The 57,671-nt window shown below is 70.3% G+C and carries 50 protein-coding genes (2 of these 50 running past the window's edge); 19 read left to right on the top strand and 31 right to left on the bottom strand.

Annotation, left to right across the window (positions count from 1 at the left end; genetic code table 11):
* The 5 genes in view from cbiE to cobC are tightly spaced (each overlapping or abutting the next) and all read left to right on the top strand, a layout consistent with a single transcriptional unit that may run on beyond the window.
* Positions 1 to 132, top strand: the 3' end of a protein-coding gene (gene cbiE, locus ABZ896_RS09300) for a precorrin-6y C5,15-methyltransferase (decarboxylating) subunit CbiE (protein WP_360924408.1). Its footprint begins 1,167 nt before the window's first position; only the last 132 of its 1,299 coding nucleotides appear in the window; its start codon lies beyond the left edge, outside the window; the stop codon is at positions 130 to 132.
* On the top strand, positions 129 to 1,811 hold the full coding sequence (gene cobJ, locus ABZ896_RS09295; RefSeq protein WP_360924405.1) for a precorrin-3B C(17)-methyltransferase: 1,683 nt from the start codon (positions 129 to 131) through the stop codon (positions 1,809 to 1,811). Before cbiE ends, cobJ begins: the two co-directional genes overlap by 4 nt.
* Complete coding sequence (locus ABZ896_RS09290) at positions 1,808 to 2,416, top strand: precorrin-8X methylmutase (RefSeq protein WP_360924402.1); 609 nt, start codon at positions 1,808 to 1,810, stop codon at positions 2,414 to 2,416. Before cobJ ends, ABZ896_RS09290 begins: the two co-directional genes overlap by 4 nt.
* Positions 2,413 to 3,339, top strand: coding sequence for a sirohydrochlorin chelatase (locus ABZ896_RS09285; RefSeq protein WP_360924399.1), 927 nt, complete (start codon positions 2,413 to 2,415; stop codon positions 3,337 to 3,339). The genes ABZ896_RS09290 and ABZ896_RS09285 overlap by 4 nt, the downstream gene beginning before the upstream one ends.
* Positions 3,329 to 4,390 carry an Rv2231c family pyridoxal phosphate-dependent protein CobC gene (gene cobC, locus ABZ896_RS09280; RefSeq protein WP_360924396.1) on the top strand — a complete coding sequence of 354 codons (1,062 nt, stop codon included), beginning with the start codon at positions 3,329 to 3,331 and terminating at the stop codon, positions 4,388 to 4,390. Before ABZ896_RS09285 ends, cobC begins: the two co-directional genes overlap by 11 nt.
* Here the strand turns inward: cobC and ABZ896_RS09275 are convergent.
* The 7 genes from ABZ896_RS09275 to ABZ896_RS09245 form a co-directional block, all read right to left on the bottom strand.
* Entirely contained in the window at positions 4,338 to 6,212 is a 1,875-nt protein-coding gene (locus ABZ896_RS09275) for a DUF2264 domain-containing protein (protein ID WP_360924393.1), read from the bottom strand. The two genes, cobC and ABZ896_RS09275, sit on opposite strands and share 53 nt — an antisense overlap.
* Positions 6,213 to 6,314: 102 nt before the next feature.
* Positions 6,315 to 7,373: a LacI family DNA-binding transcriptional regulator gene (locus tag ABZ896_RS09270; protein WP_360924432.1), complete on the bottom strand. Its 1,059-nt coding sequence runs from the start codon at positions 7,371 to 7,373 to the stop codon at positions 6,315 to 6,317.
* A gap of 46 nt (positions 7,374 to 7,419) precedes the next feature.
* Entirely contained in the window at positions 7,420 to 9,060 is a 1,641-nt protein-coding gene (locus ABZ896_RS09265; RefSeq protein WP_360924390.1) for a sugar ABC transporter substrate-binding protein, read from the bottom strand.
* A 27-nt stretch (positions 9,061 to 9,087) separates the two neighbouring features.
* Positions 9,088 to 9,975, bottom strand: a complete 888-nt coding sequence (locus tag ABZ896_RS09260; RefSeq protein WP_360924387.1) for a carbohydrate ABC transporter permease — start codon at positions 9,973 to 9,975, stop codon at positions 9,088 to 9,090.
* A complete protein-coding gene (locus tag ABZ896_RS09255; RefSeq protein WP_360924429.1) occupies positions 9,972 to 10,826 on the bottom strand; it encodes an ABC transporter permease subunit in 855 nt (284 codons plus the stop codon). The genes ABZ896_RS09260 and ABZ896_RS09255 overlap by 4 nt, the downstream gene beginning before the upstream one ends.
* Positions 10,827 to 11,006: 180 nt before the next feature.
* Complete coding sequence (locus ABZ896_RS09250; RefSeq protein ID WP_360924385.1) at positions 11,007 to 11,618, bottom strand: hypothetical protein; 612 nt, start codon at positions 11,616 to 11,618, stop codon at positions 11,007 to 11,009.
* Between the two features lie 173 nt (positions 11,619 to 11,791).
* On the bottom strand, positions 11,792 to 12,700 hold the full coding sequence (locus tag ABZ896_RS09245) for an SCO1860 family LAETG-anchored protein (protein WP_360924382.1): 909 nt from the start codon (positions 12,698 to 12,700) through the stop codon (positions 11,792 to 11,794).
* A 265-nt stretch (positions 12,701 to 12,965) separates the two neighbouring features.
* Here ABZ896_RS09245 and ABZ896_RS09240 point away from each other — a divergent pair, with 265 nt between their 5' ends.
* Together ABZ896_RS09240 and ABZ896_RS09235 are read left to right on the top strand one after the other, a co-directional pair.
* Positions 12,966 to 19,868, top strand: a complete 6,903-nt coding sequence (locus ABZ896_RS09240; RefSeq protein ID WP_360924379.1) for a polymorphic toxin-type HINT domain-containing protein — start codon at positions 12,966 to 12,968, stop codon at positions 19,866 to 19,868.
* Entirely contained in the window at positions 19,862 to 20,329 is a 468-nt protein-coding gene (locus ABZ896_RS09235) for a hypothetical protein (protein ID WP_360924376.1), read from the top strand. The genes ABZ896_RS09240 and ABZ896_RS09235 overlap by 7 nt, the downstream gene beginning before the upstream one ends.
* Before the next feature lie 8 nt (positions 20,330 to 20,337).
* Here the strand turns inward: ABZ896_RS09235 and ABZ896_RS09230 are convergent, their stop codons facing one another.
* From ABZ896_RS09230 to ABZ896_RS09210, 5 genes are read right to left on the bottom strand one after another with little or no spacing between them, the layout of a single operon-like run.
* Positions 20,338 to 21,429 (bottom strand): amidohydrolase family protein, encoded by a 1,092-nt coding sequence (locus ABZ896_RS09230; RefSeq protein WP_360924372.1) that lies wholly within the window; start codon positions 21,427 to 21,429, stop codon positions 20,338 to 20,340.
* A gap of 25 nt (positions 21,430 to 21,454) precedes the next feature.
* A complete protein-coding gene (locus ABZ896_RS09225; protein WP_360924370.1) occupies positions 21,455 to 22,216 on the bottom strand; it encodes a PIG-L deacetylase family protein in 762 nt (253 codons plus the stop codon).
* Between the two features lie 58 nt (positions 22,217 to 22,274).
* A complete protein-coding gene (locus ABZ896_RS09220; protein ID WP_360924367.1) occupies positions 22,275 to 23,048 on the bottom strand; it encodes an amino acid ABC transporter ATP-binding protein in 774 nt (257 codons plus the stop codon).
* Positions 23,045 to 23,878 carry an amino acid ABC transporter permease gene (locus tag ABZ896_RS09215; RefSeq protein WP_360924364.1) on the bottom strand — a complete coding sequence of 278 codons (834 nt, stop codon included), beginning with the start codon at positions 23,876 to 23,878 and terminating at the stop codon, positions 23,045 to 23,047. Before ABZ896_RS09215 ends, ABZ896_RS09220 begins: the two co-directional genes overlap by 4 nt.
* Positions 23,875 to 24,717, bottom strand: coding sequence for a transporter substrate-binding domain-containing protein (locus ABZ896_RS09210; protein ID WP_360924361.1), 843 nt, complete (start codon positions 24,715 to 24,717; stop codon positions 23,875 to 23,877). Before ABZ896_RS09210 ends, ABZ896_RS09215 begins: the two co-directional genes overlap by 4 nt.
* A 95-nt stretch (positions 24,718 to 24,812) precedes the next feature.
* On the opposite strand from ABZ896_RS09210, the gene ABZ896_RS09205 reads away from it, so the two are divergent.
* The 5 genes from ABZ896_RS09205 to thpD all read left to right on the top strand — a co-directional run bounded on the left by ABZ896_RS09205 (position 24,813) and on the right by thpD (position 29,265).
* Positions 24,813 to 25,868 (top strand): aminotransferase class V-fold PLP-dependent enzyme, encoded by a 1,056-nt coding sequence (locus ABZ896_RS09205; RefSeq protein WP_360924358.1) that lies wholly within the window; start codon positions 24,813 to 24,815, stop codon positions 25,866 to 25,868.
* Positions 25,869 to 26,132: 264 nt separating this feature from the next.
* A complete protein-coding gene (gene ectA / locus ABZ896_RS09200; protein WP_360924355.1) occupies positions 26,133 to 26,651 on the top strand; it encodes a diaminobutyrate acetyltransferase in 519 nt (172 codons plus the stop codon).
* Positions 26,652 to 26,680: 29 nt separating this feature from the next.
* A complete protein-coding gene (ectB, locus tag ABZ896_RS09195; protein ID WP_360924352.1) occupies positions 26,681 to 27,952 on the top strand; it encodes a diaminobutyrate--2-oxoglutarate transaminase in 1,272 nt (423 codons plus the stop codon).
* A gap of 21 nt (positions 27,953 to 27,973) precedes the next feature.
* Positions 27,974 to 28,372 carry an ectoine synthase gene (locus tag ABZ896_RS09190; RefSeq protein WP_360924349.1) on the top strand — a complete coding sequence of 133 codons (399 nt, stop codon included), beginning with the start codon at positions 27,974 to 27,976 and terminating at the stop codon, positions 28,370 to 28,372.
* 2 nt (positions 28,373 to 28,374) lie between these two features.
* Positions 28,375 to 29,265 (top strand): ectoine hydroxylase, encoded by an 891-nt coding sequence (gene thpD, locus ABZ896_RS09185; RefSeq protein ID WP_360924346.1) that lies wholly within the window; start codon positions 28,375 to 28,377, stop codon positions 29,263 to 29,265.
* On the opposite strand, the gene ABZ896_RS09180 is transcribed toward thpD, so the two are convergent.
* The 8 genes from ABZ896_RS09180 to ABZ896_RS09145 form a co-directional block, all read right to left on the bottom strand.
* The gene (locus tag ABZ896_RS09180; RefSeq protein WP_360924343.1) at positions 29,249 to 30,325 is read right to left on the bottom strand and encodes an alkene reductase; all 1,077 of its coding nucleotides are present in this window, start codon (positions 30,323 to 30,325) and stop codon (positions 29,249 to 29,251) included. The genes thpD and ABZ896_RS09180 overlap by 17 nt on opposite strands.
* Before the next feature lie 34 nt (positions 30,326 to 30,359).
* Entirely contained in the window at positions 30,360 to 31,376 is a 1,017-nt protein-coding gene (locus ABZ896_RS09175; RefSeq protein WP_360924340.1) for a maleylpyruvate isomerase family mycothiol-dependent enzyme, read from the bottom strand.
* Positions 31,377 to 31,410: 34 nt separating this feature from the next.
* Positions 31,411 to 32,019, bottom strand: a complete 609-nt coding sequence (locus ABZ896_RS09170) for a sigma-70 family RNA polymerase sigma factor (protein WP_360924337.1) — start codon at positions 32,017 to 32,019, stop codon at positions 31,411 to 31,413.
* A gap of 57 nt (positions 32,020 to 32,076) precedes the next feature.
* A complete protein-coding gene (locus ABZ896_RS09165) occupies positions 32,077 to 33,129 on the bottom strand; it encodes an aminotransferase class V-fold PLP-dependent enzyme (protein ID WP_360924334.1) in 1,053 nt (350 codons plus the stop codon).
* Positions 33,130 to 33,227: 98 nt separating this feature from the next.
* Entirely contained in the window at positions 33,228 to 33,950 is a 723-nt protein-coding gene (locus ABZ896_RS09160; RefSeq protein WP_360924331.1) for a DsbA family oxidoreductase, read from the bottom strand.
* A 75-nt stretch (positions 33,951 to 34,025) separates the two neighbouring features.
* Positions 34,026 to 34,520: a GNAT family N-acetyltransferase gene (locus ABZ896_RS09155; protein WP_360924328.1), complete on the bottom strand. Its 495-nt coding sequence runs from the start codon at positions 34,518 to 34,520 to the stop codon at positions 34,026 to 34,028.
* 40 nt (positions 34,521 to 34,560) lie between these two features.
* The gene (locus ABZ896_RS09150) at positions 34,561 to 35,169 is read right to left on the bottom strand and encodes a DUF1349 domain-containing protein (RefSeq protein ID WP_360924325.1); all 609 of its coding nucleotides are present in this window, start codon (positions 35,167 to 35,169) and stop codon (positions 34,561 to 34,563) included.
* Between the two features lie 45 nt (positions 35,170 to 35,214).
* Positions 35,215 to 36,744, bottom strand: coding sequence for an aldehyde dehydrogenase (NADP(+)) (locus ABZ896_RS09145; RefSeq protein WP_360924322.1), 1,530 nt, complete (start codon positions 36,742 to 36,744; stop codon positions 35,215 to 35,217).
* Positions 36,745 to 36,874: 130 nt separating this feature from the next.
* Here ABZ896_RS09145 and ABZ896_RS09140 point away from each other — a divergent pair, with 130 nt between their 5' ends.
* The 3 genes from ABZ896_RS09140 (at position 36,875) to ABZ896_RS09130 (ending at position 39,702) form a co-directional block, all read left to right on the top strand.
* Complete coding sequence (locus ABZ896_RS09140; RefSeq protein WP_360924319.1) at positions 36,875 to 37,648, top strand: IclR family transcriptional regulator; 774 nt, start codon at positions 36,875 to 36,877, stop codon at positions 37,646 to 37,648.
* A 25-nt stretch (positions 37,649 to 37,673) separates the two neighbouring features.
* A complete protein-coding gene (locus ABZ896_RS09135) occupies positions 37,674 to 38,144 on the top strand; it encodes a GNAT family N-acetyltransferase (RefSeq protein ID WP_360924316.1) in 471 nt (156 codons plus the stop codon).
* 109 nt (positions 38,145 to 38,253) lie between these two features.
* Positions 38,254 to 39,702: a penicillin-binding transpeptidase domain-containing protein gene (locus tag ABZ896_RS09130; RefSeq protein ID WP_360924312.1), complete on the top strand. Its 1,449-nt coding sequence runs from the start codon at positions 38,254 to 38,256 to the stop codon at positions 39,700 to 39,702.
* A gap of 13 nt (positions 39,703 to 39,715) precedes the next feature.
* On the opposite strand, the gene ABZ896_RS09125 is transcribed toward ABZ896_RS09130, so the two are convergent.
* Entirely contained in the window at positions 39,716 to 41,119 is a 1,404-nt protein-coding gene (locus ABZ896_RS09125) for an NCS2 family permease (RefSeq protein ID WP_360924309.1), read from the bottom strand.
* 218 nt (positions 41,120 to 41,337) lie between these two features.
* Between ABZ896_RS09125 and ABZ896_RS09120 the strand changes: the two genes are divergently transcribed.
* From ABZ896_RS09120 to ABZ896_RS09110, 3 genes are all read left to right on the top strand, one after another.
* Complete coding sequence (locus ABZ896_RS09120; RefSeq protein ID WP_360924306.1) at positions 41,338 to 41,904, top strand: SigE family RNA polymerase sigma factor; 567 nt, start codon at positions 41,338 to 41,340, stop codon at positions 41,902 to 41,904.
* The gene (locus tag ABZ896_RS09115; RefSeq protein WP_360924303.1) at positions 41,901 to 42,773 is read left to right on the top strand and encodes a hypothetical protein; all 873 of its coding nucleotides are present in this window, start codon (positions 41,901 to 41,903) and stop codon (positions 42,771 to 42,773) included. The genes ABZ896_RS09120 and ABZ896_RS09115 overlap by 4 nt, the downstream gene beginning before the upstream one ends.
* A 95-nt stretch (positions 42,774 to 42,868) precedes the next feature.
* Positions 42,869 to 44,551, top strand: coding sequence for a rhamnogalacturonan lyase B N-terminal domain-containing protein (locus ABZ896_RS09110; protein WP_360924300.1), 1,683 nt, complete (start codon positions 42,869 to 42,871; stop codon positions 44,549 to 44,551).
* Between the two features lie 99 nt (positions 44,552 to 44,650).
* On the opposite strand, the gene ABZ896_RS09105 is transcribed toward ABZ896_RS09110, so the two are convergent.
* Positions 44,651 to 45,805, bottom strand: a complete 1,155-nt coding sequence (locus tag ABZ896_RS09105) for a right-handed parallel beta-helix repeat-containing protein (protein ID WP_360924297.1) — start codon at positions 45,803 to 45,805, stop codon at positions 44,651 to 44,653.
* Between the two features lie 171 nt (positions 45,806 to 45,976).
* Between ABZ896_RS09105 and ABZ896_RS09100 the strand changes: the two genes are divergently transcribed.
* A complete protein-coding gene (locus tag ABZ896_RS09100) occupies positions 45,977 to 48,061 on the top strand; it encodes a family 43 glycosylhydrolase (protein ID WP_360924294.1) in 2,085 nt (694 codons plus the stop codon).
* On the opposite strand, the gene ABZ896_RS09095 is transcribed toward ABZ896_RS09100, so the two are convergent.
* From ABZ896_RS09095 to ABZ896_RS09055, 9 genes are all read right to left on the bottom strand, one after another.
* Positions 48,054 to 48,851, bottom strand: coding sequence for an HAD family acid phosphatase (locus tag ABZ896_RS09095; protein ID WP_360924291.1), 798 nt, complete (start codon positions 48,849 to 48,851; stop codon positions 48,054 to 48,056). The two genes, ABZ896_RS09100 and ABZ896_RS09095, sit on opposite strands and share 8 nt — an antisense overlap.
* A gap of 99 nt (positions 48,852 to 48,950) precedes the next feature.
* On the bottom strand, positions 48,951 to 50,063 hold the full coding sequence (locus ABZ896_RS09090) for a chondroitinase-B domain-containing protein (protein WP_360924288.1): 1,113 nt from the start codon (positions 50,061 to 50,063) through the stop codon (positions 48,951 to 48,953).
* A gap of 39 nt (positions 50,064 to 50,102) precedes the next feature.
* On the bottom strand, positions 50,103 to 51,260 hold the full coding sequence (locus tag ABZ896_RS09085) for a dienelactone hydrolase family protein (protein ID WP_360924285.1): 1,158 nt from the start codon (positions 51,258 to 51,260) through the stop codon (positions 50,103 to 50,105).
* Positions 51,247 to 52,518 (bottom strand): pectate lyase, encoded by a 1,272-nt coding sequence (locus ABZ896_RS09080; protein ID WP_360924282.1) that lies wholly within the window; start codon positions 52,516 to 52,518, stop codon positions 51,247 to 51,249. Before ABZ896_RS09080 ends, ABZ896_RS09085 begins: the two co-directional genes overlap by 14 nt.
* Positions 52,511 to 53,533, bottom strand: coding sequence for a pectinesterase family protein (locus tag ABZ896_RS09075; RefSeq protein WP_360924426.1), 1,023 nt, complete (start codon positions 53,531 to 53,533; stop codon positions 52,511 to 52,513). Before ABZ896_RS09075 ends, ABZ896_RS09080 begins: the two co-directional genes overlap by 8 nt.
* Positions 53,534 to 53,537: 4 nt before the next feature.
* Positions 53,538 to 54,668: a pectinesterase family protein gene (locus ABZ896_RS09070; RefSeq protein WP_360924279.1), complete on the bottom strand. Its 1,131-nt coding sequence runs from the start codon at positions 54,666 to 54,668 to the stop codon at positions 53,538 to 53,540.
* 148 nt (positions 54,669 to 54,816) lie between these two features.
* Positions 54,817 to 56,106: a pectate lyase gene (locus tag ABZ896_RS09065; protein ID WP_360924276.1), complete on the bottom strand. Its 1,290-nt coding sequence runs from the start codon at positions 56,104 to 56,106 to the stop codon at positions 54,817 to 54,819.
* Between the two features lie 61 nt (positions 56,107 to 56,167).
* Positions 56,168 to 56,962, bottom strand: a complete 795-nt coding sequence (locus ABZ896_RS09060) for a rhamnogalacturonan acetylesterase (protein ID WP_360924273.1) — start codon at positions 56,960 to 56,962, stop codon at positions 56,168 to 56,170.
* 94 nt (positions 56,963 to 57,056) lie between these two features.
* A protein-coding gene (locus ABZ896_RS09055; protein WP_360924270.1) for a sugar ABC transporter substrate-binding protein crosses the window boundary here: on the bottom strand, positions 57,057 to 57,671 show its end. It continues 729 nt past the right edge of the window; only the last 615 of its 1,344 coding nucleotides appear in the window; its start codon lies off the right edge, out of view — the gene reads right to left on this strand; its stop codon occupies positions 57,057 to 57,059.

Below are 57,671 nucleotides of genomic sequence, written 5' to 3'. Positions count from 1 at the left end.
GAGGGCGTCCTGCTCCAGTCGTCCCGGCTCACGCCGCTGCCGGGGGACGTGACCCGGCTCGCGGCGACCAACCCCGTTTTCCTGCTGTGGGGTTCCAGAACCCCCCTGTCCCATCGAGGAGTTGCTCAGTGATCGGCCTCATTTCCGCCACCGCGGCGGGGGCGGCGGCGCGCGACCGGCTGGCCGCGGCCTGGCCGGACCGCACGCGCGTGTACGACGGCCCCGTCAAGGACGCCGTACGGCAGGCGTTCGCGGAGTGCGAGCAGCTCGTGTGCTTCCTGGCCACGGGGGCGGTCGTACGACTGCTCGCCCCGCTGCTCGACGACAAGGCGTCCGACCCGGGTGTCGTGTGTGTCGACGAGGGCGGGCGGTTCGCCGTGTCGCTGGTCGGCGGACACGGTGGCGGCGCCAACGAACTCGCCCGGGAGGTCGGGGAGTTGCTGGGTGCGGAGCCCGTGGTGACGACGGCGACCGACGCGGTGGGGGTGCCGGGGCTCGACACCCTCGGGCTGCCGGTGGAGGGCGCGGTGGCCGCCGTGTCGCGGGCGCTGCTGGACGGTGAACCCGTCGCCCTGTACAACGAGTCGGGCTGGCCGCTGCCTCCGCTGCCGGTCGCAGGGGAGGGGGCGTACGGCATCCGTGCCACGGACCGGCTCATCGAGCCCTCCGAGCGGGAGGTCGTACTGCGGCCGCCCACCCTCGTGGTCGGCGTCGGCGCCTCCAAGGGCGCACCGGCGGACGAGGTGCTGGAGCTGGTCGAGAGCGCGTTGCGCGAGGCGGGGCTGTCCGTGCGGTCGGTCGCCGAACTCGCCACCGTGGACGCGAAGGCGGAGGAGCCCGGAATCGTCGAGGCGGCCCGGCGGCTCGGTGTGCCCGTGGTGACGTACTCCGCCGACGCGCTCGCGGGCGTGGACGTCCCCAATCCGTCGGACGCCCCCCTCTCCGCCGTGGGAACCCCCTCCGTCGCCGAGGCCTCCGCGCTGATCAAGGGCGGTGAACTCCTCGTCCCCAAGCGCAAGTCGGCGGGGCGGCCCGCCATGGCGACCTGTGCCGTCGTACGGCGTCCCGCGCGCGGCCGGCTCGCGGTGGTCGGGCTCGGGCCGGGCGCCCGGGACCTGCTCACCCCGCGCGCGAAGGACGAACTCCGGCGCGCCGCCGTGCTCGTGGGCCTGGACCAGTACGTCGACCAGATCCGCGACCTGCTGCGGCCCGGCACCCGGATACTGGAGTCGGGGCTCGGAGCCGAGGAGGAGCGGGCGCGGACGGCCGTGGAAGAGGCCCGGAAGGGGCAGGCCGTCGCGCTGATCGGCAGCGGGGACGCGGGCGTGTACGCCATGGCCTCCCCCGCGCTCGCCGAGGCCTCCGACGACATCGATGTGATCGGCGTCCCGGGCGTGACCGCCGCCCTCGCGGCCGCCGCGATCCTGGGCGCGCCGCTGGGCCACGACCATGTGTCGATCAGCCTGTCCGACCTGCACACGCCGTGGGAGGTCATCGAGCGGCGGGTGCGGGCGGCGGCCGAGGCGGACATCGTGGTCACCTTCTACAACCCCCGCTCCCGGGGCCGGGATTGGCAGCTCCCGAAGGCGCTCGCCATCCTCGCGGAGCACCGCGAGCCGACGACGCCGGTCGGTGTCGTACGCAACGCGTCACGGCCGGACGAGAGCAGTCGTATGACGACACTGGCCGCCCTGGACCCGGCGACGGTGGACATGATGACGGTGGTGACCGTGGGCAACACGGCGACCCGGGACATCGCCGGGCGTATGGTGACGCCGCGCGGCTACCGCTGGCAGGAGGGCACCCGGTGAACCGTGTCGTTCACCCCATCGAGGTGGAGTCCTACCGGCGCCTGCGCGCCCGCCTGGACACCTCGCACTTCCCGCCGCTGACCCGGGCGGTGGTGGAGCGGGTCATCCACTCCGCGGCGGATCTGGAGTACGCCACCGATCTCGTCATGGACGAGGGCGACCTGGAGAGGGCGCACGCGGCGCTGCACTCCGGCGTGCCCGTCGTCACGGACGTGGAGATGGTCGCGGCCGGGATCACCCGGCGGGAGACCGTCTGCCGGCTGAAGGACGCCAAGTCCGGTCCGGGGCTGACCCGTTCGGCCCACGCCGTCCGGCTGGCGCACGAGCAGGTCGGACCGGGGGCGATCTGGGTGATCGGCAACGCCCCCACCGCGCTGGAGGAGTTGCTGACCCTGGACGCGGCCCCGGCGCTCGTCATCGGGCTGCCCGTCGGCTTCGTCGGCGCGGTCGAGTCCAAGGCGGCGCTGCGCGAGAGCGGGCTGCCCGCCGTGAGCAACGTGTCCGAGAAGGGCGGCTCGGCGGTGGCCTCCGCCGCGCTCAACGCCCTGCTGTACCACCCCACTTCTGTATCCGAAGTATCCGAAGTACCCGAGGAGAAATCGTGACCACCCCGCCGCCCGCCCTGCTCATCGCCGGTCATGGCACCCGGGACGACGCCGGGGCCGAGGCGTTCCGCGACTTCGTCCGGGAGCTCGGGGCCCGCCATCCCGAACTGCCCGTCGCGGGCGGCTTCATCGAGCTGTCCCCGCCGCCGCTGGGCGACGCGGTGACCGAGCTGGTGGAGCGGGGCGTGCGCCGCTTCGCCGCCGTACCGCTGATGCTGGTGTCCGCCGGGCACGCCAAGGGCGACATCCCGGCCGCGCTCTCCCGCGAGAAGGAACGGCACCCGGGGATCTCGTACACCTACGGCCGTCCGCTGGGCCCGCACCCCGCGCTGCTGAACGTGCTGGAGCGGCGGCTGGACGAGGCGCTGGGCACCTCGGACGCACGCACCCCGATGGACCGTGCCGACGTGACCGTGCTGCTCGTCGGCCGGGGCTCCACCGACCCGGACGCCAACGCCGAGGTGCACAAGGCGGCCCGGCTGCTGTGGGAGGGGCGCGGATACGCGGGCGTGGAGACGGCGTTCGTGTCGCTGGCCGCGCCGGACGTGCCGAGCGGCCTGGACCGGTGCGTGAAACTGGGGGCGCGGCGGATCGTCGTGCTCCCCTACTTCCTGTTCACCGGCATCCTCCCGGACCGGGTGAAGCAGCAGACCGAGGGCTGGGCGGCCGCCCACCCGGAGGTCGAGGTGCGCTCCGCCGAGGTCATCGGCCCGGAGCCGGAGCTGCTCGACCTGGTGATGGAGCGGTACGAGGAGGCCGTCAAGGGTGATCTGCGGATGAACTGCGACTCGTGCGTGTACCGGATCGCGCTGCCCGGGTTCGAGGACAAGGTGGGCCTGCCGCAGCAGCCGCACTTCCACCCGGACGACGACGGCCACCATCACCACGGACACCACCACGGCAGCCACTCCCATGCGCACTGACGGGCACGACCTTCGGCACCACGGGGACGCCGAAGTCCGGGACGGGGGCGCGGCGTTGGTCGACCTCGCGGTCAACGTCCGCGCGGACACGCCCCCTTCGTGGCTGCGGGAGCGGATCGCCGCGTCGCTGACGGGCCTTGCCGCCTATCCGGACGGCCGGGAGGCCCGGGCGGCGGTGGCGGCCCGGCACGGGCTGCCGCCCGAGCGGGTGCTGCTGACGGCCGGTGCCGCCGAGGCGTTCGTGCTGCTCGCGCGCGCCCTGAAGGTGGTCAGGGCGGTGGTGGTGCACCCGCAGTTCACCGAGCCGGAGGCGGCCCTGCGGGACGCCGGGCACGCGGTCGGCCGGGTGCTGCTGCGGGAGGCGGACGGTTTCCGGCTCGATGTGTCGGCGGTGCCGGAGGACGCCGACCTGGTGGTGATCGGCAACCCCACGAACCCGACGTCGGTCCTGCATCCGGCGGACGACATCGCCCGACTGGCCCGCCCCGGGCGCACGTTGGTGGTCGACGAGGCGTTCCTGGACGCGGTGCCGGGCGAGCGGGAGGCCCTGGCCGGCCGGACCGACGTGCCCGGACTGGTGGTGCTGCGCAGCCTCACCAAGACCTGGGGGCTGGCGGGCCTGCGTATCGGCTACGTCCTGGCGGCCCCGGCGACCATCGCGGAACTCGAACGCGCCCAGCCGCTCTGGCCGGTGTCCACCCCGGCCCTCGCCGCGGCCCGCGCCTGCGTGGAGCCCCAGGCCCTGGCGGAGGCCGCCCACGCGGCCCACCGGGTCGCCCTGGACCGGGCCCATCTCGTCGCCGGGCTGCGGGAGTTCGGCCCGGACGGGCTCACGGTGGTCGAACCGGCCGAGGGCCCCTTCGTCCTCGTACGACTGCCGAAGGCCGCGGCCGTACGGCGGCATCTGCGCGACCTGGGGTTCGCGGTGCGGCGCGGGGACACGTTCCCGGGGCTGGACGAGGAGTGGCTGCGGCTCGCGGTGCGGGACCGGGTGACGGTCAACTCCTTCCTCCAGGCGCTGGACCAGGCGGTGACGCTGGCGCACCACTGACCTCTTCCCGGGTGCCGTCCGGGAAGACGACCACGACGGTGCCGTCGGCGGTGACGTCGGCGCTCGCACCCGTGACCCGGGGATCGACGCCGAGCACCACGAGCGTCACCAACAGCGGGGCGGCGACGGGTTGTTGGAGGCACGGCGTGGCCGAGTGGCGGCCGGTGGCGTTGGTGTCGGTGCCGGGGACGACCGTGCCGTGGGTGTCGAGGTCCCAGCCGTACAGGCCGACGAGGGCGCTGGTGAGTCCGTCCGTACGGCGGGCCAGTGCCGATCCCGGGCCGGTCCGGGTGGTGGGCGCCTCCGAGTCGGCGATGGACCAACCGCCTTCCCTCACAGCGGTGTTGTCGGGTGCGTCCAGGCGGTGCACGCGGATCTCCCAGGGCCCGCGCACGACGCTGACCGTCTCGATGCCGCCGTGCCGTGAGGCGGCCCGGTTTCCTTCGGCGCCGAGGGGCTGGATCCGGCCGCGTGGCGAGGGTGTGCCGTCCGGGGCGAGCAGGGCGAGGTGGTTGTCGGGGCCCGGTGTCTCGGGAGCGGTGGCGCTGGAGTAGGCGAGCCGGGCGTAGTGCGGGCTGTCCTCGGCGGTGGCGGGCGGGGGCGGGAGCCGGTCGCTGCCGTGGTTGACGAGCCGGACGACGCCGTCGGCGGCGGTGGAGTGCAGCAGCCAGCCGGGGGCGGGGAGAGCGAGGACGGTGTCGGCCGTGTCGACGGGGCCCGGCTCCTCGGTCGCCGTCCACACGGGGTGGTTCTCGGGCAGCAGCAGGCCGAGGAACGCCTTGCTCGCCCAGTACGGGGAGGCGGGGCCGGAGTAGCGCTGGGTGACGGGGAGGAAGGGGCGGTACCAGCCGAGGGTGAGCAGTCCCCGTTCGTCGGGGGCGCCGCGTTCGACGAAGTGCTTCAGGGTGCCGGAGGCGAGGCGGCGGGTGCGGCCGGGCGGCAGCGGGGTGACGTCGGCGAGGGCACCGGCCCACAGCGGGGCGGCGGTGGCGAACCGGTAGGTGAGGGACCGGCCTTGGTGGACGGGGGCGCCGTCGGAGCCGAAGAAGTACTGGTGGGTGTCCAGGAACTCCCGCAGCCGCGCCCGGTGCCGGGCGACGATGTCGGGGGCGGCGCGCGGGCCCGCGATCCGCGCCCACAGCACCGGATACAGGTGCAGCGCCCAGGCGTTGTAGTAGTCGAACTTCCTGCCGTCCCCGTCGGTGTACCAACCCCCGCCCCGGTACCAGTCGTCCAGCCGCGCGAGCCCGGCGTCGATCTCGTCCCGCCGATGCGGAGCACCCACCGAGGCGAGGAACTCCTCCACGATCACCTGGAAGAGCCGCCAGTTGGAGTCGTTGACGTCGGCACCGACGAAGTCGCCGAGCCACGCGACGACTTGGCCGCGCACCCGGTCGTCGAGGTGGTCCCACAGCCAGGCCCGGGACTCGTGCAGCGCGACGGCGACGGAGGCGGCCTCCACCATGGGCTGGGAGCGGTCGGCGATGGGCGGCCAGTGCTCGGGGTGCCGGGGATCGGTACCGGCGTCCAGCCCGGCGGCGTACCGCTCGATCAACGCGGGCCCAACTCGCCCACCGGACCCGGCGATCCGGAAGGCGGCGAGCAGAAACGACCGGGCGAACCCTTCCAGCCCGTCCGACCAGACCCCGGAGTGACTGGGCGGCCCGGGCAGCCGGTACTGGGCGAGGCCGGGGCTGGCGAACGGCACGAGCCCGTCGAGCAGCCGGTCGGCAACGGCTTCCCAGTGGGCGCGGGTCCAGCCGGTCAGGGGGGAGAGAAGGAGGTCGGACGAGGGAAGGTGCGCCAAGGGAGGTGCGGTCATATGAGGTCGGGTCCTCCTCTGATCTGGGGGGCGGTGATGCTTTTAGGGGCGCGGGGCTGTGTCGATATGCGGCTCCGCCGCGTGGGCGCGACCAGCCACGAATCACCCGCAGTCGCCCACGATCTTCGGCGCAGCGACGCTTCCGCGCACGACGATGTGCGTGCCGAGAAGGTGACGGCCGCCGCCGGTCCGCCCCGGATCCCGCAGAGCGACCCGTACCGCCGCCCGCCCCAACTCCTCCGCCGGCGTCCGAACAGTCGTCAACGGTGGGTTGAAGTCCTCGGCCAGCGGGATGTCGTTGTAGCCGACGACGGACACGTCCTCCGGAACCCGCAGCCCGGCGTCGGCCACAGCCCGCAGCGCCCCCGCCGCAACCATGTCGTCCCCCGCCACCACCGCCGTGAACTCCCGCGTCTCCTTCAGGAGTTCCGTCATCGCCCGCAACCCCGCCGCCCGCCCCAGCCCACAGTCGACGACCCGCGCAAGCCCCGCAGGGACCCCGTGCTCGGCCAGCGCCGCCCGGTACCCGGCGACGCGTGCGTCCAGCGCGGTGTTCCCGGGCAGCCCGCCGAGGAACACGATCCGCCGATGCCCGGCCGACAGCAGATGCCCGGTGATCGCCCGGGCCCCCGCCTCGTTGTCGAACTCGACGACCAGCGCGGGGAGTTCGGGATCCGGCGAGGGCCGCCCGCACAGCACGAGCCGCGCCCCCGTCGCGTCCAGCGCCTGCGCGTAGTGCGCCACGCGGGAGCGGTACGCGTCGTCCTCGACGACACCTCCGACGAGGATCACCAGCCGCGCCCCCTCCTCCCGCATGAGCTGCACGAACTCCATCTCGCGCTGCGGATCCCCACCGGTCGCCCCGACCACGCACAGCCACCCCCGGTCCGCGGCCTCCGCCTCGACCCCCTCGGCGACCTGCGCGTAGAAGGGGCTGGTGACCTGCCGGACCACGACCGCCGCCATCTTGCGGCCGCCGCCGACCAGCGCGCGGGCGTGCGCGTTGGCGACGTAGTCGAGGTCGCGGGCGGCCCGCAGGACGCGCGCCCGGGTCGCGGGCGGCACCGGGTGGTTCCCGGTCAGCGCCCGTGACGCCGTGGCCATCGACACGCCCGCGCGCTCGGCGACCTCCCGGATGGTGACCCGCTTCCTGCCGGCCATGCCGTCGTTCTCCATCCCCCGCGACTCCTGTTCCACCGGCGGCGCCTCACGTGTTGGCCGCATAGTCCTTCGCGAACTCCTCGGCCATTCTGTCGCCGCCCTGCGCACGCCACTTCTTCACGGTGGCGTCCCATTCCGACAACGGCAGCCGTCCCGCCACGATCCCGGTGACCGTGTCGTCGAGCAGCGCCTTGAGCGTGGTGCCCTGGGCGTTCTTCGTCCGGGACTGGAGCCCGAAGGAGGCGTTGCGGACGGCGTACGGCACGACCTTCTGCTGCCAGGCGTGCAGGGCCCGTACGGCGTCGGGCATGCCCGGCACGAACAGCACCTGGGGCCCTTCGGCGAGGTACTTCAGGGGCAGGTTGGTGTTGTTCTCGACCTCGCCCAGCTCGGTGGGCTCCGGGGAGCCGTCCTTGCCGCGGGTGAAGTGGGTGCCCTCGACGCCGTAGTGGACGAGTTCCCACTCCTTGCTGCCGAAGGGCGCGGCGAGGTAGTCGAGGATGCGCAGCAGGAGTTGGACGCGTTCCTTCTCGGCCTTCTTGAGGACGGTGTAGCCGAAGGAGCGGCGGGCGGCGACGATCCCGCCGGGGGTGCCGTCGACGCTGTACGGCAGGGCCGCGGCCGGGGTCAACTTGCCCTGTGACTCACGGTACTTGGGAAGGTAGGCGCCGAAGCCGTCCTGCATGGAGCCGACCGTGCCGTTGTAGTAGAGGGTGGTCAGGTCGATCTGGGAGACGGACGTGGAGTCGGGGTAGTACGAGCCGGCCTTGCGCAGCTCCGACTGGAAGGCGACGGCCGCCTTGAAGCGTTCGTCGGCGTAACCCGGCTGGAAGGCACCGGACTTGGTGACCGCCCACTCCTGGGGTGCGCGGTGGGCGGCGGAGTGCACGGCGTTGCCGAAGAGGGAGCCGTTGGCGGCGCCGAGCGCGTAGGTGCGGCCGCTGGTGGCCTGCTTGGCGACCGCGGCGAAGTCCTGGGAGGTCCAGCCCTCCTGCATGCCGGCGTCGGTGAACATGCCCTGGTTGATCCAGAGGGTGGAGCCGGGCAGCGGGCGTTCCAGCGGGATGCCGTACAGACGGCCGCCGATGCGGCCCATGTCCCGCCAGGCGTGGGTGGGGATGTTGGCGAGGTTGGGGTAGTCGGCGATCGCCTCGCCGGAGAGGTACGGCGTGAGGTCCTCGGCCCGGCGCTGTACGAACTCGGCCTCGCGGGGCAGGACGAAGCCGGAGAAGAGGTTGATGATGTCGGGCAGGGCGTCGGTGTCGCCCGCCATGACCGTGGCCATCTTCTTCTGGTAGTCCGCCTGGGAGATGATCGTGTACTCGATCTTGACGCCGAGCGCCTTCTCGACGGCGGCCCAGAACCGGTTGGCGGAGGCGGGCTTGGGCGGGGTGCCGAAGGACACCGACATGACCTTGACGGTGGAGCCGTCGCCGGGGGTCCGGGCGACGGACCGCACGAGGTCGGCGGGGTAGGCGGTGTACCCGGCCTGGACACCGGCGTCGGTGGGCGCCAGATCGGGCTTCGGCGCGCTCGTCGTGGGCCGGTAGGCGGGCCAAGGGGCCAGTTTCTTCCCTGCGTTGGAGACATCGCTGTCGCCGGAGCCGGTGGAACAGGCGGTCAGCAGACCGGGTACGGAGACGGCGGCCAGGGATCCGAGCAGGGTTCGGCGAGACATGCTGGGCATGGATCAATCACCTCGTGTCGGCTTGGGTCAGCTCTTGATGGCGCCGGTGAGCACGCCCTTGGTGAAGTACTTCTGGAGGAACGGGTAGACGAGCAGGATCGGGACGGTGGCGAGGACCAGGACCGCCATCTGCACGGTCTGCGGGGCTGTGACCGTGCCCTCGCCGGTGGTCGCGTCGGTGAGCCCGGAACCGGCCACCACGTAGGTGCGCAGCACCTGTTGGAGGGGCCAGTGGTCGCTCTCCAGGTAGAGCGAGGCGTAGAACCAGGAGTTCCAGTACGCCACCGCGTAGAAGAGGCCGACGACCGCCAACGCGGCCTTGGACAACGGGAGTACGACGGAGACGAGCACCCGCCAGTCCCCCGCGCCGTCCAGGCGGGCCGCCTCGTACAGCTCCTCGGGGATGCCCTGGAAGAAGCCGCGCAGGACGACCAGGTTGAAGACGTTCACCAGAACGGGCAGCACCAGCGAGGCGTAACTGTCCAGCAGGCCCAGCTCCTTGACGAGCAGGAAGCTCGGGATCATGCCGGGCGGGAAGAGGAAGGTGAACAGGATCAGCAGCAGCACGGGCCGCCCGCCGAACACACCGGGGCGGGAGAGGGCGTAGGCGAGAGTCACCGTACACAGGAGGCTGAGCAGGGTGCCCACGACGGTGACGCCGACGCTGACACCGAGCGCGTGGGTGACGATGCCGCCGTCGAGGATGTCCCGGTACGCCTTGAGCGAGGGATCGCTCGGCCACAGCACCCAGCCGCCGTTCGCCACCACCTCGTCGGTGGAGGCCAGCGAGGTCGAGACGATGACGAGGAACGGCACGCAGACCAGGAGGACCACGGCGGCCAGGGCGAGCGCCTTGGCGCCCTGGGTGACGGGCCGCGGCTTCTCCATCCAGCCGGGGCGGGCATGAGCGCTCACTTGTAGACCCCCTGTTCGCCCAGCCGGTGGGCCACCTTGTTCGCGGCGTACACCAGCAGCGCGCCGACGACGCCCTTGAACAGGCCCGCCGCCGCGGCGAATCCGTAGTCGCCGCCGACGATGCCCTGGTAGTAGACGAAGGTGTCGATGATCTCGGCGGCCTCGGGGCCGACCGCGTCGCGCTGGAGCAGCATCTGCTCGAAGCCGACGGAGAGGATGTCGCCGAGCCGCATGATGAGCAGCAGCACGATCACCGGGCGGATCGCGGGCAACGTGACGTGCCAGAAGCGCCGCCAGGGTCCCGCTCCGTCGATCGCGGCGGCCTCGTACTGCTGCTCGTCGACCTGGGAGAGCGCGGCGAGGAAGATGATCGTGCCCCAGCCGGCGTCCTTCCAGATGACCTGCGCGACGACCAGCGGCCTGAAGGCGTCGGGGTTGCCGATGATGTCCACCGTTTGCCAACCCATGCCGTTCAACGAGGAGTTGAGCAGGCCCGTGTCGCCGAGGAGCTGCTGGAAGAGGGCGACGACGATCACCCACGAGATGAAGTGCGGGAGATAGGCCACCGACTGCACGAACCGGCGCACGCTGCTCCAGGTCAGGCTGTGCAGCAGCAGGGCGAGGCCGAGCGGGACCGGGAAGTAGAAGACGAGCTGGAGGACCGCTATCCAGAGGGTGTTGAGGACCGCGTCCCAGAACGCGGTGTCCTCGAACATCCGCCGGAAGTTGGCGAGTCCGGTCCAGGGGCTGGCCCAGAGGCCGTCGAAGGGGACGTACTCCTTGAACGCGATGACGTTGCCGACGAGCGCGCCGTAGTGGAAGAGCAGGAAGTAGGCGAGGCCGGGCAGCATCAGGAGCAGCAGGGCGCGGCTCTGAAAACCTTTTCTTCGGATGGCGGCCAAGGTTCCCCTTCGTCTTCGGAAGTCGGAGCGAAGAGGAAGTTAAAGCGCTTTCATGCCTGGGTCAACAGCTCTGACAGAGAAAGGGAGTTGACCCAGCTCAGTCCGGTGGGTTTCGGAGTGAAAACGCTCTCACACCGGTTCGGGACGGCGGGCGAGCAGCACGCTCACGACCGCCACCCACACGCCCGCGAGGATGAAGGCGAAGAAGCCGACCCAGGGGATGAAGACCAGGACGCCGAGGACGACGGCGGACCAGCTCAGCCAGCGGGGCAGCGGCGAGGCGGCGGCGCGGACCGTGGCCAGTCCGGTGGCGAGCAGCATCACGCCCATGCCCGCGACGAACGGGATGAAGAAGTCCTCGTTGATCGCGTTGAGCGCCTGGAGTGCCGCGCCGGTCGCCGAGGACTTGTCCGCGAGGTCCAGCAGGGCCAGGGTGAGGGCCGCACCCACCAGGAAGCCCGCGGCGATCAGGACGCCGCCCGCGAGGACGACGCGGTGCAGCCACTCGCCGGCGGGCGGGACGCGCCGGATCCGGCGGGCCAGGTAGGCCGCGAAGAAGACGAACAGGACCGAGGCGAGGACCAGGAGATACAGGCTCACTCCGAGCTGCGCCCGGTGGTCGTCGTAGTACGACCGCACCTCGCGGCCCGGGGCGTCGTACGCCGGGGTGTCGCCGAACAGGAGGAATCCGGCGACCGTGAGCACCACGGCCACCAGACCGGTCAGGGGTGCGACGCGCATGGGGACCTCCTCCACCCCCCTGCGGGGCCGCCCCCCTCGTTCTCCACGGTCCCACCGGTGGCGCCACTGCGCCATTCGGGTGAGCCGGGCGCGATGCGGACGGTATTCGCCACGTCACGCATCGCGCTCCGCACCCCCGTCGGGCCCCGTCGACCGGCGGCCGGGACCGGGTGTCAGCCCCGGCGCCGTGCCACCACTACCGCTCCCCCGCCGGCCACCAGCAGCGCGATCGCGCCGCCGATGATGTACGGCGTCGTCGAGCCGCCGCCGGTCTCGGCCAGGCCCGCCTCCTGGACGGGCCCGCCCTGCGGCTCGACCTCGGGTGCGGGGGCCTTGCCGGGCGCGGTGGAGGCGGGAGGCGCGTCCGGGGTCTCGCAGGTCGCCTTCGCGAGGGTCAGGGTGCCCTCGACCTCGGCGACGCCCAGCTTCAACGGGTCGACGGAGACCGTGAGTTGGAGGGCGGTGGCGGCGGCCGTACGGGACGTGGTCGCCGTCTTGGACAGGTCGAGGCGGACCTCGCCGACGCCGGGCACCTGGACGTTCGTCGGACCACCGGCGGTGAGCGTGACCTTCTTGCCGAGGACCGTCACGGAACCGAGCACGTCGGCGGAGGCGGTCGGGGTCTTCCCCGCCTCGCAGGTCGCCTTGGACGTGACGCCCTGAAGCTCGATGAGGGAGAGCAGAGGCAGGCCGGGGACGTGAATCCTGGCGTGGGCGAGGCTGGTCGAGGCTTCGGCACGACTGTCGGTGACCGTCGCCTTCGCGTCGGCCGCCTCGGCGGCGAGCACACTGAACGGCTGTCCGCCGTCCACGCCGTCCAACTGCGCGGTCAGCGCCGTCTTTCGGGCACTTTGCGGCGCCTCGACCTCGTTGAGGGCGACTGCGAGCGGGACGTTCACAGTCTTGTCGAGCAAAGAGACGTCGAGGCCGGTGCGCAGGACGACGGCGCTCGCGTGCCCCGGTGAGCCGGTCGCGTGCGCGGCGCCCGCGCCGGCCAGCGCCGCGGGCCCCGCGGCCAGGACGGTCGCCGTCGCCACGGTGGCGAAACGGCGTGCGGGCATGCGGAAGTTGCTGCTGTTCAAGGTGGTGGGACCCCCAGGGAGAACTCGCTTGGGACCTCGAAAGGATGTCGCACCGTCCACCGTTCGACAGCAATCCCACGGGAGTTCACACGATCGTGGCGCATCCGTGCACGTTTTCGATCGCGCGTTCACAGTCCGGAATTCGCTCCTGCACTTTGGCATGTCATTGACATGTCTTGGGAGGGGCTTGGTACACAGGTGGGCCTGGCGCTTCCTGTGAGCCACCTGTGTCGACGGGGGCAGGGAGCACTTCGAGGAGCCCTTCATGGCAGCCTTACGGCACACCCGCATCCGCCTGCGCGTCGCCGTGATCGGCGCCGTCGCCTCGGCGTTGATCATGAGCACCGCACCCGCGAGTCCCGCCCGGCCCGACGAGGCGAGACCGGCGGCCGCCTCCGAACCCGACAGCAGCGATCCACGCCAGGGCTGGCGCCCCAACAGCGAACTCGCCGACGAGGACGGTGGGTTCTGGTCCGGCCTGCTGGGCGGGGACGACGAGCCCGACTTCCAGCAGGCCGACGACTTCCCGAAGCCCGGCCGCATCACCCTCAACCGCAGGCGCGGTGCCGCCTCCCTCACCCACGCACGCGTCTCCGGTACGGCGGACGGCGTGCGCATCCGCGCGCCCCGCACCGCGCACGCGACCGGCGCCGACCTCGCCTGGAGCGCGTACCAGGGCAAGGACCTGCGGGAGTACGAGGTCCACCGGTCCACGGACCAGGACTTCACCCCGACCGACGAGACCCTCGTGGCGCCCGTCGACCGCGCCACCCGGACCTTCGCCGACCGGACCGCGACGCCCGACGGATCCGCGTACACCTACCGGATCGTCGTCCGCACCCGGCAGGGCAAGCTGCTGGCCGGCCCGGCGCGTACGGTTCAACTGCCCGCCCTGGGCAAGGTGGTTCAGGGGGCGAAGCTGCTCGCCGCGGCCGCGGCCGAGACCTACCACCTGCCGTTCACGCCCGCGCGGATGATCCCGGGCGAGACGGCCACCGTGGAGGCGACGCTCACCAACACCACGGCCACGGCGTGGAAGAAGGGCGAGCGCGTCCTGTCGTACCGCTGGTACCTGGACGGCAAGGACATCACCAACCTGCTGAACAAGGACGCCACTTCGCTGCCGAAGGACGTGGCACCGGGCGAAACCGTCACCTTCGACGCGGAGTTGAATGCGCCGGTCCTCGTCGACCCGCTCGACAAGCGGCTGACCTTCGGCCTGGAGTGGGACCTCCGGGACAAGACCACCGGCGACTGGCTCTCCGAGACGGACGGGGTGCCGCCCTCCAAGCACGAGGTCACCGCGGAGTACCCGACCTCCGACCAACTGGGCCTGGAGGACTTCTACTCGTACGCCGGGAAGAACACCGGCGCGGGCTCGGCGCTGACGAGCAACCTCTACGCCGGCAACGCGGTGTGGTCGTACAACGCCTTCACCAACCCCTCGCTCGGCTTCTCGACCTTCCTGCGCCTTGCCTACAACTCCCAGGACGCGTCGGTCACTCCGGCCGGTCCGGGCTTCTCGCTCCAGGCGTCCTCGCCGGTGCGGCTCGGCACCCCGCTGGACTTCCACCCCACCGCGCTGCTGCCGAAGCAGATCACGCTGACCGACGGCGACGGCACCAGCCATGTCTTCAGCATGAACAAGAAGGGCGAGTGGGACTCCCCGTCCGGAGTCCACTTCCGGGTCCGGCAGTTGGAGAAGGACTGCCTGCTGAAGCCGCACCAGCGGGAGGCCTGGGAGTTCCTGCGCCCGGACCGCACCCGGTTCCTCTTCGACTGCCAGGGCTATCCGAGCGCCCAGGTGGACCGGAACGGCAACCGGATGGAGTTCACCTACGAGGACCGCTTCCTCGGGCCGAAGCTCCTGAAGTACGTCACGGACGCCGAGGGCCGGCGCACGCTCACCGTCGACTACTGGGAGAAGGGCGAGGCGTACACGTACGTCGACGAGGACGGCGAGGTGCGTGAGGGCAGGCATCTGCTGAACCCGTTCATCATCGACAAGGTCCGCTCGGTCACCGATGTCTCGGGCCGCCGCGTCGACTTCACCTTCACCGAGAAGAAGGGCCTGCTCGCCCGGCTCACGGACGGCGCGAACGCCGCCGAGAAGCTGCGCAAGGTCTTCCGCTTCGACTACGGCAAGGAGTTCGACCACCCGGGCCTGAAGCTGGTCAAGGTGACCGACCCGCGCGGCAACGCGACGAAGCTGGACTACGTCGGCCCGCACGACGACAAGGACCAGCTGCACTACCTCGGGTACACCAAGACGGTCACCGACCGCCTCGGCGCGCCGACCGGCTTCCGCTACGAGGATCCCGACGGCCACGATGCCAAGGGCCTGCGGACCGTCGTCACCGACGCCGAGGGCCACCCCCTCACCCAGCAACTCGACGGCTACGGCCGCCCGGTGAAGCTGACCGACGCCAAGAAGCGGGTCACGAAGCTGGGTTGGGACGCGGACAACAACGTCACGCGTCTGGAGGAGAACAACGGCGCTGCCCGCACCTGGAAGTACGACCCGAAGACCGGCTACCCGCTGGAGTCGCGCGACGCCGAGTCGGTCGAGAACGACCGTCCCGCCGCCACCTTCGCGTACGCCACCGGCGAGAACGGATCCATCGCCGACCTCGCGCGCCGGGTCTCCCCCGAGGGCCGCGCCTGGGCGTTCGGCTACGACGCGCGCGGCAACCTGACCTCGGTCACCGACCCGAAGGGCGTCGAGAGTGAGCCCGCGGGCGACTTCACCTCGACCAGCACCTATGACGCCCGGGGCCGGCTCACCTCGGCCACCGACGCCAACGAGCACACCTCGCGCTTCGAGGACTACGACCCCTCCGGCTACCCCCGGACCCTGGTCGACGCGCTCGGCAACCGCACGCTGACCACGTACGACGTGCGCGGCAACGTCACCGAGCTGGAGGAGGCCGACGGGGCGACGACCACGCAGACGTACGACGTGTTCGGCCGTCCGCTGGAGAACCGCAGGCCGGTGGACCAGGAGGCGGGCGAGTTCCTCGTCACGCCCGCGCCCGAGTACGACCTCAACGACAACACGGTGGTGTTCACCTCGCCCGGCGGGGTGCGCAGCAGCAGTGCGTTCGACGCGGCCGACCAGTTGCTGAAGTCGACGCAGCCCGGTGACGAGGAGGGCTCGCCCGCGCGCGTCTCGTCGTTCACGTACGACAAGGTCGGCAACCAGCTCACGTCGACCGAGCCCAAGGGCAACCTCACCGACACACCGGGGGACTTCACCTCGACGACCAAGTACGACGAGGTCTACCAGCCGATCGAGGCGGTGAACGCGGCCGGCAAGCGGGCGAGCGCCGTCTACAACGACGTCGGTGACCTGGTGAAGGTCGTCGACGCCCGCAAGAACGAGACCGCGGACCCCGACGACTACACCTCGACGTTCCGCTACGACCTGGACCACCGGCTCCTGGAGACCACCGACGCGGCCGGCGAGTCGACGACCAGCACCTACGACTGGGACGGTCTGACCGTCGCCACCACGGACGCCGACGGCAACCGCACCGAGCTGGTCCTGGACGCCCGCGCGGCCCTGGCCGAGGCCCGCGTCCCGCACGACGGGGACGTGGTGCGCACCACCCGCTTCGAGTACGACGAGGTCGGCAACCAGACCCGGGTGATCACCCCGCGCGGCATGGAGACCGGCGACGACCCGGACGACTTCGCCACCGCGACCGTCTACGACGAGCTGAACCGGGTCAAGGAGACGCTGAGCGCCTTCGACCCGGACGACAACCGCTACGACACCCCGGACAGGACGACGTACGCGTACGACGCGCTGAGCCGGGTCACCAAGGTCAGCGCGCCGCCGTCGGAGGGGCAGAGCGTCCGCAACGAGACGGAGTACACCTACTTCGACACCGGCTGGATCAGGACGTCCAAGGACGCCTTCGACATCACCAACAGCTACCGCTACAACGAGCTCGGCCAGCAGATCCAGAACACCCTGAGCAGCGCGGGCGGTTCGGTCTCGCGGACCCTGAACTCGTCGTTCTACCCGAGCGGCGCGCTCAAGTCCCGGTCCGACAACGGCGTCCCGGTCGGGCTCCAGGTGGCGCTCGTCGACAACTCCGACGTCAACAACACGGCGACGCAGGGGACTTGGGTGGAGACGGCGGCCGAGGGGTCGTACGGCTACAACGCGCAGACGCACCCGGCCGGTTCGGGCGACGCGCGGTTCGCGTGGCAGCTGACGATCCCTCAGGACGGCGACTACACGGTCTATGTGCGCTACCCGAAGGTCGAGGGCGCGGCGAAGGACGCCTCGTACGAGATCAAGCACAAGGGCGGTACCGAGACAAAGACCCTCGACCAGAGCGAACTCCCGGGTGAGTGGCGGTCGTTGGGCAAGTACGCCTTCGGCGAGGACACCGGGCAGACGGTCACCCTCACCGACAGGGCGACCGGCACGGTGGTCGCGGACGCGGTGCGCCTTGTCCGGGACAACACCGGGGACACCGACAACGAGGAGAAGGACTTCTCCTACCGGTACGACGCCAACGGCAACCAGACCGAGATCGTCGACAACAGCCCGGGCGTCGAGGTCGACCGGTACACGCTGGAGTACAACGAGCTCAACCAGCTCGGCAAGGTCGTCGAGCACGCCGGGGACGCCGTACGCAACACCACGGCGCTGACGTACGACGCCAACGGCAACACGCTCACCACGACCCACGACCTGACCTGGAGCAAGCTGGAGTACGACGCCCTGGACCGGGTCGAGCGGATCACCAACGCCGCCTCGCCGACGGCCGGGGACCAGCAGGTCACGAAGCTGGAGTACACGGCCCGGGGCGAGTTGGCGCAGCAGACCAAGCCCAACGGGAACGTCCTGACCGTCGACTACTACCTCGACGGGGCGACGAAGACGACCGGCGAGAAGACGTCCGACGGCGCGGTCGTCGCCGAACACGCCCTGAAGTACAACGCGAACGGGCACCGGACCGAGGACGTCCTGAAGCTGATGGACGCCGACGACCACGGCGACACCATCGACAACACCTACGCCTACACCTACGACCCGCAGGACCGCATCGCCAAGGTCGCGAAGTCCGGCGACGACGAGGCGACGGAGGAGTACCGGCACGACGCGGCCGGCAACGTGGTCTGGCAGAACGTCGACGACACGACCACGACCCACCGCTACGACCGCAACCGCCTCCTCACCTCGACGGCGGACGGCGCGTCGTCGACGTACAACTACGACCCGCTGGGACGTCTCGACACCGTCTCCTTCGGCGGCGAGACGATCCAGAAGTACCGCTACGACGGCTTCGACCGGCCGGTGAGCGTGCGGGCGGGCAGTGGGGCGGCGGCTCGGACGACGAGCATGACGTACGACGCGTTCGACCGGACGGTGAAGGAGACGGCCGACGACAAGACGACTCTCTTCACCTATCTGGGCATCACGTCGAACTCCCTGCGCGAGGAGGTGACCGACGAGGGTGTCACGTCCTTCCAATACGCCTCCTGGGGACAGAAGTTGACCCAGATCAAGGACAAGGAGTCCGACGGGGGCGCCCCCGAGACCACGCAGTACCTCTACCACCCGCACGGTGACGTCGAGGGGCTGACCGACAAGGACGGCGACACCAAGGCGACGTACGGGTACACGGCGTACGGCAAGAACGACACGGCGCAGATGACGGGCGCCGACAAGCCGGGGGCGGGAGGTTCCGAGTCGTCGGAGCCGTACAACTCGTACCGGTTCAACGCCAAGCGGTACGACGGCACTTCGGGCACGTACGACATGGGATTCCGGACGTACGACCCGGGTCTGAACCGGTTCCTCACCCGGGACATGTACGGCGGCGCGCTGGCGGACATGGGGCTGACGACGGACCCGTTCACCGGCAACCGGTACGCGTTCGCGGGCGGCAACCCGGTGTCGTTCATCGAGATCGACGGGCACCTGTTCGGGCTGTCGTGGTCCGACATCGGCCACGCGGCGCTGGACGTGGTCGGGCTGATCCCGGTGGTCGGTGAGGCCGCCGACCTGGCCAACTGCGGCTGGTACGCGGCCGAGGGCGAGTACCTGGACGCGGCGCTGTCCTGCGCCTCCGCGATCCCCTTCGCGGGATACGGGGCGACGGCGGCGAAGGCGGCCAAGTACGGCGACGAGGCGCTGGAGGCCATCGACACGGCGAGCGACGTGGCCCGCACGGCGGACAACGTGGTCCCGCCGGTGAAAACCCCGGACGCCCCCAGCGCCCCGAAGGACCCGGCCCCGGCGGCCCCCGCCAAGGACCCGGCACCGGCACCGGCCGCGCCCGTCAAGGACCCCGCGCCCGCGCCCGCTCAGCCGGCGGCACCTGCCCCGGCACCGCCGAAGGTCCCGGAGCAACCGCCGGCGTCCGGTGCGAGCTGCAAGATCCCCAACAGCTTCGTGCCCGGCACCCGGGTGCTGATGGCCGACGGCAGCACGAAGCCCATCGAGGACGTCGAGATCGGCGACAAGGTCGCGGCGTCGGACGTGGAGACGGACGACGCGCAGTCCCGCACCGTGACCCGGACGATCACCGGCCAGGGGATCAAACACCTGGTCACGATCACCGTCGACACCGACGGCCGGTCGGGGAACGCGACATCACAGATCACCGCCACCGACGGCCACCCGTTCTGGCTGCCCGACGAGGGCCGCTGGGTGGAGGCCGCCACCCTGCATCCGGGGCAGTGGCTGAGCACCGGCAGCGGCAGCTGGGTGCAGGTCTCGGCGGTCAGCACGCGCACCGCCGAAGCGAAGGTCCACAACCTGACCGTCGCGGGCGTCCACACGTACTACGTGCTGGCGGGCGACCGGTCCGTCCTCGTCCACAACACGACACCCACTCCACCCGTCCCGGCAGGGGTCGTGTATCTGCGAACCGATCTGAACACCGGCAAGGAGTACGTCGGACAGGCGATCAACTGGAGCCGCTACCTTGAGCGTCAGGGTGAGCACCGCAGGAAATTCCCCAGTGCGCAATTCGACTTCGAGGTGCTCGGCAGGGCGGCCCCGGGGGTGGACCTCGACGTCCTGGAGGAAAGCTGGATGCGAGCCGGTGGCGGAAAGCGCTCAGTACCGGGCAGTGTCCTCGACAACAGTCGCGTGCAGATGAACGACGCCCGCTACAAGGCCGCAGGAGGGACCGTGTGCTAGCCAAGTACCACAAGGGTGACCTGCTCTCCATTCCGGTGACCGAAGGGAGGATCGCCATGGCGCAGATCGTCGAGAAGCTGGGCGGGAACGTCCTGTTGGCCGTGTATCCCGAACTGCTGGACGCCACTGCCCCCGGCGACCTCGCATCGGTCGAGCTGGACGAGCCGATCTTCCTCGTGGAGACCATGGACCAGAACATCAGGGAGCGCGTCTGGCCGGTCGCCGGGAACCGGGAGGTCCCCCGGGACATCAAGGTTCCCGTCTACAAGGTCTGGGTCGAACCGCCCGGGGAGTACCGGGTCCAGCACATCGACGGGACCTTGGGAGCGCCGCTCTCCCCGGAGGAGGCGAGCCGTATGAAGCACCAGAAGTCGTACTCCCCCGCGGTCGTCGAAGCCGCCCTGCGGGGCTTCCACGGACATGGCCCCTGGCACCGGACGTACGACGAACTGACCGTCTGACCCGGGCGTCAGCCGACGACCCGCCCGTTCAGCACCACCCTCAGCGGGGCCCCCAGCACGCGTACGTCCGTGCGGGGGTCCCGTTCGTACAGGACCAGGTCCGCGATCTCGCCCTCCTCCAGGCCCGGGCGGCCCAGCCAGGTGCGGGCCGACCAGGTCGTCGCCGCCAGGGCGTCCAGGGGTGGGATGCCCGCCGTGACCAGTTCCGCCACCTCCGCCGCGACCAGGCCGTGGGGTAGCGTGCCGCCCGCGTCGGTGCCGACGTAGACCGGGATGCCGGCGTCGTAGGCGTTGCGGACCGTGTCGTAGCGGCGTTCGTGCAGGCGGCGCATGTGGGACGACCAGCGGGGGAACCGCGACTCGCCGCCGTCGGCCAGCTTCGGGAACGTCGCGATGTTGACGAGGGTCGGGACGATCGCGACGCCGTGCGAGGCGAACAGGGGGATCAGGTCGTCCGTCAGGCCCGTCGCGTGTTCGATGCAGTCGATGCCCGCCTCCACCAGGTCCCGGAGGGAGTTCTCGGCGAAGCAGTGCGCGGTGACCCGGGCACCCAGGCGGTGCGCCTCCGCGATGGCCGCCTCGACCGCGGGCCGCGGCCAGCTGGGCGCCAGGTCGCCCACCTCGCGGTCGATCCAGTCCCCCACCAGCTTCACCCAGCCGTCCCCGCGCCGCGCCTCCCGCGCGACGTACGCGACGAGGTCCTCCGGCTCGATCTCCCAGGCGAAGTTCCTGATGTAGCGGCGGGTCCGGGCGATGTGCCGGCCCGCACGGATGATCTTCGGGAGGTCCTCGCGGTCGTCCACCCACCGCGTGTCCGACGGCGACCCCGCGTCGCGGATCAGCAGCGTGCCCGCCTCCCGGTCGGCCAGCGCCTGCTTCTCGGCGACGTCCTGGTCGACCGGGCCGTCCGGGCCGAGGCCCACATGGCAGTGGGCGTCGACGAGACCGGGCAACGCCCAGCCCTCCACCGTACGGATGTCACGGGCGGCGCCGGGACGGTCGTAGGAGATCCGTCCGTCGATCACCCACACCTCGTCCCGGACGTCCTCGGGTCCGACCAGGACCCGGCCCTTCACGTGCAGCACCGCGCGATCGCTCATGGACCGCACCCTAGTCAGCCCGCGGTCACTCCACCCAGGGCGGTGGTCCCTCGAAGGCCAGCATGTGGACGTCGAAGAGGACCGCCGCCTCGACGCCGAGCGCGGGGCCGCCCTGACGGGCCGCCCAGGTGAGGAAGGGGCGGGGCTCGAAGGCACCGGCGCCGAGGCCCTTGGTGTACTCGGCGTGCGCGGTCAGGGAGGCGATGCCCCGCTCCAGGGGTTCGCCCGTCACATCCACACCGTGGGTGGGGCGGTCGGTGCCTGCCACGGCCACGAAGCGGATCCCGCCCCAGGGTTCGAGGCCCTCGTCGGCGAGTTCGGGGAAGATCCACCGGTTGCCCGCGTCCCGGGCCGCGTCGAGCGCGGCGAGTCCGACGACGCGGTGGTCGGCCTGGTTCACCACGCCCGCGACCATGCGGACGGTGTACGCGCCGGTCACCAGCACCTCGGGCCGGTGCCGGCGGATCGCCCGCACGATGTCGCGGCGCAGGGCGGGCCCGTACTCGACGACGCCGTCGCGGTGGTCGAGGAACTCGACGGTGTCCACGCCGACTTCACGGGCCCCGGCGCGTTCCTCGGCCTCGCGCAGGGGCGCCGCCTCGTCGGGGTGCAGTCCGTCGATGCCCGCCTCGCCGCGGGTGACCAGCAGGTACGTGACCCGCTTGCCCTGGGTGGTCCAGCGGGCCACGGCGGAGGCCGTGCCGTACTCGATGTCGTCGGGGTGCGCGGCCACGGCGAGGCAGCGCTCCCAGTCCTCGGGCAACAGCGGCAGTGTGGTAGTCGTCATGAACCGAATGATGAGGGTTCTGGCACTGTGACCGACAGAGGCTCGTATGTACCTTTTCCTAAGCGCCAGGCGGCTCCTCCACGTCGGCCATCGCCGGGTCCAGCAACCGGGACAGAAAGTGACGCGTGCGCTCGCGCGACGGGCTCCCGATCACCCGCGCCGGGCTGCCGTCCTCGACGATCACCCCGCCGTCCATGAAGACCACCCGGTCGGCGACCTCGCGGGCGAACGTCATCTCGTGGGTGACGACCATCATCGTCATGCCCTCGCGCGCGAGCATCCGCATCACCGCGAGGACGTCCCCGACCAGCTCGGGGTCGAGCGCGGAGGTCGGCTCGTCGAAGAGCATCACCTCGGGGCCCATCGACAACGACCGTGCGATGGCGACCCGTTGCTGCTGCCCGCCGGAGAGGGAGGCCGGGTAGGCGTCCGCCTTCTCGGCGAGGCCGACCCGCTCCAGGTTCTCGGCCGCCACCTTCGCCGCCTCCGCCCTGCCCCGCTTGAGCACCCTGCGCTGCGGCAGCGTGAGGTTCTCCGTGACGGTGAGGTGCGGGAAGAGGTTGAACTGCTGGAAGACCATGCCGATACGACGGCGTACGGCATCGATGTCGACGTCGGGATCCGTCAACTCGGTGCCGCCCACGAAGACTTGGCCCTTGGTGGGTTCTTCCAGCAGGTTCACGCACCGCAGCAGCGTCGACTTCCCGGATCCGGACGGGCCGATGACGCACACGACCTCGCCCTGACCGATCTCCAGGTCGATCCCGCGCAGGACCTCGTTCGAGCCGAACGACTTGTGCAGATCGCGGACTTCAATCTCGGCCCGAGTCATTTCACGGCCTCCTGGGCCTTCGCCTCCATACGGCGCACGACGAAGCCGAGCGGGATCGTGATCAGCAGGTAGCACAACCCGGCGACCAGGATCGGCGTGGAGTTGGCGGTCGTACTGGCCAAATCGCGGCCGTACTTGGACAGTTCGCGCTCCTCCAGCGTGACGCCGAGGAACAGCACCAGCGAGGAGTCCTTGAAGAGCAGGACCAACTCGTTGGTGAGCGGCGGGAGGATGATCCGGAAGGCCTGCGGGATGATGATCGAGACCATGGCCCGGGCGGGCGAGAAGCCGAGCGAACGGGCCGCCTCCAGCTGCCCCTTGGGCACCGCCTGGATGCCCGCGCGGATCGTCTCGGCCATGTACGCGGCCGCCACCAGGCCGAGCGCGAGGGCGACCTTGCCGTACGTCCCGCCGACGATCTCGGTGCCGGGGAAGGCCAGCGGGACCGCGACGCCGATGAAGATGAAGATCAGCAGGGCGGGCAGCCCGCGGAAGATCTCGATGTACACGCCGGCGAACCAGCGGTACGGGCCCACCGACGACAGCCGCATCAGCGCGATGACCATGCCGAGGACGAGCCCGACCACGAAGCCGGACAGCGTGTAGAGCACGGTGTTCTTCAGCGCCAGTGTGATGACGTCCGGGAACATCTGCCGGGCGATGTCCCGTTGCGCGAACTGGTTCTTCAGCCGCCCCCAGTCCGCCGAGACCGCGAAGGCGATCACGGCGGCGACGAAGACGACGTACTGGGCGCCGCGGGACAGACTCCGCTTCTGACGGCGGCTCAGCCCCTTTCTGCGGGGCTGGAGTTGTACGCCGGCGTCACTCATGAGGTCGCCGACTCGTCGTACGGGCCGATCCACTTCTCGTAGAGCTTCTTGTACGTGCCGTCCGCCTTCGCCTCCGAGAGCGCCTTGTTGATCGCGGCCAGCAGCTTGGTGTTGCCCTTCTTGACCGTGAAGCCGTACTGCTCACCGGTGTTGATGTTGTCGGCGACCTGGAAGGCGTCCGCGTTGGCCTTGGTCTTCAGCCAGCCCTGGACGACCGGGTAGTCGATGACGACGGCCTTGACCTGGCCGGAGCGCAGCCCGTTCAGGACCGCGTCGGAGGACTCGAAGGAGACCGGGTCGAAGCCCTGGCTCTTGACGTAGTCCTCGCCGGTGGTCTGCGCCTGGGCGCCGAGCTTCACCTTCTTGGCCTTGGCGTCGGCGAGCGAGGTGATGCCGCTGCCCTTGTCGACGAGGAGGGCCTGGGTGGCGTCGAAGTACGGGTCCGAGAAGTCGACGTTCTTCTTGCGCTCGGCGGTGATGGTCATACCGGCCGCGGCCAGGTCGCACTCGCCGGAGTTGAGGAAGGCGCCGGTCTTGAAGTTCTCGAAGGGGGTGTCGAGGATCTCCTGCTTCACCCCGAGATCCTTGGCGACCAGGTCGATGAGGGAGACGTCGAAGCCCTGGACCTTGCCGTCGATCTCCGACTGGAAGGGCGGGTACGGCAGATGGGTGCAGGTGGTGAGCTGTCCGGCCTTGACCAGTTCGACCCCGCCCGCGGCGGTCTTCGTACCGCTGCCGCCGTCGTCGGTGGAGGTACAGGCCGCTGCCAGGAGAAGTCCGGCGGTGACGGCCAGAAGACGGGCCGGGATGTGGGCTCTGCGGCCGGGGACGGTGTGCACGAGGACCTCCGGTGGGGGAACGATGTGGTCGCCGGTCGAGTGGGGGCGCCGGTTACTCTCGTCACCTCTACCCCATCCGAGAAAAAGGCACCGCCGTGACACACCCGCTCCTGGACCTGGCCCCGCTGAGCGCCGCCCGCTTCGCCGAGATCGAGGACCGGGTCGCCCGTCTGCTGGACACCCGGCAGGACGTCGTGATCATGCAGGGCGAGGCGCTGCTGCCGCTGGAGGGGGCGATCCGCGGGACCGCCGGTCCGGGGACGACCGCGCTGAACGTCGTCACCGGCCCCTACGGGCAGACCTTCGGGAACTGGCTGCGCGACTGCGGGGCGACGGTGATCGACCTGGCGGTGCCGTTCCACACGGCGGCGACGGCCGAGCAGATCGAAAGCGCCTTCGCCGAGCACCCGGAGATCGACTTCGTCTCGCTGGTCCACGCGGAGGCCGCGACCGGCAACACCAACCCGGTCGCGGAGATCGGAGAAGTCGTACGGCGGCGGGGTGCCCTCTTCTACCTGGACGCGGTGGCCTCCGTGGGCGCCGAGCCGGTGCTGCCGGACGCGTGGGGTGTCGACCTGTGCGTGATCGGGGCGCAGAAGGCGATGGGCGGGCCGGCCGGGGTCTCGGCGGTGTCGGTGAGCGAGCGGGCGTGGGCGCGGATGGCGGCGAACCCGCGGGCGCCGCGCCGGTCGTACCTCTCCCTCCTCGACTGGAAGGAGCGCTGGATCGACGGCGGCCGCAAGGCGCTGCTCCACGCGCCCGCCCAGCTGGAGATGCTGGCGCTGGAGGCGTGCCTCGACCGGATCGAGGCGGACGGCCTGGACGCGGTGATGGCCCGCCACCGGGCCGCGGCCGAGGCGACCCGGGCGGGTGTGCGGGCACTGGGCGGGGGCCTGGAGCCGTATGTGCACGAGGACCGCGAGGCGGCGCCGGTCGCGACGACCCTGCGCACCCCGGCGGACGTGAACGCGTCCGATCTGGTGACCAGGGCGCTGGAGCTGGACCCCACGGCTCCCTTGGCCGCGGGCGGCGGCACCCTCGCGAAGGAGATGATCCGGGTCAACCACTACGGTCCGGATGCGACCGAGGACGCGGTCCGGGCGAGCCTCACGGCACTGGGCGCCGCGCTCGCAACAGTAAACGGAGCCTAATTCCCGGGGAATTCCCGAATTAATTAGAGGGCAGCTGCCCGTATTCTTCTGCCCGGTTTCCTCCGAGGTAAACGCAAGGAATTCGAGTAGATTCCGTGCGGGTTACACGGCTGTGACGCGTTACACATGGCGGCCCATTTGCCCGTTATGCACGCTGTAATCCGGTAGATTTCGGACAGCGCTCTCGTGATAACACACATCGCCGCCGCGCGTAACCCCACCCGGCGATGCAATTTTCAATTTCCCTCGGTAAATTCAATTCGCATGACTGCCGCACAAGCAGACCTGCAAATCGACCGCCCGACGGTGGCCGACGGAGCCGCGCTGTGGCGAATCGCCAGGGACTCCGAGGTGCTCGACCTGAACTCGTCCTACAGCTATCTGCTGTGGTGCCGGGACTTCGCGAGCACGTCCGCCGTCGCGAGGGACGAGCACGGCGAGCCGGTCGGTTTCGTCACCGGGTACGTCCGCCCGGACCGCCCCGACACCCTGCTGGTCTGGCAGGTGGCCGTGGACTCGGCGTACCGGGGACGCGGCCTCGCCGCCGCCCTCCTGGACGGCCTCACCGCCCGGCTCGCCGCCGAGCGCGGGCTGACCCGCGTCGAGACCACGATCACACCGGGCAACACCGCCTCCGAACGGCTGTTCACGTCGTTCGCCGAACGCCGTGGCATCGCCCTGGAGCGCGAGGTGCTGTTCGACACGAGCCTGTTCCCCGACGGGCCGCACGACCCCGAGGTCCTCTACCGCATCGGTCCCCTCTCCCCCACCCCCTCCGCCTGACCCCCCACGCATCCGAGGAGCGATTCGTCGTGACCATCACCCAGCCCGACCTCAGTGTCTTCGAGACCATCGAGTCCGAGGTGCGCAGCTACTGCCGCGGCTGGCCCACCGTCTTCGACCGCGCGCAGGGCAGCCGCATGTACGACGAGGACGGCCACGAGTACCTCGACTTCTTCGCCGGAGCCGGGTCGCTGAACTACGGGCACAACAACCCCGTCCTGAAACGGGCGTTGATCGACTACCTGGAGCGGGACGGCGTCACGCACGGGCTCGACATGTCGACCACCGCGAAGCGCGCCTTCCTCCAGACCTTCCAGAACCTGGTCCTACAGCCGCGCGACCTGCCGTACAAGGTCATGTTCCCGGGGCCGACCGGCACCAACGCGGTCGAGTCCGCGCTCAAGCTGGCCCGGAAGGTGAAGGGGCGCGAGGCCATCGTGTCGTTCACCAACGCCTTCCACGGCATGTCGCTCGGCTCGCTCGCCGTCACCGGCAACGCCTTCAAGCGGGCCGGCGCCGGCATCCCGCTGGTGCACGGCACGCCCATGCCGTTCGACAACTACTTCGACGGCACGGTCGAGGACTTCCTCTGGTTCGAACGGCTGCTGGAGGACCAGGGCTCCGGCCTCAACAAGCCGGCCGCCGTCATCGTGGAGACCGTGCAGGGCGAGGGCGGCATCAACGTCGCCCGCCCGGAGTGGCTGCGCGCGCTCGCCGAGCTGTGCGAGCGGCAGGACATGCTGCTCATCGTCGACGACATCCAGATGGGCTGCGGCCGTACCGGCGCCTTCTTCTCCTTCGAGGAGGCGGGCATCACCCCGGACATCGTCACCGTCTCCAAGTCCATCAGCGGCTACGGCCTTCCCATGTCCCTGTGCCTGTTCAAGCCGGAGCTGGACATCTGGGAGCCGGGCGAGCACAACGGCACCTTCCGCGGCAACAACCCCGCCTTCGTCACGGCCACCGCCACCCTGGAGCAGTACTGGGCGGACGGGTCCGCGATGGAGAAGCAGACCCGCAAGCGGGGCGAGCAGATCGAGCAGGGGCTCATCGCGATCTGCGAGGAGAACCTCGCCGACATCAAGGAGTACCGCGGCCGCGGGCTGGTGTGGGGCCTGGAGTTCCACGACAAGGAGCGCGCGGGGCGGGTGGCGCACCGCGCCTTCGAACTCGGCCTGCTCATCGAGACGTCGGGCCCCGAGAGCGAGGTCGTGAAGCTGCTTCCGGCGCTCACGATCACCCCCGAGGAGCTGGACGAGGGACTGAGCGTCCTCGCCCGTTCCGTACGAGAAACCGCCTGATCTAGGAGGCATCGCAACACCGTGATCGTCCGTTCGTTCAAGGACATCGAAGGCACCGACCGGCATGTGAAGGCCGCGTCCGGGACTTGGGAGAGCAAACGCATCGTGCTCGCCAAGGAGCGGGTCGGCTTCTCCGTGCACGAGACGATTCTGTACGCGGGTACGGAGACGTCGATGTGGTACGCGAACCACATCGAGGCCGTCGTGTGCGTGGAGGGCGAGGCCGAACTCACCGACGACGAGACCGGGCGGAAGTACACGATCACGCCCGGGACCATGTACCTCCTCGACGGGCACGAGCGGCACACCATGCGGATCAAGGAGGACTTCCGCTGCATCTGCGTCTTCAATCCGCCCGTGACCGGACGGGAGGACCACGACGAGAACGGCGTCTATCCCCTGCTGACGGAGGAGGGCTGACCATGAGCACCACCATCACCGACCTGTACCCCAGTCGAGGCACCACCGAGGTGTCGACCCCCCGCAAGGACCCCGTCGTCTGGGGCTCCCCTGACACACCGGGCCCGATCCCGACCGGCGACCTCCAGGCGTTCGAGCGGGACGGCTTCCTGGCCGTCGACCAGCTGATCGCGCCCGACGAAGTCGCCGTCTACCAGGGCGAGTTGGAGCGACTGGTCACCGATCCGGAGATCCGCGCGGACGAGCGCTCGATCATCGAGCCGCAGTCCAAGGAGATCCGGTCCGTCTTCGAAGTGCACCGGATCAGCGAGGTGTTCGCGAAGCTGGTGCGCGACGAGCGGGTCGTCGGACGGGCCCGGCAGATCCTCGGCTCGGACGTCTACGTCCACCAGTCGCGGATCAACGTCAAGCCCGGTTTCGGGGCGAGCGGCTTCTACTGGCACTCCGACTTCGAGACCTGGCACGCCGAGGACGGTCTGCCGAACATGCGGACGGTGTCCGTCTCGATCGCGCTGACCGAGAACCACGACACCAACGGCGGCCTCATGATCATGCCGGGGTCGCACCGCACCTTCCTCGGGTGCGCGGGGGCCACCCCGAAGGACAACTACAAGAAGTCCCTCCAGATGCAGGACGCGGGCACCCCGTCGGACGAGGCGCTCACCGAGATGGCCTCGCAGTACGGCATCAAGTTGTTCACGGGCAAGGCCGGTTCGGCGACCTGGTTCGACTGCAACTGCATGCACGGCTCCGGGGACAACATCACCCCGTTCCCGCGCAGCAACGTGTTCATCGTGTTCAACAGCGTGGAGAACCAGGCGGTGGAGCCGTTCGCCGCCCCGGTCCGCCGACCGGAGTTCATCGGCGCCCGGGACTTCACGCCCGTCCGTTGAGCCTCGGGTAGTCCGTGTAGCCCTTCGCGCCCCCGCCGTAGAACGTCCTGCGGTCGGGGGCGTTGAAGGGTCCGCCTTGTCGCAGTCGCCTCGGCAGGTCGGGGTTGGCCAGGAACAGCCGGCCGTAGGCGACGAGATCCGTGACGCCCTCCTCGACCAGGGCGAGGGCGTCCGGCCCGGTCGGCCCCTCTGAGGCCGGGCACAGCACGAAGACCCCGCCGAACCGTTTGCGCAGCGCGAGGGTCAGCTCGCGGATCTCCGACGACGCCTCCATGACGTGCAGATACGCCAGGCCCAGCGGCTCCAGCGCGGCTACCAGCGCGGTGTACGTCGGCTCCGGGTCGGGTTCGTGGATGTCGCCCAGGGGGTTGCCGGGCGAGAGGCGGTAGCCGGTGCGTTCGGCGCCGATCGCGGCGGTGACGGCCTCGGCGGTCTCCACGGCCAGCCGGATCCGGTTCTCGACCGAGCCGCCGTAGGCGTCGGAGCGGTGGTTGGAGCCGGGCGCCAGGAACTGGTGGATCAAGTACCCGTTGGCGCCGTGGAGTTCGACCCCGTCGAAGCCGGCTCTTATGGCGTTCCGGGCGGCGCTGACGAAGTCCCCCACGGTCGCCCGGAGTTCGGCGGCCGTCAGTTCGTGGGGCACGACGAAGTCCTTCATGCCCGCGCCGGTGAAGACCTGCCCGCGCGCGGCGACCGGCGAGGCCCCCACGTTGACCATCCCCTCGGGCAGCAGCACCGGATGCCCGATCCGGCCGGTGTGCATGAGCTGCGCGAAGATCCGGCCCCCGGCGCTGTGCACGGCGTCGGTCACCCCGCGCCAGGCGGCCACCTGCTCATCGCTGTGCAGCCCTGGGGTGTTGGGGTATCCCTGGCCGACGACCGACGGCTGGATGCCCTCGGTGACGATCAGCCCGGCCGAGGCGCGCTGGGCGTAGTACTCGGCGGTGAGGGCGGTCGGCAGACCGTCGTCCGTGGCACGGCTGCGGGTCATGGGCGCCATGGCGACACGGTTGGGGAGGAGGGTTCCGGCGAGGTCGATCGGGTCGAACGCGGTGGTCAACAGGCTCCCATCGGAAGGTCGTTCACGGCGTCGTTCACAGCCAGGACAGTCGCGCGGCCGTCTCCAGCACGTTCGCCACGGCCTCCTCGTCGCCGGTGGCCCGGCGCGGCACCTCCTCGGGCGCGTACCGCCCGCCGACGAGGAGACAGAAGTCCACGGGATCCAGGGTGAGTTCGGCCCGTACGGGGTCGTCCTGGGAGCCCAGCACCCACTCCTCGCCGCCGTCCACGGCGAACAGCACCGGCGGTGCCCCGGTGCCGAGCGAGGCGCCCAGGATCCGGACGGCGAGCCGGACCAGCTGCCACAACTGCGGTGCGGGCGGCGGCGGGACCGCGATGCCGAGGGCGCGGCCGATGTCGTCGGTGTGGATCCACGCCTCGAAGCCGCGGGCCAGGAAGTGGTCGGTGACGGGGAGCCGGACGCCCATCGACAGCGTGGTCCCGGCGGCGAGTTCGGCATCCCGGGCGTGCGGGGTGGCGAGCAGGTCGTCGGCCTGCGCGGACCAGGCCGCGAGGGTCTCCTCGGGCGTACGGCCGTACTCGTGGGCGATCACGTCCGCGGTACGGCGGTCCCAGGCCGCCCCCCAGTCGGTGCCCTCCGCGATCGCCGAGGCCGGTACCCGGGCCTCGACGCCGAGCCGTACGGCGAGGTGCTCGTCGGCGGCGAGGAGGTGGGCGACGGTGGCGTGCACGTCCCAGTCGTGGACGACCGGGGTGGTCCAGCGCCCCTCGGCCTCCCGCAGCAGTGCGCGGAGCCCGGTGACGGCGGCCGCGTAGGGCGTGGCGTGCGCGGCCACGCGGGGCGGTGCGGGGCGGGAGCGCAGGGCGCGGGAGAGAACGGCGTCGGGCGCGCCGGTGCCGTTGGAGCCCACCGGGTCCGGTACCGGTGGCGGTCCGTCCAGCAGCCGTACCGTCTCCCGGAGCCTCGCCGCCTCCGCGGCGCAGCTCTCGCAGGCGGCGAAGTGGCGCGGGACCGCCCGCTCCTCGGCCGGTTCCAGGGCGCCGAAGACCCAGGCGGCCAGCAGGTCGCGTACGTCGTCGTGGTCGGTCACCGCTCGCCCCCTTCCCTGTGGTCCCCTGTGGCCATCATGCGCCCTTTTCCCATGCCGGGTCGGGTGGGTCGGCCAAAGTCTCCGCCAAGGCGCGCAGCGCGGTGCGCAGTCTGGTCTTCGCGGTGCCCTCGGGGATGCCGAGTTCTACCGCGGCCTGCCGGTAGGTGCGGCCCGCGAAGTACGCGAGGTGCACCACCTCCCGCTGCTGCGGCGGGAGTTCGGCGAGAGCGGTGTGCAGCAGGAGGGAGCGCTCGCGGTCGACGAGCGCCTCGGCGGGGCCGGGCGAGGCGTCCGGGATGGCGTGCAGGGTGAGGTCGTCGGCGCGGGCGTCCTTGCGGTGCCGGGCCTCGCTGCGCACCCAGTCGACGGCCCGCCGGTGGGCGAGCACCGACAGCCAGGTGCGCAGGCTGCCGCGGCCCGCGTCGAAGGCGTACGGCCTGCTCCACAGCTGGGCGAAGACCTCCTGCGCCACGTCCTCGGCGGCGGCCCGGCTGCGGGTCACCCGCACGGCGACGGCCCGCACCAGTGAGCCGTACGCCGTGTACGCCTCGGCCAGCGCGGACTCGTCCCCGTACACCAGTCTGCGCTGCAGCTCCGCGTCGGCCGGCTGCTGTACGGACGTCGTCCCGCCCGTGGACTCCACGGCACCACCACCCCTTGGTGCCTTTCCTAGCGTCCCCGGCGGTCTCGCGCCAGTGGTTCAGGAAGACAGTGCCGTCAGGAGGCGGTCGACATCCTCGGCCGTGTTGTACAGATGGAAGGAGGCGCGCAGGTTGCCGGCGCGGTCGGAGACCTCGATCCCGGCCGCGCTCAACTCCCTTTGCCTGCGCCCCAGTCCGGGCACAGAGACGATCGGCGAGGCGGGCGCGGGCAGCGGTTCACGGCCGAGGGCGGCGAGTCCGGTGCGGAACCGGTCGGCCAGGGCCAGGTCGTGTGCACGTACGGCGTCCAGGCCCAACTCCGTCAGGAGGGCGAGGGAGTGACGGGTCCCGGTGTAGGCGAAGAGGCCGGGGCTGATGTCGAACCGCCGGGCGGAGTGGGCCAGTTCGGCGATCGGGCCGTAGCAGCTGTCCCAGGGGACCTCGCCCGCGACCCAACCGGCAAGGATCGGGACCAGGTCGCCGAAGTCCGCCGGCACGACGAGGAAGGCCGCGCCGTGCGGGGCGAGCAGCCACTTGAAGGTGGTGGAGACGGTGTAGTCGTACGACTCGGCGTCCACCGGGAGCCAGCCGGCGGCCTGCGAGAAGTCGACGTAGGTGCGGGCGCCGTGGGCTCGCGCGGCCTCCGTGACGGCCCGCAGGTCGGCGATCCGGCCGTCGGCGGACTGGGCGGCGCTGACCACGACGAGGGCGGTGCCGGGGCGGACGGAGTCGGCGAGCCGCTCCAGCGGCACGGCGCGGACCTTGAGGTCGCCACGGGCGTGGAAGGGGTTCACCACGGAGGCGAAGTCGTCGTGGGCGGTGAGGACTTCGGCGCCCGCGGGCAGGGAGGCGGCGACCAGGCCGGAGTAGGTGGACACCGCGGAGCCGGCGGCGACCCGGGCGACCGGGACGCCGGCGAGCCGGGCGAAGAGCGCGCGGGACTCCTCCACATCCTCGAACAGCGGGTCCAGCGGGCGGCCCTCGGCGCGGACCAGGGCGGCCTGCTGGAGGGCGGTGACGGTGCGGGCCGGGAGCAGGCCGCTGCTCGCGGTGTTGAGGAAGGTGTTCTTCGGGGCGAACTCGGCGCGGACGAGGCTCTCGAAGGTCTCCATGGGACCACTGTGGGCCCCGGGCACCTCCCCGTCCATTGCGGATTTTTACGTGGTTCCGCGAAGGAACGCTTATACGTCCGCGCCGGCCTGCGGCTTTGTCAGTGCTGGGGTACGGCGCAGCCGTCGGGGCCGCAGGCCTCGGCGCCCGTGTCGCCCTGGTCGATCAGCTTGAGCGGGGAGTGCTCGCCCCAGGCCTGGGTGAGGGCCTGGGTGAAGACGTCGGCGGGCTGGGCGCCGGAGACGCCGTACTTGCGGTCGATGACGAAGAAGGGGACGCCGTTCGCGCCGAGCTGGGCGGCCTCGCGCTCGTCGGCGCGGACGTCGTCGGCGTAGGCGGTGGGGTCGGCGAGGACCGCGCGCACCTCGCCCTCCGGGAGACCGGCCTCGACGGCGAGTTCCACGAGGCGGTCGTCGCCCTCGGTGAACAGGGAGCGCTCCTCGGCGAAGTTGGCGCGGTAGAGGATCTGGACGAGGTCGTCCTGCCGGCCGTGCTCCTTGGCGAGGTGGAGGAGGCGGTGCAGGTCGAAGGTGTTGCCGTGGTCGCGGCCGCGGGTGCGGTAGGCGAGGCCCTCGGCGGCGGCCTGCGCGCCCAGGTTCTCCTCGCCGGCCTGGGCCTGGGCCTCGCTCATGCCGTACTTCTTGCTGAGCATGGTGAGCACGGGCTGTACGTCGTCCTTGGCCCGCCCGGGGTCCAGCTCGAAGGACCGGTGCACCACCTCGACGCCGTCACGGTGCGGGAAGGCCTCCAGCGCCTTCTCGAAGCGGGCCTTGCCCACGTAGCACCAGGGGCAGGCGATGTCGCTCCAGATCTCGACGCGCATGTCTACGGCTCTCTCCAGGTCGGACGGGCGCGGAGACACCCTCCGCTCGATGGGTGAACGTTCAAGCAGCGGCGTTCATTCCCCGGCGACCGAGTACCGCATGCCCACGTGGTGCTCTCCGGGTCCAGCCGGGTCGGCGGCCCATCCCAGCCGGGTGTAGAAGGCCTGGGCCCGCCGGTTGTCGACATGGACGTCCAGGACGGCCGTCCGCCGCCCGTCGGCCCGCCACTGCTCGGCGCAGGCCGCGTGCAGGGCCGTACCGATTCCGGAGCGCCAGCGCTCGGGGTCTACGTGGAACTGGAACAGCTTGACCGTCTCCGCCGGGGCCCCCTCCGGGGTGCGGAAGGAGGCGAGCGCGACGATCCGACCCGCCTCGACGGCACACAGCACCCGCCCATCGGGCCGCTCCACGGCCGCACGCCAGGCGGCGACCCAGTCGGTGCCGTCGCCCGGAACACCGTCCGGGTAGTACGTCGCCCGGGCCCGCGCGTGCAGCGCGACGGCGTCCGCCACCTCGGTGGGCAGGACGGCCCGGATCAGCAGGTCGCCACCCGTTCGGTCATCGATCATGCAGCGGAGGACGCGTCGCCGTCGGCTCCGGTTCCACGGCTCAGCTTCCGTCGCGCAAGTCGTTCGGCCAGGTGGGGCGGTATTCGATGTGGTCGTAGGTGACCACACAGCCCTCGCCCATCGGGGACTGGCTCATGAAGCCGACCAGGGCTGCGTCCGTTTCCTTTTCGTCGCCGAGGGTGAAGAGGCGGACGAAGGTCCAGTGGTTGCCGTCGCGGGAGGCGTGGAAGGCGAAGGCTCGGCCGGTTCGGCTGATGCGGAGCCAGACGGAACTGCCGTCCACCGTGAAGGAGTTGCAGTCGTCGGAGTGGCCCCGGGTGACGACCGTGCAGACGGTGGGCACGTCCGGGGAGTTCTCCAAGCAGAGCTTGGCCCAGGTCCGTTCGCCGACATGGACGTACAACACCCCCGCATCGAAGGACCCGTTGAAGCCGACGGTCACGCGGGCTATCAGCTGGAAGTCCCCCTCGGGAGCGCCCAGCAGGCGGGGCGCGTCGGAGGCCGGGTCGAGCGCCTCCCCGGTGGGCGGCACGAACCGGTCCTGTCGGGGACCGGCCCAGCCGGAGAGGATGCCGTCCTCGTAGGCCCAGTGCCCGTCGGGGCCGTAGGTACGGAGAGGGAAGGGGAGTTCGGGAAGTTCGACGTCCATCCTCAGAGTTTTCCAGTTCCCTCTCCGCGCGCGGGCCTCGGGTGCCTAGCGTTCGAGATTGTTGTTGAAGCGGCGGGGCAGGCCCAGCGGGTTGTCGTCCTTCAGCTCCGGCGGGAGCAGGGCCTCGGGGGCGTTCTGGTAGGCGACCGGGCGCAGCCAGCGCTCGATCGCCGTGCCGCCCACCGACGTGGACGTGGACGTCGTAGCCGGGTACGGCCCGCCGTGGTGCTGGGACGCGGCCACCGCCACACCGGTCGGCCAGCCGTTGACCAGGACACGGCCCGCCAGCGGGGTCAGCTCCGCGAGGATCTCCGCGCCACGGCCCTCACCGGCCGCCTCCTCGGTCGAGAGGTGGACCGTCGCCGTGAGGTTCCCCGGCAGCCGGGACAGCACGGCCCTCGCCTGGTCGTCGTCCTCGTAGCGCGCGACCACCGTCACGGGCCCGAAACACTCCTCCAGGAGCAGGTCGTACGCCCCCTCGGCGGCCAGCTTCTCCGCGGCCACCGTGAGGAAGCCCGCGCTCACCGTGTGCTCGCCGCCCGCGCCCGGCGTCACCGGCGTCTCGACGTCCGGCAGCTCGGCGCGCTCGGCGACCCCGGCGATGAAGTTGTCCCGCATGCGGTGGTCGAGCAGGACACCGGAGTCGGTGTCGCTGACGGCGTCGGTGAGGGACTTCACCAGACCGTCGCCCGCCGCGCCCGAGGGCACGAGGACCAGGCCCGGCTTGACGCAGAACTGGCCGACGCCGAGGGTCATGGAGCCCGCGAGGCCCGCGCCGATGGCGTCCGCGCGCTCGGCCGCGGCCGCCTCCGTGATCACCACGGGGTTGAGGGAGCCCAGCTCGCCGTGGAACGGGATCGGCACCGGACGCGCGGCGGCCGCGTCGAACAGGGCCCGGCCGCCCTTGATGGAGCCGGTGAAGCCCGCGGCGGCGATCAGCGGGTGCTTGATCAGTTCGATGCCGGCCTCGAAGCCGTGCACCAGGCCGACGACGCCCGCCGGGATGCCGTGCTCGGCGGCTGCCGAGCGCAGCACCGCCGCGACCAGCTCGGACAGCGCCGGGTGGTCGGGGTGGGCCTTGACGACGACCGGGTTGCCGGCCGCCAGCGCGCTCGCGGTGTCGCCGCCGGCGACGGAGAAGGCGAAGGGGAAGTTCGAGGCGGAGTAGACGGCGACGACGCCGAGCGGCACCTTGTAGCGGCGCAGGTCCGGGATCGGCGGGGTCGCGGTGTCGTCGGGGTGGTTGATCACCACGCCGAGGAACTCGCCCTCGTCGACGATGTCGGCGAAGGCCCGCAGCTGGTAGCAGGTGCGGGCGAGCTCGCCGGTGAGGCGGACCGGGCCGAGCGCGGTCTCCGCGTCCGCGGCCTCGACGAGCTGGTCTTTGGCGCCCTGCAGCTTGTCGGCGGCGGCGCGCAGGAAGGCGGCGCGGACGGTGCGGTCGGCGAGGGAGGCGCGCGCGTCGTACGCGGCGCGGACGGCGGCGTCCACCTCCTGGGCTGTGGCCTCCACCGCAACCTGTTCGCGCTGCTTCCCGGTTCGGGGGTCGACACTCCAGACTGGTGCTGCTGCCACCGCGGGTCCCTCCACGTGTATCTGGGTCACCCACCAGGGATGTTCGATATACTGAACGCTGTCTCTGATGGTGAATATGCTGTCGGAGACTATATCTTCTGGTTCTCGTCCAACGAAGGGGTCAAGGGCGATGTCGGCAGGCGAGACGGGCGGCGGGGCGCAGGTCAAGTCCGCGGTACGGACGGTTGAACTGCTCGAATACTTCGCCGGGCGCCCCGGCATGCACTCCCTCGCGGCGGTCCAGGAGGCCGTCGGGTACCCCAAGTCCAGCCTCTACATGTTGCTGCGCACGCTCGTCGAGCTGGGCTGGGTGGAGACGGACGCGACGGGCACGCGGTACGGCATCGGGGTGCGGGCGCTGCTCGTCGGCACCTCGTACATCGACGGCGACGAGGTGGTCGCGGCGGCCCGGCCCACGCTGGACCGGCTCTCCGACGACACCACCGAGACCATCCACCTGGCGCGGCTGGACGGCACGAACGTCGTCTACCTCGCGACCCGCCAGTCCCAGCACTACCTGCGGCCCTTCACCCGGGTCGGCCGCCGGCTGCCCGCGCACTCCACCTCCCTCGGCAAGGCGCTGCTGAGCACGTACTCCGACGAGCAGGTCCGCAAGATGCTCCCGGAGACCCTGCCGGCACTCACCGAGCACACGATCACCGACCGCGAGAGGCTCATCGAGGAGCTGCACCAGATCCGCGAGCAGGGCTTCTCCGTGGACCGCGAGGAGAACACCCTGGGCCTGCGCTGCTTCGGCGTGGCGATCCCCTACCGCACCCCCGCGCGGGACGCGATCAGCTGCTCGGTCCCGGTCGCCCGCCTGACCCCGGCCCACGAACAACTGGTCAAGGACGCCCTGTTCGACGCCCGCGACCGCCTGACCCTGGCCACGCGTAGGCTCTGACAGACCCTGCCCCTAGGCTCGGGGTATGCAGATCGCGCTCCGAGAGGTTCACGACAGTGATCTGCCGGTCTTCTTCCGGCAGATGAACGATCCCGAGGCCCTGCGCATGGCCGCGTTCACCCCGAAGGACCCGGCCGACCGGGACGCCTTCGACGCCCACTGGAAACGGATCCGCGCCACCGACGCCGTCCATCGCACCGTCCTCGCGGACGGCGACGTGGTGGGCAGCGCGGCGGTCTACGGCGAGCCGGGCGAGCGGGAGGTCACGTACTGGATCGACCGCGCGTACTGGGGGCGCGGCATCGCGACGGCCGCGCTGCGGGCGCTGGTCACGGAGGTGCCGGAGCGCCCGCTGTACGCCCGGGCCGCCGCCGACAACGCCGGTTCGCTGCGGGTCCTTCAGAAGTGCGGGTTCCGGGTGACCGCGCAGGCCCAGGGGTTCGCGAACGCCCGCGGTGCGGAGATCGACGAGTTCGTCCTCACCCTGGACGCCTGAGCCGCCGTAGCTGAGACCACCGTAAGAAAACCGTCCTTACATGAACGGCCGATGAGAAAAGCGGACGTTCGGGAACGATTCGTGCCCGCCTGATCGTCTTCCGAGCAGGATGAACAAGACGATCAGGCGGGTTTCGGTCTTCACGCTGCTGCTGGTGTTCGCTCTGCTGATCAGGGCGACCTGGGTGCAGTTCTACGAGGGCCAGGCGCTCGCGGACGACAGCGACAACCGGCGGAACGTGATCGAGACGTACTCCGAGCCGCTCGGCAACATCATCGTGGCCGGAAAGGCGATCACCGGCTCGGCGCGGACGACGGACAGCGACCTCGCGTACAAACGCACGTACACGAACGGCAAGTTGTACGCCGCGGTGACGGGCTACGCCTCGCAGGCCTACGCGCCCACGCAGCTGGAGAGCATCTACGCCGACCTGCTCAACGGCACGGACAGCCGGCTGAAGACCGTGATGGACACGGTCACCAACCAGCGCGCCGAGCCGGGGGACGTGGTCACCACGATCGATCCGGCGGTGCAGAAGGCGGGGTACGACGCCCTGGGCGACAAGAAGGGCGCGGCCGTCGCGATCGACCCCACGACCGGCAAGATCCTGGCGGTCGTGTCGACCCCGTCGTACGACCCGTCCTCGCTGACCGACGCCAACACCGCGGGCACGGCCTGGAAGAAGCTCAACGCCGACGCCGACAAGCCGCTGGTCAACCGCGCGCTGCGGCAGCCGCTGCCGCCGGGCTCGACGTTCAAGCTGGTGGTGGCCGCCGCCGCGCTGGAGGACGGCCTGTACTCCTCGGTGGACGAGAAGACCGACAGCCCGGACCCGTACACCCTGCCGGGCACGGTGACCAAGCTGCACAACGAGAGTGCCTCGGCCCCCTGCGAGAACGCCTCGATCCGCGTCGCGCTCCAGTACTCCTGCAACACCGTCTTCGCGAAGATGGCCGTCGATCTCGGCCAGGACAAGGTGAAGGCGATGGCCGAGAAGTTCGGCTTCAACGACCAGGAGCAGGACGTGCCGGTGCGGGCCTACGCCAGCGTCTTCCCGTCCGACATGAACCAGTCCTCGACGGCCCTGTCCGGCATCGGCCAGTACGACGTCACGGCCACCCCGCTCCAGATGGCCATGGTCTCCGCGGCCATAGCCAACGGCGGCAAGCTGGTCTCGCCGCACATGGTCTCGACGATCACCGACAGCGGCGGCGACGTCCTGAAGAACTACGACAACGAGACGACGACCACGCAGATCCTCAGCTCCGGCACCGCCGAGCAGCTCCAGTCCGCGATGCAGACGGTGGTGGAGAAGGGCACCGGCACCAACGCCCTGATCGACGGCGTCACGGTGGGCGGCAAGACGGGCACGGCCCAGCACGGCGAGAACAACAGCCAGGTCCCGTACGCCTGGTTCACGTCCTACGGAAAGGCCGACGGCAAGCAGATAGCCGTGGCGGTCCTGGTCGAGCAGTCGAACGCGGCCCGCTCGGAGGTGAGCGGCGGCGGGCTGGCCGCCCCCGTGGCCAAGGCCATGATGGAGGCGGCCCTCAAGTGAGCGTTCCTCCCGCCTACTTGGCGCCGAGGACCTGCTCGATCGGGTCGATCGCGAAGTACACCAGGAACAGCGCCGAGGTCGCCCACAGCAGCCAGTGGATCTCCTTCGCCTTGCCGAGCACCACCTTGATGACGACGTAGGCGAGGAAGCCCGCGCCGATGCCGTTGGTGATCGAGTAGGTGAACGGCATCACCGCGATGGTCAGGAACGCCGGGATCGCGATGTCGTACTTGTCCCAGTCGATGTGCTTGACCTGCGTCATCATCAGGAACCCGACGGCGACCAGGGCCGGGGCGGCGGCCTGCAGCGGCACGATGGTGAGCAGCGGGGTCAGGAACAGCGCGAGACCGAACATGCCGCCGGTGATCAGGTTGGAGAACCCGGTGCGCGAGCCCTCGCCGACACCGGCCGCCGACTCGATGTACGACGTGGCGGACGAGGCCGAAGCCGCGCCGCCGGCGACCGCCGCCGCCCCGTCGATCAGCAGCACGCGCCCGAGGTTGGGGACCTTGCCCTCCTCGTCCAGCAGCCCCGCCTCCGCGCTGATGCCGACGACCGTGCCCATGGTGTCGAAGAAGTCGGACAGGATCAGCGTGAAGACCAGCAGCACGACGGTGATCACCCCGACACCCGGCGCGCCGAAGGCCCCGAACAGGCTGAAGTGACCGAGCAGTCCGAAGTCCGGGGTGTCGACGATCTTGTCGGGCCAGGCCGGGGTCGTGAGCCCCCACGCCTTCACGTCGGCGACGGAGTTGATGATCATCGCGAGGACCGTCATGGTCACGATGCTGATCAGGATCGCGCCCTTGACCTTGCGGGCGAGCAGCCCGATGGTCAGCAGCACGCCGAGACAGAACACCAGGATCGGCCACCCGGTGAGCGCGCCGGTGCCGCCGAGCTGGACCGGCACGGTGGTGTTCGCGGCGTCCGGGATCCGGCTCACGAAGCCCGCGTCGACGAAGCCGATGAAGGCGATGAACAGGCCGATACCGACGCTGATCGCCTGCTTCAGCGGCTGCGGGATCGCATGCATGACGGCCTCCCGCAGCCCGGTCACCACCAGGACGCAGATCAGCAGGCCCTCGAGGACCACCAGGCCCATCGCGTCGTCCCAGCTCATCAGCGGGGCGATCTGGAAGGCGACCACGGCGTTGAGGCCGAGGCCGGCCGCGAGCGCCAGCGGCAGATTGCCGCCGACGCCCATGATGACCGTCATCACACAGGCCACCAGAGCCGTCGCGGTGGTCAGCTGCACCGCATCCAACTGGTGCCCGAACTTGTCCTTCGCGCTGCCGAGGATGATCGGATTCAGGACAAGGATGTACGCCATCGTGAAGAACGTGGCGAACCCGCCGCGTATCTCCCGGGCGAAGGTGGACCCCCGCTCGGAGATTCTGAAGTACTGGTCGACGGACATGGCTGCTGCTCCTCGTTGCCTGAATGATCGGTGTGCGGATGCTGGCTGGATTGTTCCCGTGTTGAACGCGTTTCAGGTTTTCCCCGTGTTACGGAATCAGACTCGAAGACCCGTACGAGACTGGTACGCGATCGCTGCTACGCTTCCGGATCTCATCCCGGCACACCCGGAACGATCACATGTCATTCACATGACACGCACCGCGAGGAGAGGTAGCCGTGGGCACAGTCGTCGACGACGCCGCCTCCGTGGAGTTCCACGCCTTCTTCGAGCGCCACTACGCCGAACTGTCCCGGCTCGCCCATCTGTTGACCGGTGAGCCGGACGCCGCCGACGACCTGGCGGCGGACGCGCTGCTCGCGCTGTGGCACCGCTGGGACCGGGTGCGCGCGGCCGACCACCCGGCGGCGTACGCGCGCGGGGTGGTCGCCAACCTGGCCCGCACCCGGATCCGCAGCGCGGTCCGCGAGCGCCGTCGCGTCGCCCTGTTCTGGTCGCAGCGCGAGGAGAAGGTCGAGAACCCGGACGTGGCGGGCGTGGTCGACGTCCAGGAGGCGCTGCGCAGACTGCCGTTCCGCAAGCGGGCCTGTGTCGTGCTGCGGCACGCCTTCGACCTCTCGGAGAAGGACACCGCGCTGGCCCTCGGGGTGTCGGTCGGTACGGTTAAGAGCCAGACCTCCAAGGGCATGGCCGAGCTCCAGAAACTGCTCGGCACTCAGAACGCTCCGGTCAGGGTGCACGCGGCGATGGCGCGCACCGGTCACGCCAGGGGAAGGGACCGATGACCATGCAGCGGGACGTGCACGACGAGCTGCGCGCCCGGCTGCACCAGGCGGCCGAGGCGCACGAGCCGAACCGCGAGCAGATCCTGGCCCGGATCGAGCGCGGCATGGCGGACCCGACCGGGCGGTCCCGCAACGACCACCGGGCGACCCGTCCGCCGGTCTACGGCTGGGTGCGGGTGGTGAGCGCCACGGCCGCGGTCGCCTGCATGCTGGGGCTCGGCGGCTACGCGGTGGCCTCCGCCGTGAAGGGCGACACCCCCGCCGAGCAGACGGTCGCGGTCTCGCCGACACCCATCGACTCCCCGGACGCGACGAGCCGTCCGCCGAAGTCCCCCGACCCGACGCCGAGTTCGGGCGGTGGCGGCAAGAAGTCCGCCGCGCCGCGCACCTCGGCGCCCGCCGCCCCGCAGTCCAGCCCCTCCGCGTCCGTGACGGTGCTGCCGTCGGCGGGCGGCGCCGAGGACGGTCCGCTGTGGTCGGACGGCTCGGTGGATCCGCACAGCAACGACTTCTGGGCGCAGAGCAACCTGACCCTCAAGACCTCGAAGCCGCTCACCGCGCTCACCGTGCAGCTGCGGGTCGCGCAGACCGGCGGGGTCACCTCGGCCGGGGCCTGGCGCTCGCTGCCGGAGGACGACTTCACGCAGACCATCGGCGAGAAGGACGGCTTCCTCGTCTACACCTGGGTGCTCAAGGAGGGCCGTACGGTGGCCGCCGGCGAGTGGGTGTTCGCGGGGCAGTACGACCACGAGCGCGGCGGCCGGGACGCCAAGGACGACCGCTACACGATGACCGCGACGGCCGACGGCACCCAGCGGTCCGTGAGCGGCGACTTCGCGGCCCAGGGGTCCGACGAGGGCGACTCGTAGAAGCGCCGCGGAAAAAATCTGGTCAAGGCGGCAACGCTTTCGCCGTCGGCGGCATCTAGAAGGCGCAAGGTCCCCCTGACCAGGAGCACTCCCCCTTGAGCACGCACAAGAGACACCTCTCCCGCCGCCGGGTGCTCGGCGCCTCCGCGCTCGGCGTGGCCGCCACCGGTGCCGCCGTCGCGGGCGGCACCGGCCTCCTCGCGACCGCCTCCGCCGCGACCTTCGGCTACCGGGACGACGGGAGGAACTACGTCGTCGACACCGGCTCGTCCCTGGTCTTCAAGGTCTCCAAGTCGACCGGCGACCTCACGTCCCTGGTCTACAAGGGCAAGGAGTACGAGGGCTACGGCGGCAAGCACTCGCACGTCGAGTCGGGGCTCGGTGCCTCCACGGTCACGATCAAGCAGAGCGGTTCGACGATCCTGATCAAGGTCGTGCACGGGGCGATCACCCAGTGGTACGCGGCCCGGGGCGGCCAGAACAACGTGTACCTGTGGACGGACAAGGCCGACGCGTCCTTCACCGCGACCCGCTACATCGTCCGCCTCAAGCCCGGTATGTTCCCGAACACCGGCTCGGACGCCTGGGACTCGACCCGGGACAAGATCATCGAGGCGGGTGACGTCTGGCGCAGCCCCGACGGCACGACCCACTCCAAGCACTACTCGGGCAAGCGGACCATCGACTACGACCACATCGGCTTCACCACCGGTTCGGTCGGGCTCTGGCTGGTGCGCTCCAACCACGAGAAGGCGTCCGGCGGCCCGTTCTACCGCTCGCTGCTGCGGCACTCCAACGAGGGCGGGGCCGGGCTCTACGAGATCCTGCACTACAACGAGGCCCAGACAGAGGCGAAACGTTTCGGCTTGCAGGGCCCGTACGTCCTCTCCTTCACGGACGGCGGGGCGCCGGCGCCCTCCCTGGCCCACGACAGGCTGGACACGTCCTGGGTGGACGGCCTCGGCATCACCGGCTGGGTCGGCGCGGCGGGCCGCGGCAAGGTGGCGGGCGTCGGCCTCAAGGGCATGGACGCCAAGTACGCGTACACGGTGACCTTCGCCAACAAGGACGCCCAGTACTGGGCCAAGGCGGCGGCCGGCACCGGCGCCTTCTCCTGCAAGGGGATGCTGCCGGGGACGTACACCCTGACCGTCCACAAGAACGAACTGCCCGTGCACACCGAGTCGGTGAAGGTCACGGCAGGCGGTACGACGTCCCTGCACACCCTCTCCCTGAGCGGCGACCCCTCCGCCGCGTCCGCGCTCTGGCGGCTCGGCGACTGGGACGGGACGCCCGGCGAGTTCAAGAACGCGGGGCTCATGACGTACGCGCATCCGTCCGACGGCCGGGCGGCCAAGTGGACCGGCAACGTCACGATCGGCAGCGGCGGCGAGGCGGCCGCGTTCCCGGCGTACGTCTGGAAGGACGTCAACGACGGGATCCTGGTCTACTTCCGGCTGACCAAGGCCCAGGCGGCGGCCGCGCACACGCTGCGGGTCGGGGTGACGGACGCGTTCGCCAACGGCCGGCCGCGGGTAAGCATCAATGACTGGGTTTCGGCCATCCCCACGGCTCCCACCCAGCCCGACACACGCTCCCTCACCACGGGTTCGTACCGCGGAAACAACCACACGTTCGTTTTCAACGTCCCTAGTAGTGCCTGGAAGACGGATCCCACCCAGTACAACGTGCTGAAGATCAACATCGTGAGCGGATCGGGCGGCAGTGCCTACCTCAGCGCGGGCACCTCGTTCGACTGCCTGGACCTGCTGGCCTGAGCCCCCCTCGGCCGGCAGTCGCCGACCAGAGCCCCCCTCGGTCGGCACGAGGAACGCCCCGCCTGCGACGGCAGGCGGGGCGTTCCCTTGGGGCGGGCCTCAGTTCATGGTCGAGCCGATCGTGGTCGAGCCCGTCGTCAGGAACGTGGTGGCCGGGAGCGATCCGTCCGCCTTGCGCGCGCCGTACGCCGTCGTCGCATCCGTGGACTTGAAGGCGGGCGCGGAGACCCCGCTGTCCCAGTTGTTCGCGGCGGAGACCGTCTTGCCGCCGAGCTTGGACAGCCCGCCCTTGTCGCCCACCGCGAGGTTCCGGGCAAGCCGGGCCTTGCCCGTGGCGAAGTAGAACCCGGCCTGTGCGTTGGAGTAGGCCGTGTTGCGGTTCAGGACGATCGCCCCGGTGTTGGAGTTCTCGGTGAAGCCGTTCTGGGTGTTGTCCCAGGCCGCATTGTTGTTGACGACATGCGCGACGGCGACGCCACCGCCGCCCAGCTTGAATCCATTGCCGTTCCCCTCGAAGGCCGAGTCGTTCCACCGGTTCTTGCCGTTGCCGAAGGCCCAGGAGTGCTCGATGGTGACCGGCGAGGAGAACTGCCACAGGTCGAGGCCGTCGTCGGAGTTGTTGTAGAGACGCGCGCCGGTGATCCTGTTGCCGGTCCCGGAGCCGAACTTGATCGCGATCCCGTCGGCGTTCTGGCCGTGCCCCGCGGGGTCGTAGTTGCCGTGACTGTCCAGGTTCTGCACGAGGTTGCCGGTGGTCCCGTCGCCGCGCAGGGTGAACCCGGAGTCGCCGTTGTCCGCGGTGACGAGGTTCTTGAAGACCCCGCCGACGGAGGAGGTGGCGACGAAGCCCTGGGCCGGGGAGTTCTGGAAGGTGAGGTTCTGGACGGTCCAGTAGTCGCCGTAGATCCCGGCGAGCCAGGACCCGGCGGGCAGCTTCGACCCGTCGATCCTCACCTTCTCGCTGCCGTACGCCTGGAGCGTGATCCGTGCCGAACTCGTGCCGTTCGCCGTGGACTTGAGGGTGGCAGCGGGGGTGTACGTGCCGCCGCGCACCTGGATGGTGGTGCCGGCGACCGCGTTCTTCACAGCGGTCTCCAGCTGCGCGGTGGTGGAGACGATGACCGTGCTCGACGCGGCCTGGGCGCCGCCGTCGGACAGGCCGAGGTACACACCTGAGGCGCCGGCCGCGACGGCGATCGCCGCGGCGACGGAGAGCGTGCGGGCCCGGCGGTGGCGTCCGGTGCTGTGACGCACGGGGGCGTTCCTTTCCTTGGGGAGCTCCTCGGGGAGCGGGGACGCCGTGTGGTGGTCGCCGTGGCCGGAAAAGGTTGCCGCGGCACCCCGAGATCGATCGAAACTTTCGCCGCCCGTCACCCCTCCCGTCCCGATTGACGTGCTGTTTCGCACTGACAACACTTCCGAGACATGAACCAGCCCCAGTACGCCGGCTATCTCTTCGTCCACTTCTCGGGCGACGACACCGCCGACGGCGAACAGATCCGCTACTCCCTCAGCCGCGGCGACGACCCCCTGCACTGGCGCGAGCTGAACGGCGGTGCGCCCGTCGTCACCTCCGCGATCGGCGAGAAGGGGCTGCGCGACCCGTTCCTGGTCCGCTCCCCCGAGGGCGACCGGTTCTTCCTGCTCGCCACCGACCTGCGCATGTACGAGGAGAGCAGCGGCAGCTGGGACGAGGTGCAGCGCAACGGCAGCAGGTCGATCGTGGTCTGGGAGTCGACCGACCTGGTGCACTGGACGGACCAGCGGCTGGTGGAGGTCGCCCCCGAGGGCGCGGGCAACGCCTGGGCGCCGGAGGCCTGTTACGACCCCGAGCTGGGCGCGTACGTCGTCTACTGGGCGTCGAGGCTGCGCGGATCGACATACAACACCATGCTGTACGCGACGACGAAGGACTTCCGCGTCTTCAGCACCCCGGAGGTCTGGCACGACCCCGGGCACTCCGTCATCGACTCGACGGTGCTGGAGCACGACGGCACCTACTACCGCTACACCAAGGACGAGCGGGACCCGGCGTCCAGCTCGCCGGGGTCGAAGTTCATCACCGCCGAGAAGTCGCCGACGCTCACCGGCACTTCGTACACACCGGTCGCGGACAGCATCGGCGCCGGAGTGCTGAGCCGGGGCGAGGGGCCGATCGTCCTCCGGGCCAACTCCGGTGAGAAGTGGTACCTGTTCATCGACGAGTACGGCGACCGCGGCTACGTCCCCTTCGAGGCGACCGACCTCGACTCGGGCCGCTGGACGCCGTGTTCGGACTACCGGCTGCCGACGAACCCCCGGCACGGCAGTGTGCTTCCGGTGACGCGGGAGGAGTACGACCGGCTGCTCGCCGCGTATCCGGTGACGCCCGCGTCCGTGGTGGACGTGACGGTGGCGGGGCAGAAGGGGTACGCCGTCGTCACGGACGGCGCGGCGAAGGTGGTGGTGCCGATGGAGCCGGGGGTCGATCTGGCGTGTCTGGCACCGGAGTTGGCTCTGGGCGCGGGAGCTGGTGTGTCTCCGGCATCCGGTACGGCCCTCGACTTCCGCACTCCGCAGACCTACACGGTCACGGCGGCGGACGGTACCGAGCGGATCTGGACGGTGGAGGCGGTGCCCACCCGCAGCCCCGTCCTGCCCGGGCTGCACGCCGACCCGGACGTGCACCATCTCGACGGCCGGTACTGGATCTACCCGACCACGGACGGCTTCCCGGGCTGGGGCGGGACGCGCTTCAAGGCGTACTCCTCGCCGGACCTGGTCAGTTGGACCGACCACGGGGTCATCCTGGATCTGGAGGACGTGAGCTGGGCCTCCAAGTACGCCTGGGCACCGACGGCCGCCGAACGGGACGGCAGGTACTACTTCTACTTCTGCGCCGAGCAGCAGATCGGGGTGGCGGTGGCCGACTCCCCCGCCGGTCCGTTCCGGGACGCGCTGGGCAAGCCGCTGGTGCCCAAGGACGGCACCTGGGAGGGGCAGATGATCGACCCCGCCGTCTTCACGGACGACGACGGGACGTCGTACCTCTACTGGGGCAACATGCGGGCGTACGTGGTGCCGTTGAACGACGACATGGTGTCGTTCGATCCGTCTCTGGTGCGGGACATCACCCCGGCGGACTTCCGCGAGGGCTCCTTCGTGGTCAAGCGGCGGGGCACGTACTACTTCATGTGGTCCGAGGACGACACCCGCAGCGAGGACTACCACGTGAACTACGCGACGGGACCGTCCCCGTTCGGCCCGTGGACCGAGCGCGGGACGATCCTGTCGAAGCGACCGGAGTACGGCATCCTCGCCACCGGCCACCACTCCGTGGTCAACTCCCCCGGCACCGACGACTGGTTCATCGTGTACCACCGGTTCGCCCTGAACGGGCCGGGGAGGCCGGGCGGCGACGGCGTGCACCGCGAGGCGACGGTCGACCGGCTGTGGTTCGCCGCAGACGGTACCCTTCAGCCGGTCGTGCCCACCCTGGAGTCGATCGACCCCGTCGGCGGGGTCAGCTGACGAAGTACGTCGGGTTCGGCAGCTTGAACGTCCTGTCGGCGTAGCCCCCGTCGAGGTCCGAGTACTGGTCGCCGAAGTTGGCGACGATCTCGTACCCGAGGTCCTTCTCGATGTGCTCGCGGGTGCCGGACTTGTACTGCACGGTGGTGCAGTTCCAGGTGCCGGGCGTGGCGCAGTCGTCCAGGTAGGACGGCGGGTTGGCCTTGTCCTTGAGGAACATGTGGTCGGCGTCGAGGTTCACATCGGCGCCGATCTTCTTCAGGTTCTCGACCGCGGCGGTGCGCTGCGCCTCGCTCAGGCCCGAGTTGTAGAAGACCTCGACACCCTTGGACTCGGCGTACTGCACCAGCTCGGGGCTGCCGAAGACGGCCGGGCGGTCGGCCCTGTTGACGTAGTCGGCCCAAGTGGCCGAGTTGTACGTGTAGTTGTAGCGCTTCTCGTAGTCGAGGCTGAGCAGCAGTGTGTCGTCGATGTCGAAGACGACGGCGGGCTTCTCGCCCCGGTGGTGCGCCTTGCGGGCGGCCTGGTCGATGTACTTGCGGGCGGACTTGTCGAGCGCCGCGAGGTCCTTGGCGTACGGGCTGGTGGGCGACGCCTGGTAGACACCGTTCGCGTCGGCGGCGGTGCCGTAGTAGGTGTCGATGTCCTTGACCAGGAGCCCGATGTTGTAGGGCTCGTGCGTGGAGTTCGCCGTGGACTGGCCGGCGGTGGCCGCACCGGCGCCGTAGAGGGCGCCGGCGGCGACGGCACACGCCGAGGCGACGGCGGCGATACGCAATGTCTTATGCATGACAGAGGTTCTACGCGCGTCACCATGTCGGGCGCGAGACCCGCCCGGTAAAAAACGGGTCAAGCGCCCCGGCATGCGGGTGGTCAGGCCGTGGTCGGGTCAGTTCATGGTCGCGCCGATGGTGGTGCTGCCCGTGGTCAGGAAGGTGGTCGCGGGCAGGGTGCCGCTGGAGGAGCGGGCGTTGTACGTCGTGGAGGCGTCCGTCGACTTGAAGGCGGGGGTGCTGATCCCGCTGTCCCAGTTGTTGCCGGACGAGGTGACCGAGGAGCCCTTGTTCACCGAGCCGCTGCCGTTGCTGACGGCGAGGTTCTTGCCGAGCTTGGCGGAGCTGGTGGCGAAGTAGTAGCCCCACTTGCTGTTGGCGTAGGCGGTGGTGCGGTTGATGACGATCGCGCCGGTGTTGGAGTTCTCGGTGAAGCCGTTGCCGGCGTTGCCCCAGGCGGCGGAGTTGTTGACGACATGCGCGACGACCTCGCCGTCACCGCCCAGCTTGTAGCCGTTGCCGTCGCCCGCGAAGGCGGCGTCGGACCAGCGGTTGACTCCGTTGCCCATGGACCAGGTGTGCTCGATGGTGACGGGCGAGGAGAAGGACCAGAAGTCGATGCCGTCGTCACTGTTGTTGTACAGGCGGGCGCCGGTGATGAGGTTGCCGGTGCAGGAGCCGAACTTCACGGCGATCCCGTCGGCGTTCTCGCCGTGGTTGGCGGCGTCGTAGTTGCCGTAACTGTCGATGTTCTTCACGGTGTTGTTGACCGTGCCGTCGCCGGTGAGCGTGAAGCCGGAGTCGCCGCCGTTGATGGTCTTGATGTTGTTCCACACCGTCCCGGTGCAGGACTGGCATACCACCGCGCTGTCCGGGGAGTTCTGGAATGTCATGTTGGAGACGTTCCAGTAGTCGGCGGTCAGCTTGAAGATCCAGTCGCCGTCGGGGAGGGACGAGCCGTCGATCTTCACCGTCTCCGAGCCGTACGCGGTGAGCGTGACCGGCGCGGAGGAGGTGCCGTTGGCCGTGGACTGGAGGGGGGCCGTCGGGTAGTAGGTGCCGCCGCGGACCTGGATGACGGTGCCGGCGGTGGCGTTCTTGATGGCGTTGGACAGGTCGGTCGAGTTGCTGACGACCACGGTGGCGGCCTGCGCCTGGGTGGGGAGGACGGCGAGGCCGGAGCCGAGGGCCAGGGCGGCGGTGGCGATGAGAGCGGTACGACGAGACATGGGTGCGGGTCCTTTCGTCGTGCTTTTCGGGGAGGGGGATCAGAGGACGGTGTCGAACCAGCTGAAGACCTCGTCCTGCATGCGGTCGACGAAGACATGGCCGAGGTCGGGCCAGGTCTTCAGGTGCAACCGCTCCTCGGCGTGGCGGGAGCGCCAGACGGCGCGCAGCCTGTCGTACGCGGCCTGGACCCCGTCGGCGGGGAACAGCGGGTCGAGCCCGCCGCCGAAGAAGAGCATCGGCCTGGGTGCGGCGATGCTCGCCACGTCGGGGAAGTCGAGAAACCGGGGCAGCCCCGGGTGGAGCATGTAGTAACTGGACTGGCCGCGCAGGGTGTTGTTGCCGGGCACCATCATCTGTGTGAGGCCGGTCATCCAGCAGACGGCGGCCGTGGCGCGGACGGCGTCGGTCAACGCGGCGGTCTGCCAGGCGCGGTAGGCGCCCATGGAGAAGCCGAGGGCGACTGTGCGACGGGGGTCCACCCGGTCGAGACCGGCCAGGAACCCGGCGGCACGGACGTCCTCGCGGGCCATGAGTCCGGCGAGCGAGGAGCCGAGGTTGTAGAAGTTGCTTGCCAGGGCCTGCTGTTGGTCGTAGGCGAGGGGCCCGCGGTCGCCCCAGCCGAGCGCGTCCGCGCACAGCACGACATAGCCGCGCCGGGCGAGTTCGTCGCCGACGAACCGGCCGCTGAAGTACTTGTCCGCCCAGGCCTGCGCGGAGGCCAGCCGGGTGTCGTCGTACCAGGGACGGACCAGTTTCTCCTTGCCGATGTCGAACTTGGCGCCGTGGTCGTGGAGAAGGAGCACGGCGGGGAAGGGGCCGGGGCCGTCCGGGGTGAGGAGGGCGGCGCGGACGCGCTCGTAGCCGGTGAGGGAGAGGGTGACCAACTCCCTCGTGTAGCCGTCACCTTGGGAATGTTGAGTGAATGCCGGTTCGTACGGTGTTCCGTCCTGGCTCGGGACGAGCAGGTGCTCCTCGACCACGGCCCGGGCCTTGCGCCGCCAGTGCCCGAAGTCCCGGACCGGTGAGGTCCCCCAGGCCAGGGGGAAGTTCAGCTCGGCCTTGAGCGCCGGGTGGAAGTCGGGCAGCGGGCCGTCCACGACCCCCGCTTGTGCGGGGCTCACCGCTCCCCCGGTCAGCATCGCCGCTGAGGCACCCACCACGAACGCCCGTCGCCCGAAGGCGTCATGGCCGCCCATACTGCCTCCCGGTGCCGGCGTGGGTCAGGACATGGCGCTCGACCGCCCTGGCGGAGGTGAGCGGCCGGTAGGCGTAGACGTCGGCCGGGTCCCAGCCCACGTCGTCGGTGAGCCCCAGTCCGGCGGCCACCGCGTTCAGGTGCGCGGGGCGGCCGTCGATCCAGGAGCCGGTGTCGTGGAAGTGCTCGCCTCCGTAGACGGCGAGGCTCGCGTCGTACCGGAAGACGTTGCGCTCGGACCAGAGGGCCGACTCGACCCCGACGCCCAAGGCGTAGAGGGGAGTTCGCCCCCGGGCGATGTACACGTTGTTGACCACGTGCACCTGGCCGAAGCGGACGCGGGGGCCGCGCTGCACGATGTCGGTGAAGAGGTTGCGGGCGAACGTCACCTTGAGCCGGCCCCGGTCCCGGTCGCCGCGCCCGTCGCCGGACCCGATGAGGATCGCCTTGTCGTGGTCGGTGAACCGGCTGTCCGAGACGGTGATGGAGTCCGAGCCGTCCTCGATGTCCAGCAGCCCGTCGTGCCGTTGGACGTGCTCGCCGTGGAAGCCGACGGGTGCCTCGCGGTCCGGGAAGCGGCCGTCGGTGAAGGTGCAGTGGTCGACCCAGATGTTCCTGCCGGTGATGACGGTCATCGCGTCGAAGCGGGCGTTCCAGCTGCCCTGTGTCCCGTCGCCGGGCGACCAGCTGGTGAAGTGGTCGACGGGCGCTTCGAGTTCGAGGTTGCGCACGATGATGTTCGTGCCGGTGTTGACCGTGAGGAAGACACCCAGCAGCCGGGCGTGGTCGCCGAGTCCGACGAGCGTGGTGTTGCTCGGGACCGTCAACTGGATCTGCGCCTTCTCCTTGTTGGAGCCGGTCTGGCGCAGCCGGCGCTGCTGCTTGCAGTAGTCGTAGCGGGTGTCGGACCAGGTCGTACCGTCCTCGCCGAAGCAGGACATGTACTTGGCCAGGTCGTAGCCGGGTGCGTAGTCCTGCTCGCCGAGCAGTGAACCGTCGTCCGTTTCCTGGCCGTTGACGTTCCCGACGACCCGGATGACCTTGGGCGCGGTGGGGTCGCCCGCGTTGTCGAGGGCTGTCCTGAGTTCGGCGCGGTTGTGCACGGTCCAGGTGGTGCCGCCCGCTCCGCCGGTGGTGCCGGAGCCCAGGGAGGCCCAGCCGACGGGACCGCGCTCGCCGGCGGAGGCCTGCGGCGCGGACCCGAGCAGACACGCGCCGGCGAGGAGGACGGCGGCACTCCGTACGGCCGCCCTACGCACGGGGGCACCAGTCGCCGAGATAGGTGCGCTTGGTGTGCAACGCGGCTTCCCCGGCGGTGAGTTGGGGCCGGTTCTCCGGGACGGAAATCACCGCACCGGGACCGGAGTTGCCGTACTCCCGAAAGCGCATGGTCTGCCAGGGGTACTGCTCGCGCATGTTGGTGTAGGGCGTCACCGGGTCGATCCCCGGGCCGATCCAGGAGTCCCGCACCACCAGCGACGGCCAGGCGGTCGTCTCGTACGACGGGACCCAGGGCCGGGCCAGCTTGTACGCCCCGTCCTCGGCGCCGGAGGTGATCCGGGAGCGGACGGCGAGGATGCCGTGCGGGTTGGCGCGGGCGGTGGAGGGTGCGAAGACCATGCCCTTGGGGGTGAAGGTCACATCCCGCTGGAGCGTGTGGAAGTGGCACTCCTCGAAGACGGCGGTGGCCCGGCCGAAGACGAAGTCGACGTCCCCCTCGATGTAGCAGCGGTGGAAGTACTGCCGGTCGAAGACGTCCAGCGCGGTCGTCTCGACGAACAGGGTGTCCTGGTGGGCCAGCAGACGCACGTTCTCGAAGTGCGTGCGGTCGCCGTAGGTGTAGGCCGCGACCGCCTGGGTGCCGGTGATCTCCGGGTGGTCGGCGCGCAGCCAGTCGTTGGCGAGGGTGAGGTCGCGGACGGTCAGGCCGGGGGCGGCGGAGGTGAAGGTGGCGGAGCCCGCGGTGCCGTACGTCGTGCCGTCGGGCTTCTTCGTGCCGTTGGCGTTGTCGTAGACGATGACGGCGGCACGGGGGTCGCGGACAGCGCCGCGTACGGTCAACTCGGCTGCGCCGGCAGGGATGTTGACGACCTCGCGGTACGTCCCCGGGTGCACGACGATCGTCCGGCCGGGCCCGGTCACCGCGTCGACGGCCGCCTGGACGGAGTCGCCGGGGTGGACGTGCAGGACGCGACGGTCGTGTGCCCACGCGGGTGTGCTCGCCATGCCCGCCAGACCCGCCGTCATCCCGGTCAGCAGGGTGCGTCGGCGCAGCATCTCAGCACACCCCCTTCCACGGCTCCCAGTCCCCGAGGTAGCTCTCCCGTGTCGCCGACTTCGCCTGTACGCGGGTGAGTTGGGGCCGGTTCTCGGGCACGGTGATCCGGGCGCCGGGTCCGGTGTTGCGGTACTCGGCGAACCGCTGGTTCTGCCAGGGGAAGGCGTCCGACATGTTGGTGTAGGGCGCAACCGCGTCGATGCCGGGACCGAGCCAGGTGTCGCGGACCGTCAGACTCGGCCTGGCGGTGGTGTCGGAGCTGGGCACCCACGGGCGGGCCAACTTGTAGGAGGCGTCGGGGGCTTCACTGGTTACCCGACCGTGCGTCACCAGGTAGCCGAGCGGGTTGGCCCCCGCCGTCGAGGGCGCGAAGACGAAGCCGTACGGCGCCGCCGCCAGGTCGGTGCGGTTCAACGTCCGGAAGTGGCAGTGCTCGTAGACGGCGGTGGACCGCCCGAAGACGAAGTCGACGTCGCCCTCGACGTAGCAGTGCGCGAAGTACTGGCGGGCGAAGGCGGTGAGGGCGATCGAGTCGGCGTACAGGGTGTCCTGGTGGCCGAGGAAGCGGCAGTGGTGGAAGGCGGAGCGGTCGCCCTGCACCTTGATGGCGACGGCCTGGGTGCCGGTGACGTCCGGGTGGTCGGCGCGCAGCCAGTCGTTGGCGAAGGTGATCCAGCGGGCGGTGAAGCCGGCGGCCTGCACGGTCGTGGTGGCCGAGCCGGTGGTGCCGTAGGTGCCGCCGCCGGGCTTGGGAGTGCCGGCCGCGTTGTCGTAGACGATCACGACGTCCCGGGGGTCCTCGGAGGCGCCGATCCAGGTGGCCTCGGTGCGGGTGACGTCGACGGCGACGGTCTCCCGGTAGGTGCCAGGGGCGAGGACCAGCGTCCAGCCGCTGCCGACCGCCGCGGTGACGGCGTCCTTGACGGTGGTGTGGTCGCCGCGGCCCTCGGGGTCGACGTACAGGGTCTGGGGGGTGAGACGGGCGGCCGGGGAGCCGAAGCGGCAGAAGGGACGCCGGTTGCCTGCGGCGCGCGCGGGGCCCGTGGCGAGGGCGAGCGCGGCTCCCGTTCCGGCGGTGGCGAACAGGAATCCCCTTCTGGACAGGGGGAGTTGGCGGTGGTGCGAGGACATGCGGGTGCTCCTTGGGAACGCGGCTCTGGGGGTGGGGTGCCTCGCGTGGGGGGTTGAGGTGGGTGGCCGGGGCGGCCGCTGGATTCCGCCCCGGCCGGTCAGGGGGCCGGTGTCTGTCGGCAGACCCGGCCGGTCGACGGTGCCGGTGTCAGCAGATGCGCCCGGCGCCCGCACCGCGGTCGACGATCCCCGGGACCTTCTTCGTGGGGTCGACCTTCGTGCGCAGGGTGGGCGTCCAGCCCGCGCCGGACTCCAGGGTCTCGGCGGGGATCTGAGCGTTGTGGACGGCGATCAGGTCGGTGAGCGTGCCGTTGACGTAGTTGTCGGCGGCGGTGAGCGGCGAGACGTTCCACCGCTTGAGCACCTTGCCCACGGCGACCCCCTCCGGCAGCGTGAACGCGTTGTGCTCGGCGACGAGTTGGGACTCCTTGCCGATGCCGAAGCTGTAGGCGTAGTCGGCGTTCGCCACGAAGTGGTTGTTGTAGGAGTCGACCTGTCCGAAGCGGACGCGCGGCGCGCGCTCGACCAGGTTCGAGAACAGGTTGTGGTGGAAGGTGACCTTGAGCTTGCCCCGGTCCCCCGCCGCCGTGGACTCGCTGTCGCTGTTGCCGATGAGGATCGTCTTGTCGTGCTCGGTGAAGACGTTCCAGGAGGCGGTGACGTAGTTCGCGCCCCGGACGATGTCCAGCTCTCCGTCGTGCTGCTGGTAGAGCATCCCGAAGTAGGTCGGGGCGGCACTGTCCGGGTGGCTGCCGTCGGTGAAGGTGTTGTGGTCCAGCCAGACATGGGTGGAGCCGTACACGACCGCGGTGTCGTACTCGCTGTTCCAGTTGCCGGTGGAGCCGTCGGTCGGGTCCCACTGCGGGAAGCAGTCGATGGGGCTCTCGAAGGTGAGATTGCGGACGATGACGTTGTCGACGGCCTTGATCTGGAAGCTGGCGCCCTTGAACCCGGCATCGCGGCCGATGCCGATGATCGTGGTGTTGGCGGGGATGTTCGCCTTGATCGTCTGGTCCTGGTTGGCGGCGGAGGCGCGCCGCAGCCCCTCCGGGCTGTCGTCGGGCTCGGCGCTCAGATCGGTGTCCAGGCCCCAGGTCTCCGGCGAGTACTTCGCCAGGTAGGCGTCGAAGTCGTAGCCGGGCGCGGCGAGCGAGTCGCAGCCTTCCGACACGGCGTCGATGGTGCCCTTCACCTTGATGATCTTCGGCGCGCTGCCACCGGCGGCGAGCGCGGCCTTGAACCCGGCCCAGTCGGTGACGGTGTAGACGTGCTCGGCGTCGGCGGCCGCACCACCGGTGGTGCCGGTGCCGTCGGAGGCCCAGCCGTCGTTCGCGGCGAGGGTGTCCCGGGCGAGGTCGTGGGCCTTGGCCTGGGCGGTGGTGCCGGTGACGGCGAGGACGAGGGCGGTGCAGCCCGCCACGGCCAGCGCCTTTGTCATGACATGCCCATGCCAAATCTGTGTGTTCACTGTGCGGCTCTCTTTCGACTACGAGGGGGTGTCAGACGGCGGCCGGCGACGGCCAGGTGATCCAGGACTCGGGGATCTCGGCGTCGAGGCGGCACACGTCCCGGTGTGCCAGCACGCGGTGCCGCAGCAGTTCACGGGCGACCAGGCGCGCTATTGCAATGGCACCCGGCGGATTGAAGTGCGTGTTGTCCTGCTCGGTCGCGGTCCAGTTGAAGTACTTCTTGGTCTCCTCGACCCCGAGTTGCTGCCACAGCGCGAGCGAGAGCGCCTGGATGTCGAGCAGGGCGACGCCTTCCTCTTCGGCGAGGGCGCGCATGGCGGCCGGATACTCGCTGTGGGTCGGCACGGCGTTGCCGTTCGCGTCGAACTTCCGCCGCTCGACGGGCGTGGCGAGCACCGGCCGGGCACCCTTGGCCCGGACACCGTCGATGTACAGCCGCAGATAGTCCTGATACGTCGTCCAGGGCTCGGTGTAGCGCGTCGGATCGGCGCTCTTCTCGTCGTTGTGCGCGAACTGAATGAGAAGGAGATCGCGGGGCCGGATCACCGAGAGGATCGCGTCGAGCCGCCCTTCATCGACGAAACTCTTCGAACTCCGCCCGTTCACCGCATGATTGGCAACGGCAAGACCCTTACGGAGAAAGAAGGGCAACGCCATACCCCACCCGGTCTCGGGAGCGGCGTCGGAGTATTTCTGAGCGGCGGTGGAGTCACCGGCGATATAGAGGGTGCGCTGTTCTTTGGCTTGAGCGGTACCGGCCGCACTGAAGGCGACGGGCACGGCGGCAACCGCCGCCACGGTGACCTGTCTACGGGTAAGAGACATTTCCGGTGCACCTTCCTGTCTTTTAGGGGCGCGGGGAACTGCGCGACCAGCCACATCGAACCCGCAGCCGGCCGCACAGCGAACCCCCACCCTCTTAGCCGTTCTGTTCCTTCCACTCCGCCTGAGCCTTGTTCAGCTGGTCGGCCATGGTGTCGAGGAATTCCTTCGCACTCATGTCCCCCAACAGCACCTTCTGGAAGTTCGGCTCGTTGTCGGCCTTGGAGATCGTGTTCCAGTCAGGCAGGTAATACGGCAGCTGAACAATCGACGTGGACCCGTCGGTCAACGCGGCGGCCGCCAACTTCGTGGGCTCGGCCTGCTGAATCCACGCGTCACCCGCGGCCTCGTTGTTCGACGGCACCTGCCCCGCCGCCTTGTTGAACTTCGAGTTCTCCGCGTGCGAGGTCGCGAACTCGATGAACTTCCAGGCCGCGTCCTTGTTCTTGGAACTCTTGAACACCCCGAGTCCGTCGACGGGGTTGGACACCTGGACCCGCTTGCCGGAGGTGCCGATCGGCTGCGGGATGCCGCGGAACTTGTCGGCCCCGAGCGCCTTCACATGGTCCTGGTACGAGCCCAGGTTGTGGTTCAGCATCCCGATCGTGCCGGAGTCCCACTGCGCGACCATCTTGGTGAAGTCGTTGTTGAGGTCGGCCGCCGGAGTGTCCTTCTTGTACAGCGCCGCGTACTTCTCCAGCGCCGCCACGTT

Source organism: Streptomyces sp. NPDC047072 (genome assembly GCF_040643855.1).
GTDB lineage: Bacteria > Actinomycetota > Actinomycetes > Streptomycetales > Streptomycetaceae > Streptomyces.
The sequence above is the reverse complement of the archived record's forward strand: the minus strand, read 5'-3'. Positions and strand labels throughout refer to the sequence as shown.

What these genes read in the sequence shown, in the direction of transcription:
- cobC (WP_360924396.1), top strand. Translation starts at nt 3,329, where the DNA reads ATGCGCACTGACGGGCACGACCTTCGGCACCACGGGGACGCCGAAGTC.
- ABZ896_RS09275 (WP_360924393.1), bottom strand. Translation starts at nt 6,212, where the DNA reads ATGACCGCACCTCCCTTGGCGCACCTTCCCTCGTCCGACCTCCTTCTC.
- ABZ896_RS09270 (WP_360924432.1), bottom strand. Translation starts at nt 7,373, where the DNA reads ATGGCCGGCAGGAAGCGGGTCACCATCCGGGAGGTCGCCGAGCGCGCG.
- ABZ896_RS09265 (WP_360924390.1), bottom strand. Translation starts at nt 9,060, where the DNA reads ATGCCCAGCATGTCTCGCCGAACCCTGCTCGGATCCCTGGCCGCCGTC.
- ABZ896_RS09255 (WP_360924429.1), bottom strand. Translation starts at nt 10,826, where the DNA reads ATGCTGCCCGGCCTCGCCTACTTCCTGCTCTTCCACTACGGCGCGCTC.
- ABZ896_RS09250 (WP_360924385.1), bottom strand. Translation starts at nt 11,618, where the DNA reads ATGCGCGTCGCACCCCTGACCGGTCTGGTGGCCGTGGTGCTCACGGTC.
- ABZ896_RS09240 (WP_360924379.1), top strand. Translation starts at nt 12,966, where the DNA reads ATGGCAGCCTTACGGCACACCCGCATCCGCCTGCGCGTCGCCGTGATC.
- ABZ896_RS09230 (WP_360924372.1), bottom strand. Translation starts at nt 21,429, where the DNA reads ATGAGCGATCGCGCGGTGCTGCACGTGAAGGGCCGGGTCCTGGTCGGA.
- ABZ896_RS09225 (WP_360924370.1), bottom strand. Translation starts at nt 22,216, where the DNA reads ATGACGACTACCACACTGCCGCTGTTGCCCGAGGACTGGGAGCGCTGC.
- ABZ896_RS09220 (WP_360924367.1), bottom strand. Translation starts at nt 23,048, where the DNA reads ATGACTCGGGCCGAGATTGAAGTCCGCGATCTGCACAAGTCGTTCGGC.
- ABZ896_RS09215 (WP_360924364.1), bottom strand. Translation starts at nt 23,878, where the DNA reads ATGAGTGACGCCGGCGTACAACTCCAGCCCCGCAGAAAGGGGCTGAGC.
- ectA (WP_360924355.1), top strand. Translation starts at nt 26,133, where the DNA reads ATGACTGCCGCACAAGCAGACCTGCAAATCGACCGCCCGACGGTGGCC.
- thpD (WP_360924346.1), top strand. Translation starts at nt 28,375, where the DNA reads ATGAGCACCACCATCACCGACCTGTACCCCAGTCGAGGCACCACCGAG.
- ABZ896_RS09165 (WP_360924334.1), bottom strand. Translation starts at nt 33,129, where the DNA reads ATGGAGACCTTCGAGAGCCTCGTCCGCGCCGAGTTCGCCCCGAAGAAC.
- ABZ896_RS09160 (WP_360924331.1), bottom strand. Translation starts at nt 33,950, where the DNA reads ATGCGCGTCGAGATCTGGAGCGACATCGCCTGCCCCTGGTGCTACGTG.
- ABZ896_RS09155 (WP_360924328.1), bottom strand. Translation starts at nt 34,520, where the DNA reads ATGATCGATGACCGAACGGGTGGCGACCTGCTGATCCGGGCCGTCCTG.
- ABZ896_RS09150 (WP_360924325.1), bottom strand. Translation starts at nt 35,169, where the DNA reads ATGGACGTCGAACTTCCCGAACTCCCCTTCCCTCTCCGTACCTACGGC.
- ABZ896_RS09140 (WP_360924319.1), top strand. Translation starts at nt 36,875, where the DNA reads ATGTCGGCAGGCGAGACGGGCGGCGGGGCGCAGGTCAAGTCCGCGGTA.
- ABZ896_RS09135 (WP_360924316.1), top strand. Translation starts at nt 37,674, where the DNA reads ATGCAGATCGCGCTCCGAGAGGTTCACGACAGTGATCTGCCGGTCTTC.
- ABZ896_RS09130 (WP_360924312.1), top strand. Translation starts at nt 38,254, where the DNA reads ATGAACAAGACGATCAGGCGGGTTTCGGTCTTCACGCTGCTGCTGGTG.
- ABZ896_RS09125 (WP_360924309.1), bottom strand. Translation starts at nt 41,119, where the DNA reads ATGTCCGTCGACCAGTACTTCAGAATCTCCGAGCGGGGGTCCACCTTC.
- ABZ896_RS09115 (WP_360924303.1), top strand. Translation starts at nt 41,901, where the DNA reads ATGACCATGCAGCGGGACGTGCACGACGAGCTGCGCGCCCGGCTGCAC.
- ABZ896_RS09100 (WP_360924294.1), top strand. Translation starts at nt 45,977, where the DNA reads ATGAACCAGCCCCAGTACGCCGGCTATCTCTTCGTCCACTTCTCGGGC.
- ABZ896_RS09095 (WP_360924291.1), bottom strand. Translation starts at nt 48,851, where the DNA reads ATGCATAAGACATTGCGTATCGCCGCCGTCGCCTCGGCGTGTGCCGTC.
- ABZ896_RS09090 (WP_360924288.1), bottom strand. Translation starts at nt 50,063, where the DNA reads ATGTCTCGTCGTACCGCTCTCATCGCCACCGCCGCCCTGGCCCTCGGC.
- ABZ896_RS09085 (WP_360924285.1), bottom strand. Translation starts at nt 51,260, where the DNA reads ATGGGCGGCCATGACGCCTTCGGGCGACGGGCGTTCGTGGTGGGTGCC.
- ABZ896_RS09070 (WP_360924279.1), bottom strand. Translation starts at nt 54,668, where the DNA reads ATGTCCTCGCACCACCGCCAACTCCCCCTGTCCAGAAGGGGATTCCTG.
- ABZ896_RS09065 (WP_360924276.1), bottom strand. Translation starts at nt 56,106, where the DNA reads ATGACAAAGGCGCTGGCCGTGGCGGGCTGCACCGCCCTCGTCCTCGCC.
- ABZ896_RS09060 (WP_360924273.1), bottom strand. Translation starts at nt 56,962, where the DNA reads ATGTCTCTTACCCGTAGACAGGTCACCGTGGCGGCGGTTGCCGCCGTG.